We start from the raw sequence: 57,671 nt of genomic DNA on the forward strand, positions 1-57,671 counted from the left end.
CACCCTGCAGCAAAATGCCTTGCAGTGGAATAGCACACTGGGCGCTTATGATGCCAGTCATGGTAGTGGTACAGCTCAGCGTATTACCAATGTAGCTGCAGGCCGCGTGGCAGCGGATTCTACTGATGCGGTAAACGGTAGCCAGCTGTATGCATTGTCTGGTTCTACTTCCACTGGTCTGAATAGTCTGTCAACAGTAGTTTCATCAACTGTAATTTCAGGTATCAACAGCATCAGCAACTCTATGTCTACCGGATATGAGAGTTTGTCACGTAGTTTGAGTACTGCCAGTGACAGTCTGGATAAGCTGGCTACAAACACGAGCACCAGTCTGAGCAGCCTGTCTACCAGCTTTGGCAATACTCAAAAAGATGTGAAAGAGCTGAAGGATAAGAGCCTGCAATGGAGTGATGATAAAAACGGGTTTGATGCTGGAAGACCAAATAAACTTACTCGAGATTTTGATGGAAAATATGGCAAGATCATCAATGTGGCTGATGGTTTAGTTGACCAAGATTCACATGATGCTGTAAATGGCGGCCAGCTGTATACCGAAAGATCAAGACTGACAAGTTTATCAACATCTACTTCGACCGGATTATCTACAATCACCAGTATTTTGCAAGATACTCCGACAGGCGAAATGATCACTAATATTACTAACCTGACGAAGAATGCCTTGCAGTGGAATGGTACGTTGGGAGCTTATGATGCCAGTCATGGCAGCGGTACAGCTCAGCGTATTACCAATGTGGCAGCCGGTAATCTTGCACGTGGTTCTTTAGATGCAGTTAATGCTGGTCAGTTGTGGGATGTGAAAACAGACTTGGATAATCTGAGTACATTGGTACATAGTTTGCCAACAGGTACGGTTTCAGACGCACAATTGAATAGTCTGTCTACCGCGATCAGTCAAGTTGTTGGCAGCCAGATTGCTTCCATAGCATCAGGTCTGGGTACATCTTACACACCGGGTTCGAATGCTATCAATCCGCCTAAATACGATACGTCTACGCCTACTGGTGGCAATGTAATAGCAAATAATGTCGCTGATGCTTTGCAAAATATTCAGAATTATGGCACCAAGTATGCGAAGATCAACTCTGCTAAAGCTGCATCAATTGCTCAAGGTGCTGATTCAATAGCAGTGGGTGGCGCAGCAATGGCTAGTGGTTCTTCAGCGATAGCGATTGGTGATTCAGCTAGTGCTCCTGCTGCCAATGGTGTGGCTTTGGGCAGCAATGCTCAGGTGAAACAGTCCGGTGGTGTGGCTCTGGGCTCCGGATCAGTAGCAAGCACAGCTGCTGGTAAAGTGGGATATATTCCAGTAACTGCAACATCGCAGCAGGCAGCAGCAATCCGTGCCACAAGAAGTACGGAAGGAGCGGTATCTGTGGGTGATGCATCTAAGGGTGTATACCGTCAGATAACTGGTGTTGCAGCTGGTACTGCTGACACTGATGCTGTGAATGTGGCTCAACTTAAAGGTGTTAATAATCAGATTACGAACATCAATAAGTATGTGAACCAAGTAAATGAGCGTGTTCAGCGTACTGAGCGTCGTGCTTATTCTGGTACTGCTCTGGCCATGGCCTTATCCGGTGCTTATCTGCCTTCTCTGAATGCCGGTGAGCAGGCAGTTGGTGTGGGTGTAGGTACTTATCGTGGCTATACCGCTGTAGGCGCCAACTACAAGGCAATGAGTAATAGCGGTAATATCGGCTGGGGTGCAGGTGTTTCCACTACTGGCAAAGAGGTTGGCTTTAATGCCGGTGTTGGCTTCAAGTGGAGCAACAACTAAACCTTTTAGCTGAATCGTGAATAAAACTTCCGGATTTGTTTAGAATCCGGAAGTTTTTTTATTGAGGCTTTCATTGATAGATTTATCAGGCAATACATTTGTTTGACTGCATTTAATGTGAAGTTGATTTGCTCCAGACTGGGTGGATATTTATCCAAACAATAAGTATAGATTTGAGGCTGAAATATTTTCCGCTAGGGATTGTTTGCTGTTTTGTTTTAGCTTGCTAAAACAATAAATTTTGGCTGATTTTATGTTTTTCAGATTTTCATCCGCTCGCTATCTAATTGTTTCCATTTGGCATTAAAACCACGGGCTGCCTGTTGGTGAACAGAAAGCCTGATTTAAACATTAACGATTAGTAAGGTAATTTTCGCCGATAAGAGCATGCCTTACCAAATACTGGTTTTGAGTTTGTTTTATGAGCTGGTAATGGTGATGCAATGTTTCACTAGGCCGTACCCTACTCAGCCTTTATATGGTTTCTATATAGGAAACGATAAAAGATGCCATGATGTGAATCATGTTGAAAATCTAGATTTATCTGTTTAAAAATGGCCAGCACCATGGCGCTTTAGCGCGATAAGGAAATAATTGTTATCGCTTATAGCATCATGAGTTGGATTGTCTGGCCACAGATAGGCAATATGGCACGAAACTTATGATTTAAACCGGATACGATGAATATCACTATTCTTATATCTTTCTTGTAAAGGCGGTAGTTGTGCTGTTTACTTTTCCCAAAGGCAGTGGTGAATGCCTGTAATAAATTCAATTTCCTCTTTTGAGGCAAGGTTTTTTGGTGCATGAGCGAACGAGATATTATAAACAACACCATCCTGACAACATTTGCCATATAAATACTTTTTATACCGGAGTGCATGTGCTGAGGCTTAGTTTGGCCCGAATATTCTCGCCTCAATCTCAAAACTAAATTTGTTTAACGCTTGGTGTATCACAAGTGGATTTGGGATTTACCCTACTCTTTGATAAAAATGCGTTAAATCCCTTTCAACATATCAAACACTACGCGAGCGAAGTTCTTTGCCAGTTCAGGATTAGAAAGGTATTGCATCATCATTTCCTTCTGGGCGTCATTGCTCTCCAACACGGCATTATCAATAGCTTTCGGGAAATCACCTAGCATCACCTGTTCTGGTGAGTTGTTCATAATCTGTGCCATTACAGTTTGGTTTTCTGACAGTTTATCGCGCACTGTGAAAGCATAATTAATTAAGTCTTTATCGGTTAGATTATCGGTGATAAAAAGCTCATTCAAACGTTTTAGGATATTTGACAGAAACTCTTCTTTTTTGTGTTTTGGTTTTGCCGTACCAATATCATTACTTGGATTGATTTTGCCATCTTCAGCATTTTTTTGTAGCTGTAAACTTTGCTGATAGAGCTTCGAAATACGATAATGGCTCATTTCAACGTTGCTTAAATCAATTTTATCATCTTCAATGCGCTGTTCACGCAGCAACGGACGCAGATGGCGGGCAAACAGACTCAGCTTTTCTAAGTCTTTATCATCGTAATCGACGATTTGGGACATAAACTCGTAAAAACGGACAAAACTGCCGAGATCTTTCTTGAAAATAAGCAGCTTACTTTTTTCTTGTTCGCATGCTTTGAAGGTGTTTTCCGCATTGGTAATCAGCACAACATCGCCGGTTTGCTTAGTGAGTTCAACAATTTTTTTGGCATTCTCATACGCCTCAACCGCCGAATTGTAGCGTTGCTGCCAGCGTTGCACAGCTGGTTTGCAGATATTGCTTAAGGCCGAAATGGGTGAATTATTGTTGAAAAATACTTTGCAGAATTGCTCTACTTCGCTCCATAGGAAAATACCGCTGGTACGCAGCTTTGCAAACAAATCAAAGACGAGTTGTGGATCGCTAACATCCGTGAGTGTTGCTGTTTGGTAGTACGGCTGGAAAGCACTCAAAATATCTTCGGGCTGGTTGTAGAAATCAAGTACAAATATGTCTGATTCCGCTTTGCCTGGATAGGTGCGGTTTAACCGCGATAGCGTTTGTACGCATTCGACGCCACCCAGCTTTTTATCCACATACATGGCGCATAGCTTAGGCTGGTCAAAACCAGTTTGAAATTTGTTGGCTACCAGCATTACCTGGTAGTCTTCTGTATCAAACGCTTTGCGCATATCCCGACCTTTTAAGCCTGGATTCATATTGATTTCAGTAAACTTTTGATTTAGCAGTGCAAAGCTATTGTGGTCATCTTCGTGGAATTCCACTTCACCGGAAAACGCCACCATGGCTCTGATTTTGTCGTATTTTTGCTCGGCAATGTATTTATCGAATGCCAGCTTGTAGCGCACTGCCGCTTTACGCGAACTGGTTACCACCATCGCTTTTGCCTGCCCACCCAGTAATTGCATTACATGCTTGCGGAAATGCTCTACTATCACTTTCACTTTCTGTGATACGTTATGCTCGTGAAGCAAGACCCATTGATTTAGTTTGATTTTGGCTTTTTTGCTGTCGACTTCTTGGTCTTCATCATCCAGCTTTTGCAGCAGCTTGTAGGCCACTTTGTAATTAATATAGTTTTGCAGTACATCCAGAATAAAGCCTTCTTCGATGGCCTGACGCATGGAGTAAACGTGGAATGCTTGTGGCTTATTGGTTTTTGAAGCTGGTTCTTGCGGATTTGGTCGACGGCCAAATAACTCCAGCGTTTTGGCTTTAGGTGTGGCGGTAAAAGCGTAAAAGTTAAGGTTGTTGCTGCCTTTACGTGCGGCAATGGTGGCATCTAGAATATCTTCTGTAGATATCTCTACATCGTCATCCATTGCGTCGGTCATCAATACTTCTTTTAGCTGACGCGCTGTAGAGCCACTCTGTGATGAGTGTGCTTCATCGGCAATCACAGCATATTTGCGCTGCTTCAGGCTGACGCTGTTTTCAATCGCTTTTAGGACAAATGGAAAGGTTTGAATGGTGACAATAATGATTGGTTGCGAATTTTCCAGTGCACTTGCCAGCTTTTCCGATTTTGAACCGTCCCCTTCTTTGTTGTTGATGCGGCCGACCACACCATCCTGATGCTCAAACTGATAGATGGTATCCTGTAGCTGATCGTCAAGCACGGTACGATCGGTTACCACAATTACCGAATTAAACAGCTTTACGCCATCTTCATCGTACAGGCGTGAAAGCTGATGGGCTGTCCAGGCGATAGAGTTTGATTTGCCCGACCCCGCACTGTGCTGAATCAGGTATTTATTGCCGGTGCCTTCTACTGTGGCGGCGGTGATGAGTTTGTTTACGACGTCCCATTGATGATAGCGTGGGAAAATCAGGCTTTCGCTTTTGTACTTCACGCCAATGGCATCTTCTTTTTCAACGATTTGCAAGTGCATAAAGCTGGCCAGAATTTTCAGCAGGTTGTCTGGCAACAGCACCTCATTCCACAGGTAGCTGGTGGCGTAGTCGTTGGTATTTTGCGGGCTATCGTTCCCCGCCCCGCCATCATGAGTGCCTTTGTTAAATGGCAGAAAGAAAGTTTTATCACCCGCGAGTTTAGTAGTCATAAACACTTCGTACTGGCTAACTGCAAAATGCACCAGTGCGCCGCGTTTGAAGGTGAGCAGTGGTTCAGACTTATTGGTACCAGAGTTGGGCAAACGCGTTTGTTTATACTGTGTAATGGCATTTTGTACTGCCTGCTTAAATTCAGATTTCAGTTCCAGTGTTGCGATTGGCAGGCCATTAATAAACAATACCAGGTCAATACGCCATTTCTTGGCTTTGACCCCCGTTTCTGCAAATGCTGCTTTTGACGCATGCGGGCTGTAAATCAGCTCCGGCACGATACGAAAGATATTTTGCTTGTAGCGCGTTAGTGTATCTGGGTTGAGGTTATGTTCTGGCTTAAACTGACACAGAGAAAAACGCGCACTATGGCTTTTAATACCATGGCGCAGCACGCCAAGCGTGCCGTAGGTGCGCGACTGCCTATCGGTAGCGTTGATATCCGCTTTTTTCAGCTGTGCCACCAGCGCATCGAGAAAATGACGCTCGGTATCGGTGGGATAAATGTTGGCAAACTTCTCCCACTCCTGTGGCTGCGTAGTCTGCACAAAGGTCAGCGTATCCTGCGAGTAAAACGCACGTTCGCGATCGTAGCCGTCGGTTTTTCCACGGATCCAGCCTCTCTCTTCCATTTGAGCGATTATGTCATTCTGGAAAATCAGCTCTTTGGTGCTGTCCATGCTCATACAGCGGTCTCCTGTAGCTCCTCAATGTCTTGCGTATCTGAGGCAACCCAATCGCGGACGTCGATTTTTCCTGTGACGGCGGCGGAGATCAGGGCGGTGCGGCGTTCTTGTGCAAGTCGGATTGTCAATTCTGCATTTTCAATTAAACATTCAAGAGTATCTATTTTTTCATTTAAATAGTTAACAATTTTATATTGTTCTTCTAATGGAGGGATACAGAACCAAAAATTCTGAATTTTATCCAAGTGCAGGTTAATTACAGTACTTTGTTTAATTAAACCAAAAATTTGTTCTTTGATTTCGTGACTTTTGAAATAAAACTCTGAATATTCAGGGGTTAGCGTGCTCTTAAACTTTATCAGACACAGGCTAACGAAAATACTGAATTCCCAATCCCAGTCAACAAGTTTAGGAACGCCAATAGTACCATTTTTTGACAACAGTAAATCACCATTTTCTGGCCTGCATCTTTTAATTAATTCTTTATGCTCATGCTCAGGAATGAATTTTATATTATCAAAATCAATGTATTTATCCTGAATATCAGTCACCCGTAAAAATGGGATACCTTTTTCAGTGTAAGTAGGTGTGAAGTGTGCACCATCTACAATTTGGCGTGTATGATATTTTAGGCGTGCGGGTATCCAATGCTTCGGTATATCCCCCAACCACTCAACACCAGAATCTTTCATCGGCACATCAGGGTTTAGCCCTTTAGTAACGGCATGGCTAATCACTGCCTGACGTTTTTCTTTCAGCAGTTCAATCAGTTGCTGTTGCTTCTCGATCAGGTTATCGATTTTTGCGGTTTCGTAGTCAAGGAAGCATGAAATATTTCGTTGCTCATGCATGGGAGGAAAACAGAATTTTTCCATCAAATAAGCATCTGCATCGAGGTTTTGAATGCCCGTTGTTTGCTTAATCGATGGGTAATTTACTTTCCCTGCATAAAGCTGTGAAAACACATATGTCAAAAAATGACTATCATAGCTTTCCCTTGGGGACATTTTTGCAACAAAGTTTGAAGTAACTGCCTCGTATTCTTTATCAAACAAAACAACACAACCAACTAAAGTCTTTTCACCGCCACCTGATTTCTCGATTAATAAATCGCCTTTTTTAAGCAAACGGCTACCTCTATCTTTCGGAAGAATAGACCTTGTCGTTAGTTTCGAATCAGAAATCTTAAATGACTGACGCTCAAAATCAGCAACTCGGAGCACAATTAAATCATGCTTATCATCAGGCTCCCCCCCCCAAACGCCATTCGTACAACTATCAACCGCACGTTTTAGTGAATGAATATGCCAATTTAGAGGAGTTTCACCCAGCCACTCAACTCCCGAATCCTTATACTCTGGATAGGCCTTATACTTAGCCATCAGGAATGTACCTCCTGCAGCAGCTTCATAATCTCGGCGCTGACCGCATCCAGATCGGCATCAATTTCCTCCAGTGGGCGCGGTGGCTGATAAACATAGAAATGGCGGTTAAACGGAATCTCGTAACCGACAATTCCCACTTCACCATCTTTCGCATCACGTTTATCGGCGTTGATCCACGCGTCATTCACATGCGGCAGCACTTCTGTTTTGAAGTAATTTTCAATCAGGTCGCTGTTGGATAAGGCTGGGTTTAGCGGTACATTTTCGTTATCACGCAGCTCGCCGTCCTGCTCAAACTCAACAACCTTGTCTTTATATTCAAACGCACCGTACAGCGGCTGAGGGGCTTTTTTCAGCACTTTCTTGACCACTGGTTCGGCATCCGGGTTTTTGGTAGTGATGGCATCGATAAACTGTTTGTTTTCTTTCGTATCCAGCTTCACGCCAGCTGTTTTGATGGCCTCTTTCAGGGTCAACTGGAACTGGTTGAAGTCATTGCTCACCAGCGTTTTGCCACCCGCCTGTGTACCCAGAGCTGCCTGTATCTGCTGTGCTTTTTCCATTAACCCGCGCTGCGCCAGCCACAGTTTGCTGTCGAGCAGGTCTTTAATCTGCTTCTCTTTCAGCTCGGCAAATTCGGCTTTGATGATGGCACGCGCATCGGTTTCCATCCCCGAGAAATCGCCGTAGGTGTCGTCCTGCCACTGGAACGCGAACTCATCATACAAACGTTCCATTGGCGCGTTAAATGGTTTCGGTGCAAAGCGTAGTGTTGCAATTGCTTCATCCGTCACCTGAGCAGATATCCGCAGCGGGCGCTCAATGGTCAGGCGGCGGTAGCCAAAGTTGGTATTGTTAAAGATTTTACTGGCGAAGGTTTTCGGCGCTTCGGTTTTGGCGGTGGCAGGCTGGCGGCCACGGCTGGATTTTTGCTCCTTAGCTTTTTCCAAACCCAGTTCTTTTAGGGGGGTAGCAGTCACTACTTCAAAATTACCAAAGATTTGCGTAATCAGTTTGATATCATCTTCGCCCAACATATTTCGCTTGGAGCCCAATGATTTACGCATTTTGCCGCACAGGTTGGTGCCATCAATTAGCTGTACTTTGCCTTTACGCTCAGGCGCTTTTTTGTTGGAAAGTATCCAGATGTAGGTGGCAATGCCAGTGTTGTAGAACATGTCTGTTGGCAATGCGATGATGCCTTCCAGCAAATCGGCTTCCAAAATGTAGCGGCGGATTTCGCTTTCACCACTGCCCGCTCCACCGGTAAACAACGGAGAGCCATTAAGAATAATTCCGATACGGCTGCCGTGGCTGACGCTATCATCTACATTATGGTTGTTGCGCATTTTGCTGATCAGGTGCAGTAGAAACAATAGCGAACCGTCGGAAACCCGCGGCAGGCCAGGACCAAAGCGGCCGCTAAATCCTTTTTGTATATGCTCATCAATAATATCGCCCTCTATTTTTTTCCAGTCTACGCCAAATGGCGGGTTAGAGAGCATATAGTCAAATTTATCCAGTGGTAGCTGGTCGTTAGAGAGGGTGTTGCCCAGTTTAATTCGGCTGACATCCTGACCTTTAATGAGCATATCGCCTTTACAGATGGCGTAGGATTCTGGGTTTAGCTCTTGGCCAAAAGGACATAGGACAGCTTTAGGATTCAGCTCGTGCACATATTCCATACCGGCAGAGAGAAAACCACCTGTGCCGGCGGTTGGGTCGTAAATGGTGCGGATGATACCGTCCTTGACCAGCACTTCATCATCTTTCATTAATACCAGAGAGGTGGTTAAACGGACGATATCACGTGGGGTGAAGTGCTCACCGGCGGTTTCGTTTGAGCTTTCTGCAAAACGGCGGATCAACTCTTCGAATACTAGCCCCATTTCATAGTTGGATATCGCTTTTGGACTAAGGTCGGTAGTGGCAAATTTTTTCACCACTTTATACAGCAAGTTGGCATCTTCCAGCAGGCCGATAAACTCACTGAATTTAAAGTGATCGAAGATTTCACGCGCATCCGGTGAAAACGCCTGTACGTAGCTTTCTAGGTTGGCTTTGATGTCGTTCTGCCCCAATTTACCTAGATCCATCTTAGACGTATTGTAAAAAGTAAGTCCGCTGGCGTGCTGCAGAAGCATTTCTAAGCTTTCTTCCGGCAGTGTGTTGGTTTGAAATTCATCATATTTTGCCACCACTGCATCTTTCGTTTCTGCCAATACACACTCTAGGCGGCGCAGCAGGGTAAAGGGCAGGATCACGCGCCCGTACTGAGACTGCTTGAAATCTCCACGCAGTAAATCTGCCACCGACCAGATAAACGCAGCCGTTTGGGAAAAATTAGTGTTTGTCATGAGTTCCTCGGAAAAGATTGCAGCCAGAGTACAAATGCGCACAGGCAAAAAATTCAATTCAGAATGCTGTAGGCGAGATGATACCTGCTCTGTGTGCCATCGCAAGCGATGCAAAACAAAGAAAGATACAGTGGGGGTGACGTATGACACAGATGTTTTTACAAACCCCTTAGGCTGAACAGCAAGATATGGATGAGAAACCATAGCGCTGGTGATGGTTGCTCTGAGCCCAAAGATTAGATATAGCTTGAATTTTACACTCGAATCAGAGTATTAACTAAATAAAAATGTTGATATTGGTTTGATGCTATTGGTATGTTGGTGAGATGAGTTGGGCTGATTTTAATGAAGATGCTTTTGATAAGCGGCTTCTAAGTTTTATTTAAAAATTGTGTTCTCAAATGAAAATAATTGCTTCTGTTTGTGTTGATGTTTGAGCAATAACAAAACGTGGCGTGATTCAAAGATAAACGGGGCAACATATCATTTTAGTAGTAAGTGTAAGGCGCAGTTTTTACAAATGGGATGTTAATCCTTTCGGTATCTGAATATTTTTATCTTTTTGTCATAATTAAGTGCTAGGTGACGCTGTGTAACCCTGTGTCGCATATTTGAGCGTGTTTTTTCTTTTGAAATGCTCCGTGTCCAAGTCACGAACCAATATTTGCTGTTACCACTGTATTCGTTTTGCTACCCAAGGTGATGAGTTGTATCGTATTGGCTCGCCTTTTGATTTCGGTTAACACAAGGCAGTATTTTAGAACCGATGCATGATTAAACTAAGCTTCTTTTTCTGAAATTTCATTAAGCAGTTTCAAAGGACGATGACATTTGGTGTAGAACCGCTAATCATTATTTGTGATTTCAACATTACTGACTTTAATTCAGCGGCCGTTGTACCCAAAAAGCGATAATTCGCTGTTTGATACGCCGGTTTGATTTTGTTTTATCTGGTGATAAAACGGAAGTTACTGACGACGGTACAAATAGTGGATTGTATAGTTGTTTTCAAAAAGAGCTGGTTAAATGCAGTTGGATAATATGTAGTTGGAATCAGCTTTTATTGTCTTACGCCTGTGTGTATTATATATTTATTAATATTTATCTATTATTACATAAACATGGATATGATAAACCATGTGTAGTGTGCAGCGGGAACCGTCTGGGATGCAGGTTGCTTTGGTTGTGGAGGGCGGCGGTATGCGTGCCGCTTTCAGCAGTGGGGTAACAGATGCTTTTTTGCAGGCAGACTTTAATCCGTTTACTTTGCTGGTTGGTGTATCTTCTGGTGCAAGTACGATTGCCAGCTATTTGTCTGGGCAAACCGGTCGTAATCTGGATGTGCTGATGAATCAGTCGTGCCAGAGGCCGTTTATCAGCTGGTCTCGTTTTATCCGTGGTGGTGATTTATTGGATATAGACTGGTTATGGCGAGTGGTACAGCAGGAAAATCCGCTCGACTGCGAACGTATGTTTGCACAGAAGCGTAATTTCAGAATTGTGCTTAGTAATGCTGTTACAGGGGAGGCACATTATGCTGAGGCTGAACCCAAAAATTTTTTAGATGTGCTGCGTGCTTCTAGCTCTATCCCTTTTATTATTCGTAAACCGGTACCCATCGGTAGTGAAATTTATTTTGATGGTGGTGTGGCTGATGCCTTGCCGGTGCGATGGGCGCTGTCGCAGCCGAATATCGGCGGTGTTGTTGTTATCCGTACACGTGCGCATGCTTATGTTAAGAAAGGTGGATTTGGTGATGCTTTGCTGGCACGGCGCTTGCCTGACAATGGGTTTGCTCGGGCTTTGCGTCAGCGGGTAAAGCATTATAATGCTACGCTGGCATGGATGCGCCGGCCTGAACACTCGCGGTATATTTTTGAAATCAATCCGCCGGAAAATAGCAAAATGGCTGGACGCCTGTGCCAGGATGCTAGCCGTTTGCGTTATAGTTATGCGGCTGGGCTGGAGTGTGGACAAAAATTTCTGCAGCAATGGCCGGTGTTTAAAGATTTCTTCAGCCTTAATGTACAGGATTAAGGGGAATGGGTAATTTGGTGAAGTAATGACAAAAGATTCGATTGTATCGAAAACACAGCGTCGTCTTAGTCTTTTTGTGGCTATTCTGGCACTGGCTTTTGTTCTGCGTGGTCCGCTGACGGGTGTCGGACCTTTATTGCAGAATATTCAGGCACAGCTGCACATCAGTAGTACGCTGGCTGGCTTACTAACGACGGTGCCGCTGCTGACCTTTGGTTTGTTTTCTATTTTTATTCCTAGACTGGCAGCTCGGTTTGGTTCGGAGCAGATGGTATTTTTTGCTTTGTGGGTGCTGACGCTGGGGCTGGTGTTGCGTTGTGGCAGCGGGCTATTTTTGCTGCTGGCGGGTACAACTTTGCTTAGCTGTGCTATTGCTGTGGGTAATGTGCTGATTCCCAGTATGGTGAAACAGTACTTCCCGTTTAAGATGGGTTTGGTGACTGCATTATATGCCTTGATTATGAATGTGGGTGGTGCTGCCGGTTCGGCATTGAGTGCACCTTTAGCGCATAGTAACTTGTGGGGCTGGCGTGGCGCTTTGGTGGCGTGGGTATTGCCAGCTCTGGTAGCAATGGTGATCTGGTGGCTGCCTTTTAAAACAGCGAATGCCATTCCCAAAGCGGCTGTGCGTTCGCGGCCGGTAACGGTACATTTGTGGCGTAATCCGCTGGCGTGGCAGGTGACGCTGTTTATGGGATTTCAATCATTTTTGTTTTATTCCACGGTAAGTTGGTTGCCGCAGATTGTAGCTAAAGCCGGTGTGTCTGCTACTGAGGCCGGAGGCTGGCTTGGGCTGATGCAGTTGGTAATGGTGCCAACTAATCTGCTGATACCAATTTATGCCGCTAGATTAAAACAGCAGCAGTGGATTGGCGCATTGTGTGGGGTATCGCTGATATTGTCTGTGTTATTGCTGATGTCGCCATGGCGTAGCTGTTATTTTCCAGCCGTGCTGCTGCTGGGTCTCGGTATCAGTGGTGCTTTCTGTCTGAGTATGATGTTTTTCAGTCTGCGCAGTAGCAGTGTAACTGAGGGCGTATTGTTGTCTGGTATGGCACAGACCTGTGGATATTTGTTTGCTGCTGTAGGGCCGGTTTTGATGGGGGCGTTACACGACATCATGCATTCATGGTTTCCTGCGTTGGTGCTGATGTTTTTTGCTGCGCTGGTGATTACAGTATCCGGCTGGAAAGCTGGTCAGGATCGGAAGCTGGCTGATTTTCAATAATAGATAATTATCCACAAGTTTATCCACAGGATTTTATGTATAAAGTTGGCTATCCGCATACCGGACAGTCTGGGTTTGGTGCCAGTTGAAAGCGTTGCCATTGAAAGCGTTGTGCATCAAAGCAGTGCAGCCAGCAGCCGGTAGGTTGAATACCGGTGATGATCTTTAATGCTTCGCCAGCCTGCGCGGCGCCCATGACACCGAGTAAGGGAGCAAATACGCCGTTTTTGGCACAACTGGCACCTTCATCATTCATTTCACCTTCAAAGAGGCACTGATAACAGGGACCATGGCCGTCGCGAAAATCATATACTGCCAGCTGACCGGAAAATATCAGTGCTGAGGCCGAAACCAGTGGTTTATGGGCTGTAAAACAAGCCTGATTAATCAAACGGCGGCTGGCAAAGTTGTCGGTGCAATCAAGTACTATGTCGGCATCCTGTACAAGCTTTTGCAGCAGAGTAGCATCTGCTCTGGCAACAACGGGATGCAGTTGTGTGTGTGTGTGATGAGCCTGTAAGCGTTGGCACAAGACGCTGGCTTTATCTGCGCCTATATCGGAATCGTTAAACCAATACTGCCGTTGCAGATTGCTGATATCGATGCTGTCGTTGTCCACTACGGTGATATGCCCTACGCCGCTGGACACCAGATAGGTAAGCGCCGGATGTGCTAAACCACCTGCTCCGATAATCAGTACGCGTGCGCTGAGAATGGCCTGCTGTCCGGCTATGTCCAGTTTATCCAGTAAGATATGGCGGCTGTAACGCAGTAGTTGTTCATCGGTAATCATGGGAGCCTCGTTTGATTGGATGATGGTGGCCGAAGATGCAGTAGTAGTGTGGATGGTTGTGCCCTGCTATTATAAGGGCTTAGCTATATTTCTCTGAATACTTATGCACCATCGTGTCCGGCCGGCCGGTCGATTTTTACATCATCTGCAAGCGTTTCTGCACAAGGGCGGCTTGATTGCCTATCCGGCGGAAGGCAGTTACGGGCTTGGCTGTTTGCCTGATTATGCTCCGGCGTTACGCCGGCTGATTGCGCTAAAAAAAAGGGCTCAGCATAAGGGGCTGATTGTGATTGGTGCTGATTTTGCACAATTGCGGCCATTGTTGGCACCTGTGTCTGCAGCTGAATCTAAAGCTATTATGCGCGAATGGCCAGCACCTAAAACTTTGTTGTTACCAGCACGGCAGCGAGTTCTGCCTTTGCTGCGGGGGCGTGGTCGACACAATCTGGCGGTACGTATTCCTGATCTGGCTACGGCACGGTTTCTGTGCAAAGCAACCGGTACGGCACTGGTCTCCACTTCATGCAATCGGGCTGGTAAAAAAGCCTGTAAAACGGAGCGTGAGGTTAGACGTCAGTTTGGGCGTCAGGTGTTGATTCTTGGCGGACGAACCGGTGGTCGCAGGCAACCCAGCCAGATTATTGACTGGGCGTCAGGTAAACGGCTGCGTTGATTGCCGGTCTCTTTGTGAATCGTTGATAGCGTTTACTGGGGCAGAAATCTTAGTATCTGTTATCAAAATTCACGCGGGTTTGTGCGGTGATGATGTTGCTAATGATTGCGGGCAATGACAAATTGAGCCAGCTCGCGCAGATGCTCAGCGCGATGGTCAAAACCAGCCAGTGCTTCCAAGGCCTTTTGTACTAAATTTTCAGCATATCGGCGCGCTGAAGCCAGACCCAGCAGGCTGACATAGGTGGGTTTATTGGCCTGCGCATCCTTTCCGGCTGTTTTTCCCAGAACGCCGCTATCCTGTTCATAATCGAGTACATCATCTATTACTTGAAAAGCCAAACCCAAATGACAGGCATAGGCATCAAGAGCAGTAAGTTGGTGCTGTTCGATATCGTTACAGCAGAGTCCGCCAAGGGCTACGGCTGACCGGATTAGTGCACCGGTTTTGAGCTGATGCATATGCTCAAGTTCATTTTGATTCAGGCTTTTACCAACGCAGGCCAGATCAATGGCTTGTCCTCCAGCCATGCCACTACAGCCGGCGGCCTGAGCCAGTGTCTGTACCATTTGCAGCTGACGCTCGGGTGAGAGTGTGGTGGGCCGGCTGAGTAGGCTGAATGCCATGCTTTGCAGCGCGTCGCCAACCAGTAAAGCGGTGGCTGGTGTGTAGCGAATGTGGCAGGCAGCTTTGCCGTGACGCAAGCTGTCGTTGTCCATTTCGGGCATATCGTCGTGTACCAGTGAATAAATGTGGATACATTCGATTGCGGCAATGGCGTTATCCACAGCCTCTGCTATGTTGTTTCCCAGCTCGGCAGCAGCGAAAACCAGCATCGGACGCAAGCGCTTGCCGCCATCCAGCGCAGCATAGCGCATGGCATCAATCAGGGGTGCCGGTAGCTCGTCAGATAAGGGCAATAGGCGATTTAGGGTTTGTTCGGTATGGTTTTGTACCTGTTGTTGCCAGTGGGCAAAGTTACTCCCCTGCTTCAAGTTTCAGCTCCTTCAATTCGCCGTTGTCCAATACCTGTAGTTTTTGTTCGACTTCGGCCAGTTTTTGCTGGCAGTATTGCACCAATTCCTGACCATACTCGTAAGCGGTTAACGCTTCTTCTAATGGCAGATCATTGTTTTGCATTGATTCGGTAATTTTTTCCAGTTGCTGGATGGCTTCTTCATAGCTCTTGGGTGTGATTTTCTTCATCATGTGGGGTCTTTAGACATTATCGGGAATATTGTAACACTGGCTGTGGTGCTCTTGCTGTGGATATGCTCAGTGGTCGGCTGAATAGCAGTAGGGTTGAAGTTTTGTAGTGTAATGCGACTGCGGGTAGATTATGTTTCTGAGCTGTGAATTGCTGTTAATAATACTGATAATTTTTTGTTAACTTTTTTCTGATTAATAAGTGGTAAGGTGTGGTTGTCTGGCTGTGATTCATGGATGCTTTAAATCATGGATTGAATATACTGAAGAATGTGTTTTGTATGAATTCGAATATTCTGCTCATAAATTTTATTTATATATTCATAAATTCTATCAGTCATAAGCTTTAAAGGTGGTTGAAAATAGGGAAACGAGCTGAATGAAGGAATGGGTGTAAAGTATGGCCCGTAGTATTTATTTTAATAGCATAAATATGTCTGGCACACTAAGACTGGGCAGCTCGGATAGAGTATTTCAGCGTTTTTAAAGATGAATATTGTGTAGATTATTTATATGGAATTATATAATTTTTATTTGTTTTGATGAAATTTGTTTGCTGGAATGTGTTTTTTTGCTGTTTATTTTACTGGTTTTAAAGCATAATATTGTTTAAGGCATAATTATGTTGTGCTAACTTGGGGTGATTGTTTTATTTAAAAATTAAAACATGGAACTATTTAATTTGTATGTTTTGATAATTAAATTTATGTATAACAGAAATGCCTGAGGGGGAGTATTGGCGGGCTATTCATGCTGATATGTCTATAGGTTAATACTATGGTGGTTTCTGTGTAAGCTGGATGTCAGTCTATTTGTTTATAATCGAATAAATGCTGTGTTCTGAATCGTTTTTACAGGTTGCTTGGGTAGTTTCTTAGGTTTAAGTAGGCGTTATGGGTAAACATATTTTTTATGAGGAGTCCGGTCAGTTTAAAGTAGCCGAAGTGGTTCAGGAAAATGAGGCTACTTTTCTGGTGAATACACAGCATGGCAAACGGGCAAAAATTAAATCCAGCCATGTTTTTTTGGTGTTTGAGGGTGATGCTGTGCAGTTTTTACAGCAGGCCAGTGCTGCCGCCGCCGGTATTGATATCGGCCTGTTGTGGGAAGCTGTGGGGGTGGAAGCTGAATTTACGGCAGCCGAGGCTGCTTCTGAATATTTCGGTAGTAATAGTGGTCAGGTTGAACTTGCTGCGGTTTTAATGGCGCTCTATGCGGCACCTATGTACTTTTATAAGAAGAATAAAGGGGTGTTTAAGGCTGCACCGGCAGAAACTTTGCAGCAGGCTTTGGCGGCGATTGAACGGCGCAAACAGCAGGAAGAACAAATTAATAGCTGGATTGAAGAGTTGCTTGCCGGCCACCTACCTGCTGCTATTGCTGCTGATGCAAAGATGATTTTGCACGCTCCTGATAAGCAAAGTTTGAGTTATAAGGCGGTGATAAAAGCCGCTGAGCAGAAAAAAATATCTTTGTTTGCGCTGATGCAGAGTGTAGGTGCTGTGCCTGCGCTGCCGGACTACTTTCTGGATGGTTTTCTACTTGCCGAGTTTCCTAATGGGGTGGCATGCGGAGATTATCCGTTGCCGGATATTGGCAATTTACCTGTTGCTGATGAGGCGGTGCGGGCATTTTCGATTGATGATGCGGATACTAGTGAGGTAGATGATGCGTTTAGTGTACGTGATCTGCCCAATGGTAATAAGCTGGTGGGTATTCACATTGCTGCACCTTCCTTGGCCATTGATGCTGATTCGGCGCTGGAAAAGCTGATATTTGAACGCCTAAGTACGGTTTATTATCCGGGCGGAAAAATCACGATGCTGCCGGATAACTGGGTAGCTGCTTTTAGTTTGGATGAGGGTGATAGCCGGCCGGCTATCAGTCTATATGCTGAAGTGAATCCTCAGTTTGAGATTGTGCATTGTAAATCGTGTATTGAGTCGGTTTATGTAGATCGTAATTTACGTATTGAACATATTGAGCAGGCCTTTCAGCCGCAACAGATGCGCACAGATGATGAGATTTTTCCGCATCAGCAAGAAATGAACTGGCTGTATGATTTTGCCGTGGCCAGAATGCAGGCACGCGGAAAATATGATCCGGCTCGCCCGTCTCAGTATGATTACGGTATTAAGCTGGAAGCGGGTAATCAGGTGCGTATCTGTGTGCGCGAGCGAGGTGCGCCAATTGATATGCTGGTAAGTGAGCTGATGATTTTTGCCAACAGTACTTGGGCTCAGATGCTGGATGCTGCGGATATGGCGGGTTTGTTTCGTGTTCAGCCTACGGGACGGGTAAGGATGAGTACGCATTCTGAGCCGCATATTGGTCTGGGACTGAAACATTATGCATGGTTTACATCACCGCTGCGTCGCGCTACTGATTATATTAATCAAAAACAGCTGATTAGTTTGCTTGACCCGCATGCTTCTCCCCGCTTTGAGCCGCAGGATGCGATGTTGTTTGCGGTATTGCGGGATTTTGAATCTACTTATGCTACCTATAATGATTTTCAGCGCCATATGGAGGCATACTGGAGTCTGATTTATATTCAGCAGGAGCGTTTGCAGGAATTGAATGCACAGTTAATCCGCGATGATTTGGTGCGGATAGAGGGTTTGCCGCTGGTTAGCAGAGTCAGCGGGATACCTGTTGATGCTTTGCCTAAAAGCAGGATGAAAGTAGCGATAACTGGTGTAGACCTTGTGCAGGTGAGTGTGGGACTAAATTATATCAATGCTTTGTTGCCCCAGAATGGTGTCTGAGGGGGTAAATGAGTTTTGTATCGAGCCGATTCAGCTATTGGATGCGGATACAGATGCCGATTGGTTTAGATTATTCGCAATCGTTGTTATGGTGTTTGTCTGTGCTTGTTGGTGCCGGCGTTAACCGGCCTTTTTGCTTCAGCCGGAATTAACTTTGTTTTAATATCTTGTTTTTATAGATGCAGCCCATATATGGGCTGCATTTCTATTATCCGGTTTTTTTCAGGCAACCTGTTGTACTGGTACAGTCTGCCGGAAAACCTTTGGAATAAAATTATGACTGAAGTAGATTTTTATGAAGTGCTGGGTGTAACCCGTACTGCAGGGGATGAGGAAATCAAAAAGGCTTATCGCAAGCTGGCTATGAAATACCATCCCGACCGTAATCAGGGCGATAAGAGTGCGGAAGAAAAATTCAAGGAAGTACAGCGCGCTTATGAAGTTTTGTCTGATTCACAAAAACGTGCGGCATATGATCAGTTTGGACATGCCGGCGTAGACGGTAATATGGGTGGCGGCGGAGGATTTTCCGGCGGTTTCGATTTTGGTGATATTTTCAGCCAGATGTTTGGTGGCAGTGCAGGTGGTAGGCAGCAGCAGAATCATCAGGGTGCTGATCTGCAATATCAAGTGGAAATCACGCTGGAAGAAGCTGCGCGCGGTATAAAGAAAAAAATTACCATACCTACGCATGAGGAATGTGATGTCTGCCATGGCAGTGGAGCTAAGGCGGGTACTTCTGCTACTACTTGCAGTATGTGTGGCGGCAGTGGTGTGGTGCATGTACGGCAGGCAATTTTTCAGCTACAGCAAACCTGTCCAACTTGTCATGGCAGTGGTAAGCAGATTAAAGACCCGTGTGTTAAATGCCATGGTGAAGGTCTGGTTAAAACACGTAAGACGGTGGAGGTATCTATTCCGGCCGGTATTGATGATGGCCAGCGTATTCGTCTGAGTGGTGAGGGTGAGCCGGGTAAGCATGGTGCTGCGGCTGGTGATTTGTATGTGCTGGTGAATGTGCGTCCCCATCCGGTATTTGAGCGTGATGGTATGGACTTGCATTGTGAGCTGCCGATTAGCTTTACGATTGCGGCGCTTGGCGGAGAGGTGGAAGTGCCAACGCTGGATGGTAAGGTTAAGCTGAATATTCCAAAAGAAACGCAAACAGGCCGCCGTATGCGTGTACGTGGTAAAGGCATTAAATCTGTACGTTCGGCCGCTGTGGGTGATTTGTATTGTCACATTGTGGTAGAAACGCCGGTAAATCTGACAGATAGGCAGCGTGAATTGCTGGAAGAGTTTGAGAAGATTTCTACTGGTATGGACCGCGCACAGACCCCACGGCAGAAGTCGTTTATGGACAAGCTGCGTGACCTGTTTGAATAAGCTGTGATGAAAGAATGGTTTAGAAAAGTATAGTCCAGAAAGATAAATAATCAACATTGGTTATGCAAGGTTAAAGCCCGCTGATGGTATGAAATCAGCGGGCTTTTGTTGTATTTGGCCAAGAATCAGGCTGTTTAAGGCTGAGCCGGTAGGCAGTATGCTTTAATTTGAGTGGTGTCGTTTTCTTGTTCGGGAAAAAGGTTAGTCGGTGTTTGGCCGGTTTAAAGTTTGCTAAATACTCGGATTATGGCTGGTATGAAGAGCCAAAGCTGATTAAGCTGAATCTCAACAGGCAATCTGTTTGATATAGCTCCAAGTAAAAAATCGCTTCTGTATGATTTTCTACAGAAGCGATGTGGAAAGGTGGCAGTCTGGGTAAATATATTGTGGACAAATTTAATGTATTTGTCTGAATAAAATTTAGCTTTTGTTCTGAAATCCTTGTAAATAAAGGATTAATTTATTTTTCACTTATATTATTGAATTGATTATCTGTGGATAAATCTGTGGATAATTATTGTATCAAACTGAAGTTTCATTCTAGTTCACCGCGTAGCTGCGCGGCCAACTGTGCCAGCTCTGCCTGATCGGCCGGTGTGCTTTCATGCTTGGCAAGTTCATGGATGTGGCCGGGAATTAAATGAATATGATAGTGAAACACAGATTGACCAGCCTGCTCACCGGACAACTGCAACTGAACAACGCCATCACGGTGTAACACTTTACGTTGGGCACTGATGATTTTTCTGGCTGCATTGAATACTGCTTGTAGATAATCGTCTGGCATGTCAGTTAACTCTACCGCTTCGCATTTCGGAATCACCAGTACATGGCCGCGCGCCTGCGGCATCACATCCATAAAGGCCAGTGTTTGTGCATCTTCATATACTTTATGACAAGGAATTTCACCACGGATGATTCGGGCGAAGATGTTATTTTGGTCGTACTGCTGCATGATGGGTCTCCTCTCTGGTGTATCGGTTTGTTTGACGTCACCTGAGTAACGGTTTAAGAAATAATGGTCAGTTTGTCTTTGGCAAATACGGTATCTAGCTCTTTGATTCCCTGTTTGCCGAAGTTTATGGTCAGACGCGCGCCTTCTGCTTTGTGTGTGGCATCGATAATGACGCCGGTACCGAAACGCTCGTGATGCACATTCTGCCCCAGCTGGAAGCCGTCGAAATCTGGGCTGGCTTGTGTTTCAGCCAGTTTGCTGCGGCTATGAAATGGATTGGTGCGCTGTGTGCTCTGCTGTCTGGCTATCAAAGAGTTTTTGTGTGCTGACAGGTATTGCAGTACTGCTTCGGGTATTTCATCCACAAAGCGTGATGGTAAGGCAAAGTGAGTCTGTCCGTGTAGTAGCCGTTGCTCGGCCATGGTTAGATACAAGCGTTTACGTGCTCGGGTAATGGCGACATACATGAGACGCCGCTCTTCTTCCAGGCCGTCGCGCTCAGCCATACTGTATTCGCTCGGAAACAGGCCTTCTTCCAGTCCAGTAAGAAAAACCCCGTCAAATTCGAGACCTTTAGCCGCATGAACTGTCATTAATTGCAAAGCATCCTCGCCCTGCCCAGCCTGATGTTCGCCTGCTTCGAGTGAGGCGGTGCTTAGAAATGACAATACTGCGAATAATGGGTCGTTTGGGTCATAGTCGGATTCAAATTCAAATCCTGATTCTTGTGGCTTGAATGCTACTGCTGCATTGAGAAGTTCTTCTAGATTGTTGATGCGTTCCTGCTGCTCGCCTTTTTGGGTACGGTAATATTCCATCAGCCCGCTGTCGTAGATGGCAGCAGCCATGATTTCCGGCAGGGAAATCTGCGTAGCTTGAAGCTGAAGATTTTCTATCAGACGCACAAAAGCAGCAATTTTGCTATTTTTGGACGCCAGATTGGTAGCAGCCTGCCATAGTGAGGTATTGGCTTCGTTGGCTGCTGCCTGAATATTTTCAATGCTGCGGGCGCCGATTCCGCGAGTGGGTACATTGATGATGCGCAAAAGTGCGTTATCATCATCGGGATTGACGGCCAGCCGCAGATATGCCAGTGCATTTTTGATTTCCTGCCGTTCATAAAAACGCAAACCGCCATAGATTTTGTAGGGAATACCGGCGCGAAATAAGGCTTGTTCCAGTACACGCGATTGAGCATTGCTGCGATACAGTATTGCCATCTGTATATAGTCTAGTCCTTCACGATGCAAAGCTTTTACTTCATCGACAACAAATTGAGCTTCTTCTATATCATTTATCGCTTGTAAGACGCGAATTTTTTCTCCGGTGCCTGCTTCGGTACGCAGATTTTTTCCCAGACGGCTGGCATTATGCGCAATCACGGCGTTGGCTGCGGTAAGAATGTTACCAACGGAGCGGTAATTTTGTTCCAGCCGAATGGGTTCGCTCACGTTAAATTCATGCAGAAAGCGGGTCATATTGGCTACTTCGGCTCCGCGGAAGCGATAAATACTCTGATCATCGTCGCCGACTGCGAAAAACGCTGCTTGTTTTCCGGCAAGCAGTTTTAACCATGCATACTGAAGTTTGTTGGTGTCCTGAAATTCATCAATGAGTACATGGTTAAAGCGGTTTTGATAATGGCTCCGTAGTACATCATTATTTTGCAGAATTTCGTAACTGCGCAGCATCAGCTCGGCAAAATCCACTACACCTTCATTCTGGCACAGGCTGTCATAGGCAGCGTAGCATTCAATCATTTGCCGCTCATGCGGGTCGCGTGCGCTTAGCTGGGAGGCACGCAAACCGTTTTCTTTCTGAGCATTGATGAATCCTTGCAGGCTACGCGGAGCAATGATTTCATCAGAAATATTGAGTTGTTTGAGCAAGCGCTTAATCACAGATAGCTGGTCACCCATGTCCAGAATCTGAAACGTTTTCGTCAGGCCGGCTTCTTGATAATGCAGGCGCAGAAAACGATGGCACAGACCATGGAAGGTACCCAGCCACATGGCGCGTACTGATACTGGTAACATGGCGCTTAGGCGCAATTGCATTTCTTTGGCTGCTTTATTGGTAAAGGTAACAGCCAGTATGCTGTGGACACTGGCTTGGCCTGTTTGTAATAACCAAGCAATACGAGTGGTAAGTACCCTTGTTTTGCCACTGCCGGCACCGGCCAGTACCAAAGCAGGCTGCGCCGGCCAAGTGACGGCGGCTAATTGTTCACTATTGAGGCCGGTCAGTAAACCGGAAGAAGATAGAATTTCCATAGCGCTTATTGTAGCCGATTGAGGCTGAAAAATCGCAAGGAAAAATATGTTAATGGATTATTAATAGTTTCTGTGAACAGGAATAATCAGCTTTAATTGAACGATTAAACAGGAAAATTCAATAAAGGGTAATACCGGTAGGCGAAAACCGTGCTTTTTGGAAAAAACACTCTGCTTTTTTCTGGCATTCAGTGTATGTACACAAACAAACTGTGAACATGTCTTCACCTGCAGCCAGAACGGTATCCTGCTCAGACTGTTTCTATCCTTCTTCAGATAACTTGTAGCGGTGCCACTCCGGTCGTCGTTATTTATTCACTACCAGTTTAGCGCAGATGGAAATCATGAGTGCTTATCTGGTTTTCGCAGACATGAATATAATTGGTATTGTATCTACTTTGGGATTCGCTTCAGATGCGGCAAGCTGCCAACATTTTTTACAACTGTCGGACCACTCCCAAGGTAAATTGTCTGTGTCGTTGTAAATTAATCGGGGGTGCTCAGTGGGCTAAGACCAGGTAAATCGGCGAAACTGCGCTCACGCACAATTTGGCAGAAACTATCCAGATAGCTTTTGCTATGGTCTGATTCGCGCATTGCTGCATACAGCTCACTTTGCAATGGAATGTCGCCAATCTGGCGTGCCACCACGTAACCTTTCTCCAGATAGGGCATCACCGTCCAATATGGCAAAGCTGCTATACCACGCCGGCTTGAAACCAGCTGGATGATGGCAATAGTTAATTCGCTGTTGCGGCGTGCGGGCTGTACGCCTGCTGGTTTCAATACTTTGCGGATTAAATCCAGCATATCGTCCGGTACTGGATAGGTAATTAGCGTTTCGTCGGTGAAGTCCTGCGCATGCCAGACACTTTTGGCGGCCAGTGGATGGTCTTTGGCGCAAATTCCCACCATTTCATAGGCAAATAAAGGCTGAAAAAGAATTCCTGGTTGAGGTGCATATTCAGACACAATGGCCAGATCGGCACGATGGGTCAGTAGTAATCCAACCGGATCGGCCTGAAAACCAGACACGATGTCTAACTCCACTTTCGGCCACAGCGGCCGGAACGCATCCATGGCTGGCATCAGCCAGTCGAAACAGGTGTGGCATTCCACAGCCACGCGCAGCTCCCCTGCTTCGCCTTCAATAATCTGCGCCATATCCAGCTCAGCTACGGTGACCAGAGGCGTGATTTCGCGCGCCAGTTGCAGTAGGCGTTCGCCTACGGGTGTAAAGTGAATGGGGCTGGATTTGCGTTCAAAGAGTGGTGTGCCGTAAAACTGTTCTAGCACCCGTATTTGATGTGATAGCGCAGACTGGGTCAGAAATACTCGCTTGGCTGCCATGGAAACACTTCCGGTTTCTTCGAGAGCTAGCAAAGTGCGTAAATGACGCAGCTCAATAATCGACTCCATATTTTCCGCCTTTAATGATTATTTTAACCACGAATACAAGTTAAAAAATTCATAAACAATCGTTTTGTTTATTAATTAAGAGTGATATGGCTATGCTGATTATTTCTCTTCGAATAGCCATTTATCTGTTTTCGTACTATACACTTACCTACCTTATCATATTCTCGTACTGCATAGTGTCTGATTGGTATATTAAAATTTTTCATGTAGAACTGCAAAATTTATCGCTTGTCGTCATGTCTTAACTCCCGCACACTGACTATTATCGAAATTTATCTTTCACAAATAGGGAGAAACACTTATGAATACATTCCATTTATCCGGTTATCCGCGTGTTGGCGCCAAACGCGAACTCAAATTTGCTGTTGAAGCGTTTTGGAAAGGCAGCAAAAGTGAGGCTGAGCTGCGGCAGACCGCCGCGGATATTCGCCAGAAAAACTGGGCTACTCAGATAGCTGCTGGCGCTGACCTGCTGCCGGTTGGTGATTTTTCTTATTATGACCATGTGCTGGATACTCTGTGTGCGCTTGGCGCTATTCCGGCTCGTTTTGGGTTTGATGCGGCCACGCTTACTCTTAGCCAGTATTTCGAGCTTGCTCGCGGTAATGCCACTCAGGTGGCTATGGAAATGACCAAATGGTTTGATACCAACTACCACTATATTGTGCCGGAATGGCATCAGGATACCAGCTTTAAAGCCAATGCCGCCAATTTGATTGCACAGATCGAAGAAGCCAAAGCCACTGGCCACGATATCAAACCGACGCTGGTAGGTCCGCTGACGTTGCTGTGGCTGGGTAAGGAAAAAGATGCCGGTCATAACCGTTTGGAGCTGTTGCCGCGTCTGTTGCCTGAATACCAGAAACTACTGCGTGAACTGGCCAATGCCGGTGTGGACTGGATACAGATTGATGAACCGATTCTGGCTGTGGACATTGCGCGTGAATGGCTGGATGCGTTTGCACCCACCTATCAGGAGCTGGCTATTACTGGTACCCGCATTATCATCGGTACTTATTTTGGTAGTGTGGCCGAACACCTGAATTTACTTAAAAATTTGCCTGTAAATGGTGTACACATTGATTGTGTCCGTGCACCCGAGCAGCTGGCCGAGTTTGCCAATGTATGGCCAGAAAACAAAGTTCTGTCCGTTGGCCTGATTGATGGTCGCAACGTATGGCGTGCCAATCTGCGCGAAGTAATCGATTTGCTGGCACCGGTAGCCACTCAGCTGGGCAACAATCTGTGGATTGCACCGAGCTGCTCATTGTTGCATAGCCCGCAGGATTTGAATGTAGAAGAGAAACTTAACCCAGAAATCAAAAACTGGCTGGCCTTTGCCGCCCAGAAATTACAAGAGCTGGGTATTATCAAACAAGCTCTGGCACATGGTAAAGACACGGTACAGGAAGCTCTGGATGCTTCTGATGCTGCTGCTGCCGGACGCAAGACCAGTAAACTGATTCATAACGATCAGGTTGCTGCGCGTGTAGCTAGTTTACGTGCTCATGCCGACCAACGTCATAGCCCGTTTGCAGAGCGGATTGAGAAGCAGCAGGCGTGGATGAAGCTACCCTTGCTGCCCACTACAACCATTGGTTCCTTCCCGCAAACTCAGGAAATCCGGCAGGCACGTGCGGCTTTCAAAAAAGGTGAGCTGAGTGCCGCCGATTATGAAGCTGCAATGAAAAAAGACATCGCCTACTGTGTTGAGCAGCAGGAAAAACTGGATATCGATGTATTGGTGCACGGTGAAGCCGAACGCAATGACATGGTGGAATACTTTGGTGAGCAGCTGGATGGCTACTGCTTTACTCAGTATGGCTGGGTACAAAGCTATGGTTCCCGCTGTGTAAAACCGCCGATTATCTTTGGTGATGTTGCCCGCCCGAAAGCCATGACCGTAGCGTGGTCTGCTTATGCTCAGTCGCTGACCAAACGTCCGATGAAAGGTATGCTGACCGGTCCGGTGACCATGATGAAATGGAGCTTTGTGCGCAATGATGTACCATTAAGTCTGGTGTGCAAACAGATTGCTCTTGCCTTAAACGATGAAGTGCTGGATCTGGAAAAAGCCGGCATCCGCGTCATTCAGATTGATGAACCGGCTATTCGCGAAGCTTTGCCGCTGAAACGTGCGCAATGGGATGAATATCTGGATTGGGCGTGTGAATCTTTCCGCCTGACGTCTACCGATGCCGACGACAGTACGCAGATTCATACCCATATGTGCTATTCAGAATTCAATGATATTCTGCCGGCAATTGCCAGCATGGACGCAGATGTTATTACCATCGAAACATCGCGTTCTGATATGGAATTACTCGATGCCTTTGTGAAATTCAGCTATCCAAACGATATCGGCCCAGGCGTATACGATATTCACAGCCCACGTGTGCCTACCGAAGCCGAAGTCGAGCATTTGCTGCGTAAAGCGCTGAAAGTTATCGACCAGCGTCGCTTATGGGTAAATCCAGACTGTGGTCTGAAAACCCGTGGCTGGCCGGAAACCACGGCAGCTCTAGAAGTGATGGTAAAAGTGACTAAAAAGCTGCGTGCTGAACTAAAAGTTTAAAATTGATTCAGTACCACATTATCCAACCGCCTCGTTTATCGGGGCGGTTTTCTGTTTGGGTTTTTCATAATTATAATAAAAATTGCACCAAAACGGCTGCGCATAGATGAATATAAAAAGGTTAGACTGTGGGGTTCGGTAATGTCTATTAGTATGTATTCAGTTTATTCTATACTGGCTGCGTTACACATAAGCAGGAAATGCATTACCTGAATGACGGTTTTATTTATACTGCTTTGGCTGACTGTCTATATGATAAATGGAAGTATTTGGTTGTTGCTGATAACAATTAGATATTCATTTTGTAACAACTAAGCTTGCGTATATAAAAAACTAAAATGAATTGCCAGAAATAGTTTTATTCATATTATTCAACCAGTAGATTCACATAGATAGTTTCCTGCTTATACTAAATACAAACCGTGTAAATATCTTTTTATCATTTTTTAATAATGAAATTCTTGATTGCCTGAAAATCATTCAGTTTACAGTTAACGCTAATATTGTGAATTAGCTCATGTTGTTCATGGCATATGAATAAAACATTATTTATTATTTTAGTTAATAATCATTAAATTGCCACTATCATGGATTGCATTATTTTTAACATGATTAACCAGAATAAAAACGCAGACTGCTACAGCGGCAGCCTGCATCCGATTACACGGGCACAGAGCGCTTAGTTAACCTGATATTTGGCCAGAACCGCGCGAATTTGTGGTAAAGCGGCACGCGCTGCTTGCTCACCCAGCTGAATAGCCTGCGTTTTCTGGTCGAAGCCGCCAACAGTACCCAGCTTCTGTACCTGTGGCCGGATAACCACCTGCGCTTTACTTAGCTCGCTGTTCAGTGCCGAAGCGCTCATGATATTCAGGCTCTGGTCTAAATAAGAAAAAAAGCCTTCACTGGTCAGGCGCGCCGGTTTGGCGGAAATATCCACCGCAATGACCACATTGGCACCAAGTTGTCGGGCGGCGGTGACCGGCACTGGTGCTACCAAACCACCGTCCACAAAACGTTTATTGCCAATTACCGTTGGCTGAAAAATATTTGGAATGCTTGCCGAGGCGCGTACAGCCTGTCCGGCATTGCCATTGTTGAACACTGCCATGCGGCCTGTACCGAATTCAGTGGCCACAGCACCAAAGCGGATAGGAAATTGCTGAATCGGTTTATTCTTTACCTTCGCATTGATGTAATCCTGTAGTTTCTGCCCCTTGATAAAGCCGGAAGTAGACAGCACCGGATCCACCAGATCGGTTTTATTTAGAATTTCCGCTTCCAGCTCCAGCCGGTCGGGGCTCATACCAGAGGCGTACATACTGCCTACCAGCGCGCCAGCACTGGTGCCAGTCACCACCCGTATCGGAATATGGTTTTCCTGTAAAACTTTTATCACCCCGATATGCGCAAACCCTTTGGAAACCCCGCCACCAAGTGCCAGCCCGATAACCGCACGTGGCTTGGTTGCCGCTGTTGGAGTGACAGGAGTAGTGCTTTTACAAGCAGAAAGACTACTGAAAACCGAAATAATCACAGCGCAGGTACGCAGCAATACAGTAAATTTCATATTTATATTTTTATATTAAGGTTGGGAAGGATAAGTGGAAGACGATGGATAAAACTGTATCGGTGCAACGTTCTCTGGAAGAATCTGTTTTTTCACACCATGTCCGTACACCAGTTCCAGCGTGACATTCTGTATATCTTCATTCTGCCACGCCTGTGCCAGAATACGTACAGCCTCGATTTCGTTGTCAAATTTCAGACTCTCCCACAGACCGGCTGTGCGCATATCTTCGATAAAGCGTTCTGGCTTAGTATATTGCAGCGTAAGCATATTCATATCCATCACCGGATCATAAAAACCGTGCTGATACAGCATGTCGCCAAGGTCGTGCATATCGAGTAGCCTCGGCGCGCTGACCACTATACCCGCAGTGCGCCACAGTGTCAGGACTTCTTTTAATGTATCCGGCCCAAAGTGGCTAAAAAACAGCAAACCGTCAGGGCGCAAAGCACCAGCCCAGTTTTCAATCACCGCTACTGCATCTGGCTGATGAATCAGGCCAAGATTACTCCATACCATATCCGCCGCCTGATTATCCGGCAGCCTGTCGGATGCAATCTGTTCCGGCAGACTGCTATTGAGCTTTTGCCACCAGCTCTGTTTGGCTTTTCGAATCGCCTGTGCTGCCTGAAGATAGCAGCTGCGACTATCATATTCATGGAAACAAGCTTGTGGATAACGCATTTTAAGTAAGCGGTAGCTTTCATTGCCATCAGCAGCGGCCAGCAAAATGTGCTGTGGCGGCTGTTTCAGAATACTCAGGCGTTCGTCTAGCGTCGCGGCCAGATGTGCATGCAGGAACCAGTCTGGCTGGTGTGGCAGAGTTGTCATGTGTATTGTTCCCAAAACCGACCCAGTACACGGGCAAATTCATCAGGATGGCTTAAAAACGGTGTATGAGCAGCCTGCGGCAGCAGATGCCATTCACTCTGCGGCAGTTGCTGATGCAGATATTCGCCCATGCGTGGCGGCGTTATGGTATCGCGCCCACCGTAAACCAGTAATACCGGACAGTGTAAGCTACTGAGTAGCGGGCGTAAATCTGCTTGTTCTAACGCATGCAAAGCCGCGTTAAGAGCAACCGGTGCTCCGTACTGGCAAATGGCCGGCAGCAGATGCTGCATGCCGGTTTGTATCCCCGTATCCGCATACAGCATCTGCAACTGTAGAAACTGTTGCATGTATTTGGGATAATCTATCCTGAATTTGTCTGCCATCTGATGCAGACTAATCTTGTGCAGGCCTTGCGGGTAGTCACTGCTGGCCAGTAATTTAGCCAGACTGGCTGTTAGACACAGCGTGGCAACCCTGTCTGGATAACGTGCGGCCATACTGATGGCCACCATACCTCCCAGCGACCAACCAAGAACATGAGCGGGTTCAGATAACTGTGCCGCTAGTTGGTCGGCAATAGTATTTATATCAAAAGTGCCATCAAACGGCGCACTGCCATGGCCGGGTAGATCCGGTGTAAGTATATGCATTTGATTTGGCAGCGGCAGGTTGGCCAGAAAAGGGTCGAAAATATGATGATTGGCACCCCAGCCGTGTATCAGTAAAGTTTGAGAAGGTGTGATCATGGGAATAGTTTCATTACTTACTTCATTCTGGCACGCCTGTATCGGCAAGCCGCACTGTTTATTATGCCACGATTATGCTGATGGCTCAGGCTTGTGCCATCCGTGCTGGCAGGACATAAGCAGCCTTCAGCGCCCAGAACGTGATATCTGTTTGCAATGCCATTCCGGCAATCTGACAGTGGGAGCTTGTGAGCAATGCGGGCAGCATTGGCCGTTTGCTCGCCTCTATGCCAGTTACCGCTATGCCACTCCACTCCGACAAATACTCAGCGCGTACAAACATCAGCGCCAGCTTGCCCTGCTCGATACCTTGGCCGCATTAATGCTGGCACGGCCGCCACAGTGGCTGGAAACCGCACAAATAGACGCAGTGCTGGCCATGCCCTTAAGCCGTCAGCGGCTGTTTAAGCGTGGCTTTAATCAAAGCCAGCTGCTTGCTGCCAGCATTGCCCGCCATTACGAGTTACCGCTGCTGCCACCGTACTGCATTGATCGCACCCACCAGCCGCCCCAGTCTACATTGAAAAAATCAGCCCGCCAGCGTAATGTACGCGGTGTATTTCACTTGAAGCAGCCCGTAAAAAAACGTAACCTGTTGTTAATTGACGATGTTGTGACCACCGGCGCAACAATTGCCGAACTAGCGCAAACCCTTAAAAAATCGGGTGCCGCACAGGTTTTTGTTTGGTCGCTGGCTCATCCGGATTGAAAAAATCTTTGACAGACAAAGGCTTGTTTGGCATAGTGTCGCCCTGATAAATTACTGATTCAATTATTAACTGCGTTACCATTTCGGCTTTTTGCCGATTAGTAAGCAACTTTCGGAACCCGCCAATGTGCTGTATTAAACCACAGTCGGTGTCAGTTCCTGCCAATTGAGGTTACTGCCTCTCCTGCCACTTTTTAGTGGCTGCCACTGTTTTTTGCTGTCTTAGTATAAATACAGTTTTACCAGACTGACGTGTTGTCGCGGACAACAAAATCTGCATGTCTGGTGTTTGCGTCTTTTACTCACAGAAACGGAAATATGGTTTGATCAGGATTAAAGTATTATTTGTTAGCGTTGTCATGATACTGGGGTTCAGCATGGCCAGTGCCAAGCAGACCGCTCATCTGTCAGCGCCGGTTTATCATGCTAAAAAATCTCTATCTAATCTTACAGTAGCACCAGCAGAGCATCTGCATAAAACAGCTAACCTTAGCTATCAGGTAGCGGGCAAACGATATTACCCGTTACAAAAAGTGGCCAGTTTCAGTCAGGTAGGCCGAGCCTCTTACTATGGTCAGAATTTTCACGGGCGCCGCACCTCATCTGGAGAGCGGTTTGACAGCCAGATGCTGACAGCAGCCCACCCCACTCTGCCTATTCCCAGCTATGCTCGGGTAACCAATCTCTCAAACGGCAAGACAGTCGTCGTGAGAGTAAACGATCGTGGCCCCTTCCACGCAAACCGTGTCATGGACTTATCTTACGCTGCGGCGCAGAAACTGGGTTTCGTCCGTGCCGGCACAGCACAGGTACGCGTAGAACAGGTACTGCCCGGCGAAAGCCTGCAACCAGCCGGCAGTGGTGGCAACATTTATGTTGATTTACAGAAATTTGCCAATAAAGAGCTGGCACAGCAGTATCTGAAAGCAACCACACAGCATCTGCAGGCTGCTGGCAGCGCACAGCAGGCCAAACTGGTGAAAGTGAAAAACAGCTACGTTGTCCGTATGGGCCCTTTCCAGCAACAACAACGTGCTGATGAAGCCAGAAAATCTATGCTGACCACACTGTAAACTCAGCAACAAACTCAGACAAAAGCCCGTGGTATCATGCACGGGCTTTTGTTTGTCCCGCGTCAGGAAAGGAACATAATGATTAGTCGTTTACGCGGTATCGTGCTAGAAAAAAATCCACCGATAGTGGTACTGGATGTACATGGCGTGGGTTACGAAGCTCAGGTGTCCATGCAAACCTTTTACAACCTACCCGCAGTCGGAGAAGAAACGGCGCTTTACACCCAGCTGGTGATACGGGAAGACGCCCATCTGCTGTTTGGCTTTGGCTCTCGCGAAGAACGCGAAACGTTCCGTGCACTTATCAAAGTAAGCGGCATCGGAGCCAAAAGCGCACTGGGCATCCTCTCCAGTCTCAGCAGTGATGAACTGGCGGCTGCTATCGCCAGCGAAGACATCAAACGCCTGACTGCTGCTCCCGGAATTGGTAAAAAAACAGCCGAGCGTCTCGTACTTGAGCTACGCGGCAAATTAGCTGCCAGTGGCGATAGCCTAGGTTTGTATGCTGCCGAAGCTGCCAGCGCAAACGAAGACATAATTAACACTTTGCTAGCCTTAGGTTATACCGATAAAGAAGCCCGCAGCGCCTGCAAAGACATACCGGCCGGTACCGACATCAGTGAAGGTGTACGACTTGCCTTAAAAAACATGTTATAAACAACACTCTGATAATCGCAGACCCCACCACAGGAAATCGTATGGCAGCCAAATTGATTTTACTCGATCAGGATGGAGTTCTGGCTGATTTTGAGCAGGGTGTAAGACAGCGCTGGCAACTAACCTACCAGCAGCCCCTACCCCTGCCAGAACGCCGACATTTCTACCTGCGTGAAGACATGGCGCCACAGTATCACCAACAGCTGACACAGATTTACAGCAGTAAGGGTTTTTTTGCCTCCCTGCCACCCATGAATCAGGGTATTCAGGCGGCCAGACGCTTACTAGAAGCAGGACACGACGTACGCATCTGCACCTCACCTATCGATGACTATCATTACTGCGTATCCGAAAAATTTGACTGGGTCGCCCGCTACTTAGGTGATGAATGGCTAAACCGCATCATTTTAGCCAAAGACAAAACATGGATTCGCGGCGATATCCTCATTGATGACAAACCCATAATAAGCGGCAGCCTGCAGCCACAATGGCAGCACTGGATTTATGATCAGCCCTACAACCGCAATGCAACCAACATCCATCGTGTAAACTGGCAAAAACCGGAAAGCTGGTCAGAATTATTGCAGTAACGCGGCAATAACAGCATTCATAACTGCATCAATACTCGTAACAGTAATCCGGAACATCACTACCAATTGCAACCAGTGAACAAATGCGAATAAAAACTAACGTCAGCAGCTATTTCAGAAATGCACAGTGCTTTCATTAGCATGGCGGAAAAAATATCCATCCGTTTTCAGAGCGCTTCGGCAATACTGTCTGCCAACATGGTTGAAACTGCCAACAACATAAGTAGAAAAAACCTTTGAGACTGATAAAAATCAAATACCGGCAAACCAAACTGGCCGTATAAATAGGTCTAAATACCATAACACATTATCAAACCAGCGGCTCTAAGCTACAATAGCACCCATATATTCATTACCAAAGACAAGCTTTTACAGAACTTTGGTTCACCTAGCATCAGGAATAACCCATGTTTGGATTTTTTAAAAGAAAAAAAAATACAGAGCCAGAGCAAGAACAAGCCAGCGTTAACCCCGCTCAGCCGGAATCAGTAGAGCAACCCGATACAGCGGCTGAAACTCATACTCAGCCTGAACCGGCTGCTTCCCACCAGAGCGTAGAAGAGCACACAGCGAATGCAGCCATCTCCGAATCTACAGCTACCGAAACAACAGAAGACATCATCGTACCGGCTGCCGTAGATGAACCGGCCGCCATTGCCACCAGCACGGAATCAGAGGTTGTTCAGGCTCCGGCCAGCGAAAACACCATCGTGATTCCTGTAGATACCACAGAAACCCCTAGCGAAACAGACAAACCAGCACGACTAGGCTGGGCAGCACGTCTCAAACAGGGCCTAAGCAAATCGCGCAACCAGATGGCCAAATCGCTGGCGTCTGTATTTGGTGGCGGCAAAATCGATGAAGACCTGTATGAAGAGCTGGAAACAGTATTGCTCACCAGTGATATGGGTATCGAAGCCACCGAAAAACTACTGGCACAGGTACGTCAGCGCGTTACTCTGAAAGGATTGAAAAACGGAAACGAACTGCGCAGCGCCCTGAAAGAAGCCTTATATGAATTACTGCAGCCACTTCAGCAGCCCTTGTCCATACCTGCTGATAAAAAACCTTTTGTTATCATGATGGCTGGCGTAAACGGCGCAGGCAAAACCACCAGTATCGGCAAACTGGCCAAATATTTTCAAAGTCAGGGTAAAAGCGTCCTCTTGGCCGCAGGTGACACATTCCGCGCAGCTGCGCGCGAGCAATTACAGCAATGGGGTGAGCGCAATAACGTAACCGTAATTGCGCAGGAATCCGGTGATTCTGCCGCCGTCTGCTTCGATGCCCTTGAAGCAGCCAAAGCACGTGGTATCGATATCGTACTGGCTGATACCGCTGGCCGCTTGCCAACCCAGCTGCATCTGATGGAAGAAATCAAAAAAGTAAAACGCGTGTTGCAAAAATCATTACCCGAAGCACCACACGAAGTCATGCTGGTACTCGATGCCAACGTCGGCCAGAACGCCATCAATCAAGTAGTTGCTTTCGACGACGCCCTTGGCCTAACCGGCCTGATCGTTTCTAAACTGGATGGCACCGCAAAAGGCGGTATCCTCGCCGCACTGGCCGCCAAACGCCCGATACCGGTACGCTTCATAGGTGTAGGCGAAGGCATAGACGATTTACGCCCGTTTGACGCCAAAGCATTTGTAGATGCATTGATTGAGGATGAGAAATAAGTTTTCTGGCAAGAAAAAAGCTGGCTGTCGAAATTGATAGTCAGCTTTTTATTTGCCAGCACAGACTATCATACGTTTCCTTATATGAAGAAATAAACAGCCTTTTTAAATTAATATAATCAATTTACCCAATAAAATATATTCAAAGTGGATCAGACAAAAGTAATGAGCATTAAAATCTGTTTCTGCCGGTATTTGGTTATATCCACTGATCTGAACTTAATAAAAGGCTAAATAAATGTGCCAGAGCTGGTATTGCCACCGATTAATTATATTCCTTAGGTCAATGCACAGAAACCAAAAAACCATTTATAAACTAGCTTTTATATATGGTAGATGAAAGCTGGAAAAATTGCTTTAAAAACTGATTTTACTTATTTATTTAGGTTGTATTAAAAAAATCATATTGAGAGAAATCAACAAGTCTAAAATCTCAATAGGATAAATTAAATAATTATCGAATAAAAACTGTATGGCGCAGAAAAAAACTTAGTTTATTTTAAATAATAGTCTTCTCCTTCAATCATTTTGCTGAAAGCCGCCACTACTACAGCACCACTGACTTAATAAATCCAATAAATTTTTTCTGATTAAACCGGAATCCAAATTGAGATCAATAGTACAGAATCGGAACTGATGATTTTGAATGGTGACAGATTCATTAATTGATTCATTAATTGCAGGATACAATAACATTCCGGTTGCATTGAGTGATGGCGGATCAACAGGATTTTCCTGACTGCGCAGATAAGTATAGAGCTGGTAAATATGAGGACTTTTAAACACCTTGTCTTTATAAAAAGACTGGGTATGGATAGACGTACATTTGGTATCAATAATTAGGCGATGCCGGCACTGGCGGCGTTCAATGACCAAATCAGACTGCATACTGGGTAAAAAATCCTTTATACCAGTACTGGGTTGTAGCTGCTGCCAATATAATCGTTTGCCGGCGCTTATTATCCAATCCTTACTATTCAAATTAGTGCGGCAAAATCCAACTATTGCTTTTTCAAATAAATGCCGCAACCACTGATCTTTTTTATCTGCTTGCTCCAGTAAATAACTACCTGCCTGCTCGGTGGGTATAGCCATATTAAAAATCAGCCGGCACAGAGTAAGCAGCGTTTTATCTTGTTTGCCAGATTGATCAAAAGATTCAGTTAAATGATCATACTGAGTCGACTGCCCTATCTTAAGCGCCGTAAACCGACTGATAATGTTCTGGCATTGCAGGATTAATGTTTTATCCTCTAACTGTGCCAGCAATACATGCGCGGCAGCATGAATAAAGCGATTTTTCGGGGTATCAATGGTTAAAGAATCAAACTGGCATCGAATGCGGCCTTTTTCTAATAACTGCTGGCGTGCGGTAGTCAGCAGATCTATTTTTCCCCTGACACGAGTTAGTGATTGTGTATGTTGCTGATATCCGCAGGATAATGCGCGCATCAGCCTTTTGCTAACAGCCTGACAATATAGTTTTGCAACCAGAATAACCAGTTCTTGAGGATTTTGTTCCAGCTTTACTCTTTGCTGCGCACCAAGTGTTTTATACAGATCAGAAGCATACAATAGCAGCAGCCAGATATTTCTGATGGGTATCGTAGCGACGGTATTATTGGTAGTGGATCGTTCAGGCGTTTGCATTACTATCAGCACACATCAGACAATAAGGCTTCAATAGCCTCATCAATTTTATTTGGATCATTAAGCCAGTATTCTGTTAGTAAAGGCCGAATTTCAGTGTCGCTAATGTTTTTATACCAAGTATCTGCATCTGGAACAGGTTTATTAGTGGTCAGATAACTGTGGCCAATGGTAAAAGCCTTTCCCAACATCGGATCATCGCTGATCTTCTGGTTCAGTAGCAACATGCGCTGCTGCCAGTCTTCTAATTTCTCATGTGCAATGGCCGTTTTTTCTGCCATATAGGATAGCCACTGCTTACCAAAGTTTGGTTGCAGAGTGAAGAATGCAAAGCGTCGCCGCAATGCTAAATCAAACATGGCCAGTGATCGGTCGGAAATATTCATGGTACCGATTACGTATAGATTATCCGGAATAAAAAAAACGGTTTCATCATTACGCTTATAGGTTAATTCCATAGCTTCATGGTAATTTCGTTTATTTGCCTCCAGTAAGGTCAGCATTTCACCGAAAATCTGTGCCGGATTGCCTCGATTGATTTCTTCAATTACAAGTACATAATTTGTATTAGGATCGTATCTGGCCCGATTGGCCATTTCGATAAAAGGACCATCAATCAATTCAAGCTTGCCATCACATGAGGGTCGATAACCGCGAATAAAATCTTCGTAAGACATATTTGGATGAAACTGTATTACTTTAATATTATCGAAATCTTGGAAACCAACCATCACATTGGCCAGACGTTTGGCTAGCCAAGTTTTACCTGTACCGGGCGGTCCTTGTAAAATCAGGTTTTTCTTTTCTTTTAACCTTTCCAGAATAATTTCTAATTGTTGAGGATCAACAAAGCAGCCTTCGTTGATTAAATCCTTGAGAGAATAAAATGGTCTCACTATGTAATCCTGACTGTTTTCCTGTATATCTGCACTGAAGTGTTCAGTAATGTCTAGATCATAATCAGATAATTTGTATTGCCCTCTTGTTACAAACTGTAAAATATTCTGGTCACGTAATTCTTGTAAGGTTCGGCTTACAGATTGTTCGATAGTATTGTTATCAGGAAACAGTTCTTTCAACTTTTGCTGATAATATTCGAGAATTTGTTGCCGGCTAAAAATCTCACTGTTATTTTGATGACACAATTCCTTAATGAATTCTAAAACAGTTTGTTTCCATCTAGATTTGGTTAGTTCTAGCTTATTTATATCGACGTTACAAAAACGTTTCTGCCAGTATGGTGCATTGCAAAATCTGTTGATATCCTGAAGTTGATTATGAAAAGTAAAATTAATTAACTTTTCAGCTTGCCAGTTGCTCGGGATTACTTTCCAAATGGTTTTTGGCTTGGTGTAAAAATACCATTTTTTTCAGAAAAATTTTTATCCCAATCAACTTTCAGGCTTTTTCCATCCCCTGGATTTTGCAAAACTGTACCGATCGCTTTGATTTTCAATACTGGAATGGGATAACCTTTGTTATCAAAAGGTAATTTATTTTTCTGTACATAAGCAGTCTTAATAGCGATCCGATCTCCGGTCTGGATAGACTGGATCAAATTTATTTCCTTATTATTTTGACCGTAATATAGCCACGTTCCGCTATTGATAAAGTATTCACTTAGATCATCATTACCATCTCGGCAGGCACCTAAAAACCAGTAGTTTTTGCTGGTATCAACCATTTTCCCCATCTGCATAGGCAATAAAAAAAATAATATATTTATCTTAACATGTTAATATATTTTGTTATTAATGAGTGAAAGAAATTTAATAAATCCGGTCAGACTATGAAATCAGATTTCAAAAAAATATATTAAACGTGTATATAACAAATTAGCCAACTGATTTAAAATAAAAAAACTAACTAAACTGAATAATTTAATTCATTACTCAATCGCAAACCAATAAAAAACGCGGTACAGTCACCGCGTTTTCTACTTTCCATTTATATTCAGACAGCTTCATCCAAGCCGCAATGGCGTAGCAATGCATCAATACTGGGTTCGCGGCCACGGAAAGCTTTGAACGATTCCATGGCAGGACGTGAGCCGCCTACGGCAAGAATCTCATGCCAGAAGCGTTTACCGGTAGCAGACGCATCAGCTTCTTCTTCAAAGGCCGCATAGATATCAGCCGATAGAACTTCAGCCCAGCTATAGCTATAGTAACCAGCAGAATAGCCTCCGGCAAAAATATGGCTGAAAGAATGGGCAAAGCGGTTAAAGTCTGGTTGCGGCATCACCGCAACCTTGCGACGTACATCCCGCAATGTTTGCTGCCAGTCACAGCCAGGCTGGCTGTAAATTTCCATATCAAACAGCGCAAACTCCATCTGGCGCAAAATAAACAGTCCAGTTTGGAAATTTTTAGCAGCCAGCATTTTGTCGTACAGTTCTACAGGCAGGACGGCACCAGAGTCCTGATGGCTGCTCATGCCAGCCAGCACATCGTATTCCCACACAAAATTTTCCATAAACTGGCTCGGCATTTCCACCGCATCCCACTCCACACCGTTGATACCGGATACGCCCAACTCATCCACCTGAGTCAGCAAATGGTGCAAGCCATGGCCAGTTTCGTGAAACAATGTCAGAATTTCTTCGTGGCTCAGACGCGCAGTATTACCAGCTACAGGCGGAGTAAAATTGCACACCAAATAAGCGATCGGTGTTTGAAGCTGGCCGGCATAATGACCATCAGTGAATCGGCGGCGGCCGCGATAATCATTCATCCATGCGCCGCCACGTTTGCCGGCACGTGCATACAGATCCATGTATACCCCGCCGATAATAGCGCCACCCTGTTCTAGCTCAAAATAACGAACATCGGGATGCCATACCGGAACCTGTTTTTCAATAAAATGCACCCCATACAGCTTATCAATCTGTGCAAACAGACCAGCCAGCACGCGGTCTGCCGGAAAATATTTTTTTACTTCTGTTTGGCTGAAAGCATATTTGGCCTGCCGCAGTTTTTCGCTGGCGTAGGTTACATCCCATGGTTGTAACTCATCCAATCCCAGATGCTCATGCGCATATGCTTTCACTTCGGCCAGATCTTTCTCAGCAAATGGTCTGGCGCGGCTAGCCAGATCCTGTAAAAAGGCCAGCACCTGTTGTGGCGTATCAGCCATTTTGGTGGCTAAAGACAGCTCAGCATAATTTTGAAAGCCCAATAAGTGTGCTTCACGAGTGGCTATTTCAAGGATACGGTTAATATTAGCTGTATTGTCCCATTTGGCCTCACCTAATTCGCTGGCACGGGTAGAATAAGCATGATAAAGCTGCCGTCGCAGCTCGCGATTATGTGCATATTGCATCACAGCCAGATAGTGCGGCATCTGCAGGCCGATTTTATAGCCAGTTTTACCTTCGGCTTCTGCCGCAGCAGCAAACATGGCCAGCGCTTCTTCCGTCAGACCGCTAATTTCACTGTCGCGAGCAAAATCAGCCTTACTGCTGCAACCACTAGAAGTATTCTCTTTACCTGCTAGCTCCTCACCATTGGCAAAATACAAAGCAAAAGCATCTGTAGCATCCAGTACATTCTGGCTGAAAGTAGCGGAAAGCTGAGCGCCCTCTGCCTGTAAAGCGGCAAATTCAGCTTGTTTCGCTGCCGGCAGTTCCGCACCGCTCAGTACAAAATCCCGTAAATCGTGATTCAGCTTGGTTTGCTGAGCGGCACTCAAATGAGCATATTCATCACTGGCCTTAATACTCTTAAAGCGTTCGTATAAATCAATATCCTGACTGATGGCAGTAAAAAACTCACTTACTTTCGGCATCAGGCTATTATAGGCGTCACGTAGCTCAGGTGTATCAGCCACACTGTTCAAATGGGCAATTACTCCCCAGATACGGCCGGCACGTTCGGTAATATTGGTCAGCGCTTCTGCCGTATTATTCCAGTTTACTTCGGGTTGTGCTTTCAGCTTTTTAATGGCTTCATTGGCCTGAAGCATGGCTTCAGTCATAGCCGGTTCGATATCAGCGGCACGAATAGCATCAAATCGCGGTTCGCTGTCCAGATTCAACAAAACATTTTCAGACATAGTATTCTCTTGAGAAAAATACCTGTAAATTTGCGGTTTTTCAGGTAAATCGGGTGGAAAAGGCAGGAGCTGCTGTTTATCTTCTGCTATAAACACTGTTGCATAATGCAACAGGATAAGGTCAAAAACATGAAAAACAATATTCGTTCTTATTTAGATACGCAACCACAAATTGCGCCAGATTGCTTTATCGACGATACAGCAGTGGTTATCGGCGATGTGATTTTGCACGAACAGGTATCCGTGTGGCCGTTTGCGGTGATACGTGCCGACGTAAACAGTATGCAGATAGGTGCTCGGAGCAATATTCAGGATCACTGTATGCTGCATGTAAGCCATAAAAGCGCAGACAAGCCTGAAGGCTCACCGTTACGGATTGGTGAAGATGTCACCATCGGTCATCATGTAAATTTGCATGGCTGCACCATAGGCAACCGCGTGCTAGTAGGAATTAGTTCAATCGTACTAGATGATGCCGTAATCGAAGATGAAGTGATGATTGGCGCTGGCAGTCTAGTGCCACCACGCAAACGTCTGGCCAGTGGCTATCTGTACATGGGTTCTCCCGTACAGCAGATCCGCCCTTTAACTGAAAAAGAACGCGAATTTCTAAAATATTCTGCTGCGCATTATGTCAGATTGATGCAGAATCACCAATCAACCCAGAATATAAAGCATATTGAATAAGGAAGCTAACATGAAAAAAATTCTGTCTTTAAGCCTGTTGTGCTGTACATTTTTACTGGTAGGTTGTGCCGCTGACGGAGGTAATAGCAGCCATACAGAAGTTTACGGCCAACTCAAAGGCGGCGTGGAAACGTCTCATACCAGTCATTAAATTTATAGGTCAAGTAAATTTTGTTGGAATACGAACAATTTAGCAGGATAAGCCAAATAGTGTCGTAAAATGGATATATTATGCAGTTTGAAAGTGCAAAATTTACCTAGAGTAATTGTTATATTAATAAAGTTAAGCTAGATTAATAAAACAGCTTTTCAAACCAACCATAAAGGACACAATGATGAAAAAATTATTGGGATTGAGTGCAGTTTTGGCTGCTCTGTTACTGTCTGCTTGTGCAACCACAGATTCTGGTACCAAAGCCGCTCCTTACAGCGATGTACAGGCTGCAGTAGAATCTAACTAAGCGTTACCGATAAGTAAGTGGTATGCTTGCCTGACCAAAAATCAGGCAGACATACCATTTTTTTATTTCTATATTTGATGTTAGTAAATCCGTCGCAGTGATTGTCATTTTGTCTTGAAGCAAACTCAACAGCCGGAAAAAATTCTTGCGGTCTGAGCATAATCTTTTTGTGAGACCAGAAAAACATAGCTGCAAATATTTCTGTTCAGCCAATAAAAAAGAAAAATTAACTTAATCATATCAGTATGTTGGCATAATCCAGCGATATTGGTTACCGCATCCACTAAAAACAGATATCGTATCTTCTCCTTTAACCATACTAAAGTAAACGGCTCAACACATCTCAGACATAAAAATACCAGTCGTTTTGTTTTAGCTGATATGTTTATGTTAACGCACAATGTTCCTGCCGGCAGGAATACCAGCAGGATGAAAACCTATTCAGTCAGCACTTGATAAAAATCAATTACCACCAGCCTGTACATTTACCAATGGCGTAGTTGAACCATCTGCATGTACCTCCAACAGCGTTACACCACATTGTGCCGAAGCAGAAGATGCAATCGCCTCATAATCATGACCAGGTTTGGCTACAAATGTTAATTTATCACTCTGGCAGGATGGCTCGTTATAAATAACGGATCCGTTTTGATGGGTATTATTGACGGTGGTCAGACCCATATATGCATTAGATATGGTTATCGGTATATTGGCCGGAATCGTGAATTCGCGATAAAACAGCTTAGACAGATAATGATTATGCTGTTTCATCGTTTCTATCGTAGACGTAGCTGGGATACCTATACTGCTGTTTCGGGCTATGCGCAAAAGAGAAGTAAAAGCTCCGCTCAGATTACCGCCAGCTGTTTCTTTCACCAAGTGACCCTCATAGCGGTATCTCATATTGGTGGGTTTTTGGTTTTGCCCGTACAGGCGGATACGTGCCTGCGGTGCCATCTCAGAGGAAGCCTCCTGCGCCATAACAGAATTACAGTTTAGGCTTAAAATTGCACACATTATCAATGGTTTAATTAGACTTAGATTCGATTTAATGATACGGTTAACACGCATGTTGTCTCTCACAGGGTAACTTAGGTTAAATAAAGAATATGGTAAAGTAGTGTTATGAAAGTATTTAACAAATATTACTATCATGCTCACATAAATGAGGCAAAATTTCGCCATATTATACGTTTGTTTGTAGAAGATTTACCTGCATCAAAGATTGCTCAGTTAAGTGACGTGAGCCGAATTAGTGTCAATAAACTAATGTATAAACTGCGCAGCCGCATCGTGTTGCTCACAGCTATGGATTCGCCTGTAGATTTTGACATGACTATCACTGATGATTACATTCAACCGTTCAGCGACAACCACGACGGCATCGCGGATAAAAATTTTGTGTGTGGACTATTGTGGCGTAATGACAAAGTCCATGTGGAAATTATCCCCGAACGGTATCGCCTAATGCTACAGGAGGTAATTCGAGGTAAGCGAGATATTCGTACCGTGCAGCCTGCACGCAGTTGGTATCCGTATGATATGCTGATTGACGTTGAAGAAAATAAACGAGCCCGCCTGCATCATAGCGACGAAAGCCTGTTGGCACATGAAGAAAAAATCCATCAGATTGCTGCCTTCTGGTCTTTTGTGACACGGCGGCTAGCGATGTTCAACGGAATAAATATAGATAAATATTATTTGCACCTGAAAGAGTGTGAATTCCGCTTCAACAACCGCCATGAAAATCTGAGCACTCTGTTGCTAAGAGAATTCACACGTAATCCATTATAAAACTACACTACAGCCTGCTAAAAACAAAAATGGGCACCAAATGGTGCCCGCTATGATTTGCCAGTTTTACTCCGTTCAGGTCTGGCTGCCGCCCACAGTTAGGCCGGCATCAATGCGTAGCGTTGGTTGTCCCACCCCTACCGGCACACTCTGTCCGTCTTTACCGCACACACCTACACCACTGTCCAAACGGCTGTCATTACCAATCATACTCACATGTTTCAAAACTTCAGGTCCACTGCCGATAATGGTGGCACCTTTTACCGGATACTGCAGCTTACCATTTTCAACCCACCAAGCTTCTGAGGCACTGAAAACAAATTTGCCACTGGTAATATCAACTTGCCCGCCGCCAAAATTCACCGCATACAAACCTTTATCCACAGAAGCAAGAATTTCTTCTGGATTAAGCACACCATTTTCCATATAAGTATTGGTCATGCGCGGCATCGGTGCCGAAGCATAGTTTTCACGGCGCCCATTACCGGTAACCGGTACACCCATAAGACGAGCATTGGTTTCATCCTGTAAATAGCCACATAAAATACCATCTTCAATCAGTACCGTGCGCTGGGTGGCATTGCCTTCATCATCTATATTCAGCGAACCACGGCGCTCAGCTATATTACCCTGATCCACCACCGTTACGCCTTTGGCCGCTACCCGCTCACCCAGACGGCCAGCAAAGGCGCTAGTGCCCTTGCGGTTAAAATCACCTTCCAGACCATGTCCAACTGCCTCATGCAGCAGCACACCCGGCCAGCCGTTGCCCAATATCACCGTCATCGAGCCGGCCGGAGCCGGCCGTGCTTCCAGATTGGTCAGCGCCTGTGCCACAGCAATATCCACATACTCTTTAACTTTGGCCTCATCGAAATAGCCCAGATCAAAGCGGCCGCCTCCACCACTACTGCCTTGTTCACGCCGTTCACCCTGCTTCGCAATCACCGTAACCGACAAACGCACCAGCGGACGGACGTCAGTGTGTATCCGGCCATCCAGCCGTGCCAGATAAATCAGCTCATGTTCACATACCAGACCAGCCATTACCTGCACAATGCGCGGATCCGCAGCTTTAGCCAGTGTTTCTACCCGCTGCAATAAAGCTACTTTCGCAGCCGCATCCAAGCTCAGCATCGGATTAGCCATTCCGTACAGCGGCTTGGCCAGATTTCGCGTTTGCAAACCAACTGAGCGTTGCTGGCCAGCCTGACCAATTGCCCGTACTGCCTGCGCCGCATCGGTTAACGCCTGCACGTTTAGATTATCCGCATAAGCAAACGCCGTTTTTTCTCCGCTGACTGCACGTACCCCCACACCCTGCTCAATCTGAAAACTGCCCGACTTCACCATGCCTTCTTCCAAATGCCAGCTTTCATAAGTACTGCGTTGACAGTAAATATCGGCATAATCAATATGATGTGCGCTCATCAACGACAGCGCATGAGTAAAATCAGCTACAGCCAGCTCGTTATCGGCCAGTAACTGTTGATGTACAAGTTGAGCGGTTGGAGTAGAAATAGGCATGTGTGATAACAAATAGAATTGTGACAAAAAGCACAAACAGAGAAAGGGTTTAAACACAAAATAACTGTGGGCAATTATACCGAAAACAAGAAGCGTCTGGGTAAATGCCGGCTACCACCTTCAAACACAAACAGCATTCTTATACCCATGATACAAAAACAATATGTAAAAAAAATATGTAAAAACAAAAATTGTTATTGATAATAATTCTCATTATATTATAATAAGCATCACCAGTTAGTTAGCAATAGTTAACCGGTAAAGACCTCAAGCATCTATCAACTTTATCTCAGGAGCGGCTTAGCGATTAGCGTTAAATTTTGCATCAAAACTCAAAAACCGAAAACACCAGACCCACTGCATAATCAGTGGGTCTGGTGTTTTAAACATAGTTTAGGTATTCAAGCTACAGTATCAGCACCATAGCCCTGCGGATTTTGCTGTTGCCAGCGCCATGCATCCGCCATCATACAGGCCAGATCACGCTGTGCCTGCCAGCCCAGCTCCTGCGCCGCACGCTCAGGGTTGGCAAAACATACAGCAATATCACCCGCGCGACGTGGCACAATCTGATAAGGAATTTTTTGTCCACTGGCCGCTTCAAAAGCACGCACAATCTCCAGCACCGAATAGCCCTGTCCCGTACCCAGATTGTAAATATGTACACCGGAGCGATTTGCAGTAGCCTGCATAGCAGATAAATGGCCATCAGCCAGATCCATCACATGAATGTAATCGCGCACACCTGTGCCATCCGCTGTCTCATAATCGTCACCAAATACCGACAACTGAGCCAGCTTACCCACCGCTACCTGACAGATATAAGGCAATAGATTATTCGGAATTCCGTTCGGGTCTTCACCCATCAGTCCCGATTCATGCGCACCCACCGGATTAAAATAACGCAGTAGCGTCACACTCCAGCGTGCATCGGCTGCCTGAATATCCATCAGCATCCGTTCCACCATATACTTCGACGTACCATAAGGGTTAGTTGTGCCGCCGGTAGCAGCACATTCATCAATAGGTACAGTAGCTGGCGTACCGTAAACCGTAGCCGAAGAGCTGAATACCAGATTAAATACACCGGCTTTAGCCATTTCTTCTGCCAGAATCAAACTGCCGCTGACATTATTATCATAATATTTCAGAGGCTCGCGCACACTTTCGCCCACCGCTTTCAGACCGGCGAAATGCAGAACATTTTCAATTCTGTGCTGAGCAAAGATCTGTTGCAGCAAACCACGATCACGAATATCCCCCTGATAAAACGTGACTTCCTTGCCAGTAATCTCTTTGATACGCTCTAAAACTACACTTGAAGCGTTGCACAAATTATCAATAATAACCACATCGTGGCCGGCATTTAACAACTGAACTGTAGTGTGAGAGCCAATAAAACCAGCACCACCTGTTACCAAAATGGCCATAAATTATCCGTAATAATGGAAAAAAATAATAAAATTAATTAATATTAAAGAGATACAACTTATCCAATAGTGTTTATACATAAATCCTCAATTCATGTATAAGTAACTTTTAATTATAGCCTGATTGTGTTAAAGGGATACGTGAAAGATACAAGAAAATTGAATAAGCAAGTTAATTATTAATATATCATTATTAGGCTTTTAAAGTTCAGATCCAAACGCAGATAGCTGTTGGTTGCTTTAGTTGATTAGGTAATATGTTTAATGATTATTATGCATAAAGAATAAATACTAATAGCTATGACACTAATACAGGTTCCACAGGAGATGGGCTTAACTGAGCGGCCGGTGCCTAAATAATGAGTTTCTAATACGATGATATTTGCCGCAGGGGGAAGTAAGCAAAACAAATAAAGTGCTAGACTGTTTTGCAAAATAAGATTTTGTTTGAATAGATGAGCAAAGGCCAGCAAGATGGTTATGATTCCACAATAACCGGCGACTTTTTTTAGGAATAAAAAAAGAGTGGTACGTAGATCTTTTAAGGTAATTTTGGCTTTGGCTAACCACATGCCAAGTACAGCCATACCCAAAAAACTCATTAAAAATTTAGCTATGTTATAGATAAACTTGAATTCTAAATCAATCTGTCTGCTATATGGTAAAAGAATTATTCCAATTATTAGCGCAATTACAGGAGGCATTTGAATTAGTTTGCGTATATTAAATCTGATACCTGTAAGTAGCCATGCACCAAGTGAGTTGCCAATAATGGAACTGCCGATATAGGCAGAAATAAAAATAGTGGCGGCCTGATTACCGAAAAGGGAGGCGGCTATGGGTAGACCCAGCCAGCCAATATTTAGGTAAGTGAAGCATAGATTATCAACAGGGTTGATTTTAATTATTTTTCCTAGCAATAGCATCAAAGTCATCACAATGATAGTGGTGACAAGCACGACACTCATACTGCTAAAGTTAGTGGCTATATTATAGATGATGACAATAGGGATAATGAATTTGGTCAGTAGCTTTGAAAGTAGTGGTTTGAAATCAAAGCTTGTTTTCCCTGCGATCAAACCACATAGCAAGTAAATTAGTGGTAGGAAAAAGTTCATATGTTTTCCTTTTGTTCCGCTAATGAAAGCTGTCGAATTATATTTTTCGCTACAATATTCGCACATTGGGTATTAAACCAATAGGCGTTAGTTGAAAACAAACATCCTTTATTTAATGGGCCTAGATTATATAGCCCCTTTACGGCTTGATTGTTAACGATGCATTCCATAGTAGAGACATTTATGTTGATGCCACCACTTTGACAAGGTTCAATAAGATTTTTTTCTTTGAGAGAGCTTAATAAGCTATCTTTCATAAGAGTAAGATTATTTCCGCCACCAGTAGCATCCCAGAATGTTCCTGAGCTGATTGTGCCTTTTTTCGTTGAAATTATATATTTATTTTTTTTAAATGTAGGAGCGGATATCAGTTTATGAAATTTTAATCTGTTATTTATGATAGCTTCATGTATTTCTTCGAATACCTTTTGTGGAACAGGATGGCGCCATGCTGCCCAAATTGATCCTAAAGTGTTTATAAATTTCTGTTTTTGTTTGATATTCATCAAAGCCCATATTTTATGCATATAGGGTCTTGTGCTAACCAGTATATCCTGACAAGGAAGATTCGCTTCTTGGGCACGTTGCAGTAAAAATTCAAAATAGTCTTGATGTTTCCCCTTTTGTAAAAGATTCATTGCTTGTCTGAATTCTCCTACTACTTTTAATTGACCCATCTCTTTATTCAGTAGATGTATGAATGTGTTCAGTATATCTCCAGATTTTTTACTGTTTATTATGATATTTTGCCAAGTTAAATATACAGGGTGATATTGGTTGCTGCTGCTTATGCAGGTAGGTAAATAACCTTTTCTTGAAAATAAGTTAATATCTTGATTTCCCTTACTATAAGCATATCTAAAAGCATCTATTGCTGTTAGGCTACTGCCAGCAATCAGGATTTTACCGTCAGTATCCTCATATTCTTTAAAATGACGGATAAATCCTTTTTGGGTAGAAAATTGTGGAAAATTATCTGAAGATTTGGCACCTAGGCACATTACGACTGTTTTTGAATGTATAATTTGATGGTTGCTATCTTCAATAACAAATTTATCTTTTGCTTTGGCTATGGAGGTAGCTGAGCTATGAAATTCTGTAATGTGAAGTGTATCAGCGGAATTTATTTGATGATAAAGCTGGGATAGAAACCGAGAAAATTGTAGTCTGGCTGGGTAGTTATCTGTAATAATTTTATTTTTTTTCAACCAGTGATAAAAGCTGTCAGGTTCATAGGATGAAACTGGCAATAAATGAGGAATGGTGTTAACTTTATGAATACTGTCAGCATCGCCAAAAGCGTGGCCTGTGGCAAAGCTATTTAAAGGGTTCATTATAGCAATTTTAGGTTTATCTAGATTAAGAGAATATATTTCATCTTGTATCTGCTTGATTAAACTAACTCCAGTCGCCCCAAATCCAACTATAGCTATGTCATACATAATTTCTCCAAAATAAATTTGTTTTAATTTAATTGCTAAATTTTTTAATAATTTTTGTATATTATTATTTTTAATAAAAAAATTCTATTTTTTCTGGTTCAGTACTCGATATTTGGTATTTTATTTTAAAATTAATACTATACAAGCAATCAAAAATTGATAATTGTGTAATTATATGATTTTATGTATCAATTGATTATACGGATCATTATATAAAAATAGGTTTTAGCTTTATTTTTATGTTTTTTGTATTTAATTTGTTTTTGGTCTGTTGAATTATGCCTGTTTGCAAACAAATTGCACTATTTTACTTCTGAGCTGGAATGCTACCAATTTACTACTTCGATTCTTTTATATAATTTAATGCCTTCTTTTACTTGATACTTCACTAATAACACCCTTCTGACTGAAATGAAATTTGAGGAATATTCTTGTTTTAGTACATCTAAATTATTAATATTTTTTGCAACACCAATTACCAAATCACCTTGAGCCGGAGCAGATTTTGCCAAGCGAAACCTAAGCCACGAGATGCTCCCGTAATCAACTATACTTTTTTAATCAAATGAATTTATCATAAATAATGGCTACATAATGAATTCCCCATTGTTTTAATTTCTTAAGATAATTTTTATTCAAACTTTGAAGTGTCGGTAGCACAAACACGAAGTCGATGACCATCTGGATCATTTCCTACAAATGTGTATCCGAAATCGAGCATTTGTGGTTCAAGTTCAATTTTGACGTTTAATTTCTTCCATGTCGAATAAATTTCATCTACATCATTTTTTGTTACATCATTAAATGACAACTCAAAACCACCGTAATGATTAGGTGCCTTTGGCGTTATTTTATCAGCCTCTTGTAGCCCTAAAATAAAATTATCATTCAATAAAAATACAGCGAAGCCAGGATAAGTTTTGATAGGAGGACGCCCTAGTATTTTTGTGTAAAATTCTGTACTAGTATCGACATCTTTGACATAAACAATAACGCTATTAGGTTTAAACATTTTTTGTTTCCTTCTGGTGATAAAAATTAATTTTCTTAATTTTGATTATTTAGATTATAAAGTTGATGGATAGCATTTTTATATTTTGTTTGATCAGCGTGCTCCGAAGCCTGTGAGCATGGTTTTGAGGGTTTTAAAGAAGATAAGGATGTCGAGGGAAAAGGAAAAGTGCTTAATGTAGTAAAAATCATGCTCGATTTTTATTTGGGTTTGTTCTGTGTCGGCGGCATAGCCCTGTGTGACCTGAGCCCAGCCGGAGATGCCAGGTTTGACGATATGGCGGTAGTCGTAAAAGGGAATTTCTTGAATAAACCGGTCGACAAATATTTTTTGTTCAGGACGGGGGCCGATGAGGCTCATGTCGCCTTTGAGAATGTTCCAGAACTGGGGCAATTCGTCGATGCGGGTTTTGCGGATGATATGGCCGATGCGGGTAACGCGGCTATCGCCTAGTTGCGCCATCTGGGCACCATTTTTTTCGGAATCGCTGCACATGCTGCGGAATTTGTATATGCAGAATTCATAGCCGCCGCGGCCGACACGGTTTTGCCGAAAAAGAACGCTACCGGGGCTTTCAAGTTTGATGGCGATGGCTGTGACAAGCATTACTGGTAAGGTAATGGGGCAAGACAGAAGAATAAGTAGGATATCGGCTAAGCGTTTTATCAGTACATAGGTTGGTGAGGGTAGGAGTGAACCTAGGTCGTTTTCGTACAGATGATGAATTTTAACGCGGCCGGTAAGGAATTCTTCTACTTGACGAATATTGTATACGGGCATGCCGGCGAGGGTCTGGCTGGCGAGAAATTTTTGCCAATGGTGGTTAAGCTCGGGTTCGTGCAAGTCAGCTACAATGCCGTTGATATTTGTGGCTACGGGGAGATCTGGGCTGGTGAGTTTGATCCAGTTAACGTTGGGTAGCTGATCTGCGTTAATGGCGCGGCCGTAGGGTAAATAGGCATAGGTGGTGATAAATTTGTTGCGGTAGTAGATGTAGGCGATGCACAGGAAGAGGGATAGGCAGCCGGCCATGAATAGGAACCATACGGTGTAGGGCAGGTTGAAGAATTTGGCTGCCATCCACATGCCGAAAAACCAGAAGAAGGTATGTGGCAGGGCGATAACGGCGGATTTGCGGCCGGGAAAGTTGCTGAATACGGACAGAGATTTTGTGTTGAGTAGGTGGGCGATGCCGGCAAGGATGATGCTGGTGATGAAGGCGGCTCGGCCTTGTGAGAAGCCTTTGATGGGCTCCATGATGGCCAGAGGGAGTAGCATGACCAGCAGGGAACCGAAAAAGAGACGGCTTTTATAGGAAAGTAAACTTCGCATGATAGTGGGTTTATTTATTCAGGCGCAAATGTTGGTAGAGGTGGGTGAGCATACTGGTGGGCAATAGGCGGCTACTGCCGCGCAGGGCAAAACAGCTGAGTGCTGGCAGCAGGGGCTGGCTGCGGAGGCGGCGTTTAAGGCGCAGCAGTTGCCATTCGCTGCTGAGGTAGCTCAGTCCGCGCCGGCGTGCATGCATGTTGTGGCCAGCACGGGCGTAAACGAGGATTTCGGGTAGGTTGGCAGCCTGATAGCCGGCGGCAAGCAAGCGTAGCCACAGGTTGTAGTCTTCCATCCATTGGTGGTGCTGGTAGCCGCCTACGGCAAGTACGGCGCTTTTGCGGTAGGCAACAGCCATGTGGTTAATGGGGTTTCGCCATTGGGCATAGTGTCTGATGGCATTGTTGCTAAGGGGTACCTGCCGCACGGTGCTGGTGTGTTCAGGGGTGGTATTGAATTCTGCTATCTGGCCGCTGAAGAAGGCAATATCGGGGTGCTGTTGGATGTATGCCCACTGGCGGGCAAAGCGCTCGGGTGCACAGATGTCGTCCGTATCCATGCGCATAATCCATTCATGCCGGCAGTGTTCGAGCCCGGCATTGAGGGCATGGCCAAGGCCAACATGCTGAGGCAGCGGGATGATGTGCAGGGGCAGGCGGGTTTGGTATTGGCTAAGTATCTCTTGCAGGTTGCTGCCGATGGAGCCGTCGAGTACGACGATGATTTCTTCTGCCTGTATGCTCTGCGTGCACAGGCTGTCAAAACAGGCACTGAGCCAGTGTGGCTGTTCCTGTGCATACAGTGAGAGCAAAACGGAAAAAGGTTGCGTATTCATTGGCTTGGCAGCAGTGGCAGGTATGCCGGTGGTTTGTCAAGATTTGTTTATTATATCGCAACAATGTTGTCTGGTGACTGCTTCCTGCTGGGTGCTGTGGGGTTGTGCTGAAAAATCAAGGATTGGTATTGATTTTTTTACATTTGTGTTTGTTACAGCTGGGTCTGGCTATTGTTCAGTTCGAATGAGGCTGGGTTGGGGAGGTAGTGCTGGTAGAAGGTGTGCTGCGCGTGGATAAGCTGAGCTACTTCGTTGCTGTTTGGGCTGGTGCAGGTGTCGTTGAGGCAGACGAAGCGGATTTCGGGATGCTGATTCAAGTGGTCGATGGCATGGCTAAGGTCGGCAAGATTGCTGATGTTGCGTACGTACCCATCGTTATATTTGTGCGGGATGAAAGCACCGCTGGCCAGTTGCCAGTAACGGTTGAGGTAGATAGTGAGGTCGTTAGGAGCACGGAAGCGGTTGGCCGTGCTGGCCAGAATTTCGGGGGCGAAGTGCTGGTAGACTTCTTGCAGAGTATGGCGGGTATAGGGCTGGGGTAGATGCCAGTGGGCAAACCAGAAGTAGTGACGGTAAAAATATTTGAGTAGGATGTTGCTAATTTTTTCACGCAGGCTGTAGCTGCTGGCGAAAAGCTGTTGTTTGCTGAGGCTGGCTGGTTGAAATTGACGGTTGATGAGGCAGATGTTGTTGTTGAGGGCATCTACCCAGCTGTTTTGGCCACGCAGACGGCTGAAAAGGGCTCCGCGCTTGAGCCAGCCATGGCAAAGGAAGTCGACGGGCAGGCCGTGCTGAAATAAGCGCTCGCGCGGGGTGGGACGAAGGATGACAGTATCGTCATTGAGGTAGACGAAGTGCTCGCTCAGGCCTTTGAGATTGACCAGATTCATCTCGATGGCAGATGAGTTGAATACGGGCAGGTGCCGGGGTTTGATAAAAAGCTGCTGATGGCTGACGATTTCGATTTTCGGGTGGTTAATTTGTAGCCAGTGTGGGCGCTGGTTGGCAGTAATCAGGTAGATTTTGTGATACCACGGGCAGTTTTGCTCAATGGAACGTAAAACGTAGCGCAAGGTGCCGAAATCTTGATAGCGGTTGCTGCTGATGGCGTCGCTGTGCCCCTGATGCTGTGGCAGCCAGCGGTTTTTTTCGGCCAGCCATGCGGGATCGCCGCCATCTACCCAAGGCAGGACGAAGTCAATGGGGGTATGGTCTGAGCTGGTGTTCATCGAAGTTTCCGTTTGAGCAGGGCGATGAGTTTTTGACTGTTGCTGGCGCCGAGGGTGGTGCGCAGTAAGCTGAGTAGAAAGCGTTTGATCTGGTCAGTGTATTTGCTGTCGCTGAGCCAGCTGCCATCGTAGTGGTGGATACAGACTGTGTTGCTGGTGCAGTTTAGTTCATGGGTATAGGCGTTTTTGGCCATGAAGTAGTCGCTGGGATAGACGCAGACGTAGTCTGGAATTTCCTGCATCTGGTTGTTGAGGATGATGCCGTGTTGCTGGTATAGCTGTTTGAATATTTGGTTGATAGTTATGAGCTGCTGTGGGTTGAAATCAAGCTGCTGGTATTGTTGCCAGATGTCGTGCATCAAGGCGCAGCCGGCCTCACATCCCATTACGCCGGCCTGCGGGTTGCAGGTGAGCTGGCGGGTGTAGGGATTCATGCCTTGTTCGAAGCCGGTGAAGCAGTGGTGATGCAGGAATGGGTCGAATGAGGCAACCATTTGGACGTCGGTATCCAGATAGATACCACCTTGCTGATATAGTGCCTGAATGCGGCACACGTCGGCGACGAAAGCGTATTTGCCGGCGGCGTAGGCGGCGCGTGCGTAGGGATTGGCCTGATAGTCAAAGTTTTGTTCGTTCCACAGCCGGAGCTCGTAGTCGGGCAGATACTGGCGCCAGCTGTGCAGATAGCGCTGGGTAGTGGTGGGTAATGGCTGTGGACCGAACCAGCAGTAGTGTATGAGTTTGGGTATCATTGGACGGGCCGGCGGTAAATGAGCAATAGGAGGAAGCTGAAGGGTAAGGCTGCAATCAGGCCGGTGATGAGGCTCAGTTTAATCCAGTCGAGATAGTTGTGCACGCTGATGTTGCTAATGGGCTGCCAGCCGATGCTGATGGCTACGGTGATGGTGATGAATATAACCAGCCATAATATGAGTGGACGGCTGAAAGACAGGGAGAGGATATGGCGGCAGCTGTAATGGAGCATTTCGGTGCTACGGTACAGAAATGAGATGAGTGCGGCCAGTAGGATGCCGGCGCTGCCCCATATCTGGATAAAACACAGGGAACAGGTGATGTTGATACCGGCTTCAAGCAGGGCTTGTGGTTTGGTGGCTTTGTAGCGGCCGGCGGCCATGATGATGGTCATGGCTGGAATTCGGCTGTTTTCGATGATGCCGACAAATAGAAATAGGATGGCAAGTACGGGCTGGTGGTAATTGGCATCGGTCATATTGTGGGTGTAAAGCTGGATAAACGGTGCCAGCAGTAGGCCAGTGCAGGTGTAGACCCAGCCGAGAAAGCACATGAAGAGGCGATTGTAGCGGCAGAAGTTGTGGCGGGTCTGTGCGGGATTGGTGCTGAGGCTATGGCCGAATATGGCCTGCATGCCTTGTGACAAGGATTGTAATGCCATTTTGATGGCGCCGAAAATGAGGGCATAAACGGCGTAAATACTGGCGTCTTTTAGGGACAGGAAGAGTGAAATGAGTACCAGTGGCGAGCTGAAGATAAGCAGGCCGGTGAGCTGATGGGTGAGGGCGTCCCAGGTTTGTTGCAGGTGGTAGGGATGGTGTTTGTCGTAGTGCTGGTTTAGACCAGAGTAATGATGGCGGACATAACGGCGGTAGAGGAGGAATTTTGCAGCTTGTATCAGGGTAGATGCTGTCTGTACGCTCAGGATGCTGTAGCCGGCGCGGATGAGCCAGTAGCAGACGGCGATGTTGGCGAGAATGCTGACTGCTTGTATGCCGGAGATGATGTAGGTTTTCTGGTCTGCGGTGAGGAGGGCGCGATAGCTGCCGAAAAAGAAGAAATCAAGGATGTTGACGGCACCCATGACCAGTACGATGCAAAAGGTCAGGTTGGCGCTGATTTCATGGCGGGTGAGCCATGCAAACAGGGTGGCCAGTACTACTAGGGCGACGGCAAACAGGCTACCGGAAATCCGGTAAAAATGATGGGCTGCGGCAAGGATGCGGTTGCGTAGCTGGTTGTCATGGGCAGTAAGCGCCTGATACAGGGCGACGATGGCGGCCGCACCGATGCCAGCTTCCAGCAAGGTGAGGTAGGCGATGAACTGTTTAACGGATGCGAGCATGCCGTTGGTGGCTGAGCCGTAGGTTACGACAATCAGGGGCGGCAGGATAAAGCCGCCCAGTGCGGTGATCAGTTGCAGCAGGAGGTTGGCAGAGATATTTTTCAGGATTACGGCACGGGTGCTCATGAAGCCTCTAATGGATAGTGCCGGCTTAGTGACAGTTACCGCTGCGCTGCATGCGGCCGTAACGGCCGGTAATGGCGTTGATGTCGTTCATGGCTGAGTTGTCGACGCCGCTGAACACAACGCGCATTTTGGCTATGCTTGTGGGGGTGTTGCCTGAATCGCTGTCGCTATTGCCACCCAATGTGGTAATGAAGGCATCACTGAATCCTTGCATTTTGGCGCGTGCCATCAATCCTTCCGCATCTTCCCTCCGGTTGAATACACCTAAGCTGACTCTGCCCTGATTGATGCCATAGTCGAAGCCCTGCTCCTGAAGACGGGCACGAGTGGTGCTATCGCCACTGGATGAAAGCGCTACCATGTAACGGGTGGGTGCGGGTGTGGTTCGGGTTCGAGCCTGTGCGTTTACTTGTTCTATGAAGCGGCTGGTGGTAAACGGCCAGTGGTTGAGCAAGCCTTTGATGCGGTGAAAGTCGTCTTCGGGGAGGGTAACGGTGGCGGTACAGGTGCTGGCTGGTGCAGCGGTAGTTTTGTCGGAGTTGTCGGCCGTGTCGATTTTCTGTTTGCCGGCAGTGGTGGTTTCGGTCTTGCTGGCAGCTTTCGCAGCAGGTACAGCGCTACCGGCAGCGGCTGTTGTATCGGTAGCACGGCGCACGCTGATGTCGGGGCTGGCCGGTGCGATGGTATCAGTGGCTGCGCTGGTGGCGCCGGACGCAGCGGGAGAAGCTGAAATACCGTGTACCAGTTTGCCGGCTATCATGCTGCCGAAAACGATGATATTTAATGCTACCAAGATTGCAAACAGCCATTTCATGCGTATTCAACCCAGTTGAGTAAACCGTAAAGCACTAAATTATCCACAATTTCAATGCGGTTGTCTAAGACAAATGTATTGGGTAAGGCCTGTGCTACTTTATTGGCTCCACCGCCGGTGATGATGATGTCAACCGGTTTGCCAGTGCCGATTTTCTGTTGCAGGCGCTCATGCATGAGGACGATGGCTCCGCAGACGGCATCCATGATGCCGCTGGCCATAGCATTTGGGGTGGTGGTGGCGAAAGCATAGGCTTTGCCGAGCGGGCGGTTGAGGTTGGCGGTACGTCTGGATAATGCTTCTTTCATCAGATGAAATCCCGGCAGGATGCTGCCGCCGAGGTAATGATTGGTGTCGGTAAGAGCGTCAATTGTGACAGCTGTGCCACAGCTGACCACAACACATGCCTGTCTGGTGTATCGCCGGCTGCCGATGAGATTAAACCAACGGTCGGCGCCGTGTTCGGCAGGATTGCGGTAATGATTGCAGATACCGAGGGCTTCAGGCATGGAAGGCAGCCACAGTACCGGTTGTGGCAGAATGGCGGCAATTTGCTGCTGGCGAGCTTCTCCACAGACTGCGCAGCCTATGATGCGTTCTGTGCCGCAGCCCTGTCTGGCCCAGTCTTGTATGAGGGGTTGCAGATCATAATAGGCGGCTTTGCCATAGCTGAGTATGCAGCCGTTTTCTACCCATGCCCATTTAAGCTTGCTGTTGCCTGCATCCAGTAGCAGGCAGCGTTTTTGGGTGGCGTTTTTGGTTTCGGTAGCTGCTGCACCTGGGCGCAGGCTGATTTCGCCATTGACAAAACTTTGTTCTCCGTTGGCAGTTTGTAGCAACAGAGCACCGGAAGAAGCGATGCCACTGACAGTGCCTTCGGCTAGGGTGCGGCCGCCTGTCAGCAGATGTACCAGCCGTCCCTGATCGCGGTGTAATTGATTGTAATCAGCCAGAAATGGGCTGAGCCCATGCTGATTGAAGCGGGGCAGAAATTGAGCCAGTTTGGCAAGAATGCCCTGAAAAATTCGGCTGACTTGTGCCTGAGGTAGCAGGGACAGGATGGCGGTGGCGGTGCCAACCTGATCGGGGATGCTGAAGTTGAG

Annotated in this window: 46 protein-coding genes (1 of these 46 cut by a window edge); 16 read left to right on the forward strand and 30 right to left on the reverse strand. The window is 45.7% G+C overall.

Annotated features, from left to right (window positions below; all coding sequences use genetic code 11):
• The coding region (locus J3U67_RS04020; protein ID WP_267403935.1) for a YadA family autotransporter adhesin at window positions 1–1,801 on the forward strand (1,801 nt) is incomplete at its 5' end.
• A gap of 1,000 nt (window positions 1,802–2,801) precedes the next feature.
• On the opposite strand, the gene J3U67_RS04025 is transcribed toward J3U67_RS04020, so the two are convergent.
• Genes J3U67_RS04025 through J3U67_RS04035 form a run of 3 tightly spaced genes read right to left on the reverse strand, consistent with a single transcriptional unit; the run spans window position 2,802 to window position 9,789 of the window.
• Window positions 2,802–6,047: a type I restriction endonuclease subunit R gene (locus J3U67_RS04025; protein ID WP_267403937.1), complete on the reverse strand. Its 3,246-nt coding sequence runs from the start codon at window positions 6,045–6,047 to the stop codon at window positions 2,802–2,804.
• Complete coding sequence (locus J3U67_RS04030; RefSeq protein WP_267390964.1) at window positions 6,044–7,429, reverse strand: restriction endonuclease subunit S; 1,386 nt, start codon at window positions 7,427–7,429, stop codon at window positions 6,044–6,046. The genes J3U67_RS04025 and J3U67_RS04030 overlap by 4 nt, the downstream gene beginning before the upstream one ends.
• Window positions 7,429–9,789, reverse strand: coding sequence for a type I restriction-modification system subunit M (locus J3U67_RS04035; protein WP_267390963.1), 2,361 nt, complete (start codon window positions 9,787–9,789; stop codon window positions 7,429–7,431). Before J3U67_RS04035 ends, J3U67_RS04030 begins: the two co-directional genes overlap by 1 nt.
• A gap of 1,137 nt (window positions 9,790–10,926) precedes the next feature.
• Between J3U67_RS04035 and J3U67_RS04040 the strand changes: the two genes are divergently transcribed.
• Both J3U67_RS04040 and J3U67_RS04045 read left to right on the forward strand, forming a co-directional pair.
• Complete coding sequence (locus J3U67_RS04040; protein ID WP_267390962.1) at window positions 10,927–11,826, forward strand: patatin-like phospholipase family protein; 900 nt, start codon at window positions 10,927–10,929, stop codon at window positions 11,824–11,826.
• A gap of 25 nt (window positions 11,827–11,851) precedes the next feature.
• Window positions 11,852–13,054 (forward strand): CynX/NimT family MFS transporter, encoded by a 1,203-nt coding sequence (locus J3U67_RS04045; protein WP_267403939.1) that lies wholly within the window; start codon window positions 11,852–11,854, stop codon window positions 13,052–13,054.
• 49 nt (window positions 13,055–13,103) lie between these two features.
• Here the strand turns inward: J3U67_RS04045 and J3U67_RS04050 are convergent, their stop codons facing one another.
• A complete protein-coding gene (locus tag J3U67_RS04050; RefSeq protein ID WP_267390960.1) occupies window positions 13,104–13,847 on the reverse strand; it encodes a HesA/MoeB/ThiF family protein in 744 nt (247 codons plus the stop codon).
• A gap of 103 nt (window positions 13,848–13,950) precedes the next feature.
• Between J3U67_RS04050 and J3U67_RS04055 the strand changes: the two genes are divergently transcribed.
• A complete protein-coding gene (locus J3U67_RS04055) occupies window positions 13,951–14,520 on the forward strand; it encodes an L-threonylcarbamoyladenylate synthase (RefSeq protein ID WP_267390959.1) in 570 nt (189 codons plus the stop codon).
• Window positions 14,521–14,618: 98 nt separating this feature from the next.
• Here the strand turns inward: J3U67_RS04055 and J3U67_RS04060 are convergent, their stop codons facing one another.
• Together J3U67_RS04060 and J3U67_RS04065 are read right to left on the reverse strand one after the other, a co-directional pair.
• The gene (locus J3U67_RS04060) at window positions 14,619–15,515 is read right to left on the reverse strand and encodes a polyprenyl synthetase family protein (RefSeq protein WP_267390958.1); all 897 of its coding nucleotides are present in this window, start codon (window positions 15,513–15,515) and stop codon (window positions 14,619–14,621) included.
• Entirely contained in the window at window positions 15,499–15,726 is a 228-nt protein-coding gene (locus tag J3U67_RS04065; RefSeq protein WP_100141044.1) for an exodeoxyribonuclease VII small subunit, read from the reverse strand. The genes J3U67_RS04060 and J3U67_RS04065 overlap by 17 nt, the downstream gene beginning before the upstream one ends.
• A gap of 893 nt (window positions 15,727–16,619) precedes the next feature.
• Between J3U67_RS04065 and J3U67_RS04070 the strand changes: the two genes are divergently transcribed.
• Together J3U67_RS04070 and dnaJ are read left to right on the forward strand one after the other, a co-directional pair.
• Window positions 16,620–18,494, forward strand: coding sequence for a ribonuclease catalytic domain-containing protein (locus J3U67_RS04070; protein ID WP_267390957.1), 1,875 nt, complete (start codon window positions 16,620–16,622; stop codon window positions 18,492–18,494).
• 276 nt (window positions 18,495–18,770) lie between these two features.
• Window positions 18,771–19,880, forward strand: a complete 1,110-nt coding sequence (gene dnaJ, locus J3U67_RS04075) for a molecular chaperone DnaJ (RefSeq protein ID WP_267390956.1) — start codon at window positions 18,771–18,773, stop codon at window positions 19,878–19,880.
• 535 nt (window positions 19,881–20,415) lie between these two features.
• Here the strand turns inward: dnaJ and J3U67_RS04080 are convergent.
• The 3 genes from J3U67_RS04080 to J3U67_RS04090 form a co-directional block, all read right to left on the reverse strand.
• Window positions 20,416–20,835, reverse strand: a complete 420-nt coding sequence (locus tag J3U67_RS04080) for an HIT family protein (RefSeq protein WP_267390955.1) — start codon at window positions 20,833–20,835, stop codon at window positions 20,416–20,418.
• Between the two features lie 53 nt (window positions 20,836–20,888).
• Window positions 20,889–23,108, reverse strand: coding sequence for a UvrD-helicase domain-containing protein (locus tag J3U67_RS04085; protein WP_267390954.1), 2,220 nt, complete (start codon window positions 23,106–23,108; stop codon window positions 20,889–20,891).
• Between the two features lie 486 nt (window positions 23,109–23,594).
• Window positions 23,595–24,527: a LysR family transcriptional regulator gene (locus J3U67_RS04090; protein WP_267390953.1), complete on the reverse strand. Its 933-nt coding sequence runs from the start codon at window positions 24,525–24,527 to the stop codon at window positions 23,595–23,597.
• 301 nt (window positions 24,528–24,828) lie between these two features.
• Between J3U67_RS04090 and metE the strand changes: the two genes are divergently transcribed.
• The gene (gene metE / locus J3U67_RS04095) at window positions 24,829–27,102 is read left to right on the forward strand and encodes a 5-methyltetrahydropteroyltriglutamate--homocysteine S-methyltransferase (RefSeq protein ID WP_267390952.1); all 2,274 of its coding nucleotides are present in this window, start codon (window positions 24,829–24,831) and stop codon (window positions 27,100–27,102) included.
• Between the two features lie 679 nt (window positions 27,103–27,781).
• On the opposite strand, the gene J3U67_RS04100 is transcribed toward metE, so the two are convergent.
• The 3 genes from J3U67_RS04100 to bioH are packed head-to-tail and all read right to left on the reverse strand — an operon-like array spanning window position 27,782 to window position 30,252.
• Entirely contained in the window at window positions 27,782–28,672 is an 891-nt protein-coding gene (locus J3U67_RS04100; protein ID WP_267390951.1) for a patatin-like phospholipase family protein, read from the reverse strand.
• A gap of 15 nt (window positions 28,673–28,687) precedes the next feature.
• A complete protein-coding gene (locus J3U67_RS04105; protein ID WP_267390950.1) occupies window positions 28,688–29,503 on the reverse strand; it encodes a methyltransferase in 816 nt (271 codons plus the stop codon).
• Complete coding sequence (gene bioH / locus J3U67_RS04110; protein WP_267390949.1) at window positions 29,500–30,252, reverse strand: pimeloyl-ACP methyl ester esterase BioH; 753 nt, start codon at window positions 30,250–30,252, stop codon at window positions 29,500–29,502. Before bioH ends, J3U67_RS04105 begins: the two co-directional genes overlap by 4 nt.
• Between bioH and J3U67_RS04115 the strand changes: the two genes are divergently transcribed.
• The 5 genes from J3U67_RS04115 to ftsY all read left to right on the forward strand — a co-directional run bounded on the left by J3U67_RS04115 (window position 30,251) and on the right by ftsY (window position 34,963).
• Window positions 30,251–30,961, forward strand: a complete 711-nt coding sequence (locus tag J3U67_RS04115; protein ID WP_267390948.1) for a ComF family protein — start codon at window positions 30,251–30,253, stop codon at window positions 30,959–30,961. The genes bioH and J3U67_RS04115 overlap by 2 nt on opposite strands.
• A gap of 377 nt (window positions 30,962–31,338) precedes the next feature.
• Window positions 31,339–32,034: a septal ring lytic transglycosylase RlpA family protein gene (locus J3U67_RS04120; RefSeq protein ID WP_323811353.1), complete on the forward strand. Its 696-nt coding sequence runs from the start codon at window positions 31,339–31,341 to the stop codon at window positions 32,032–32,034.
• Window positions 32,035–32,112: 78 nt separating this feature from the next.
• Window positions 32,113–32,691, forward strand: coding sequence for a Holliday junction branch migration protein RuvA (gene ruvA / locus J3U67_RS04125; protein ID WP_100151497.1), 579 nt, complete (start codon window positions 32,113–32,115; stop codon window positions 32,689–32,691).
• Window positions 32,692–32,732: 41 nt separating this feature from the next.
• Complete coding sequence (locus J3U67_RS04130; protein WP_267390947.1) at window positions 32,733–33,281, forward strand: 5' nucleotidase, NT5C type; 549 nt, start codon at window positions 32,733–32,735, stop codon at window positions 33,279–33,281.
• A gap of 407 nt (window positions 33,282–33,688) precedes the next feature.
• Complete coding sequence (gene ftsY / locus J3U67_RS04135) at window positions 33,689–34,963, forward strand: signal recognition particle-docking protein FtsY (RefSeq protein ID WP_267390946.1); 1,275 nt, start codon at window positions 33,689–33,691, stop codon at window positions 34,961–34,963.
• A 519-nt stretch (window positions 34,964–35,482) separates the two neighbouring features.
• On the opposite strand, the gene J3U67_RS04140 is transcribed toward ftsY, so the two are convergent.
• From J3U67_RS04140 to J3U67_RS04155, 4 genes are all read right to left on the reverse strand, one after another.
• On the reverse strand, window positions 35,483–36,613 hold the full coding sequence (locus J3U67_RS04140) for a 5-methylcytosine restriction system specificity protein McrC (protein WP_267390944.1): 1,131 nt from the start codon (window positions 36,611–36,613) through the stop codon (window positions 35,483–35,485).
• A 5-nt stretch (window positions 36,614–36,618) separates the two neighbouring features.
• Entirely contained in the window at window positions 36,619–37,950 is a 1,332-nt protein-coding gene (locus J3U67_RS04145; protein WP_323811379.1) for an McrB family protein, read from the reverse strand.
• Window positions 37,938–38,297, reverse strand: coding sequence for a hypothetical protein (locus J3U67_RS04150; RefSeq protein ID WP_267390942.1), 360 nt, complete (start codon window positions 38,295–38,297; stop codon window positions 37,938–37,940). The genes J3U67_RS04145 and J3U67_RS04150 overlap by 13 nt, the downstream gene beginning before the upstream one ends.
• Before the next feature lie 269 nt (window positions 38,298–38,566).
• On the reverse strand, window positions 38,567–40,666 hold the full coding sequence (locus J3U67_RS04155) for a M3 family metallopeptidase (protein WP_267403941.1): 2,100 nt from the start codon (window positions 40,664–40,666) through the stop codon (window positions 38,567–38,569).
• 129 nt (window positions 40,667–40,795) lie between these two features.
• Between J3U67_RS04155 and J3U67_RS04160 the strand changes: the two genes are divergently transcribed.
• The 3 genes from J3U67_RS04160 (at window position 40,796) to J3U67_RS04170 (ending at window position 41,814) form a co-directional block, all read left to right on the forward strand.
• A complete protein-coding gene (locus J3U67_RS04160; protein ID WP_100151500.1) occupies window positions 40,796–41,353 on the forward strand; it encodes a gamma carbonic anhydrase family protein in 558 nt (185 codons plus the stop codon).
• A 10-nt stretch (window positions 41,354–41,363) separates the two neighbouring features.
• On the forward strand, window positions 41,364–41,504 hold the full coding sequence (locus J3U67_RS04165) for a hypothetical protein (RefSeq protein ID WP_267403945.1): 141 nt from the start codon (window positions 41,364–41,366) through the stop codon (window positions 41,502–41,504).
• A 184-nt stretch (window positions 41,505–41,688) separates the two neighbouring features.
• Window positions 41,689–41,814, forward strand: a complete 126-nt coding sequence (locus tag J3U67_RS04170) for a hypothetical protein (RefSeq protein ID WP_257377984.1) — start codon at window positions 41,689–41,691, stop codon at window positions 41,812–41,814.
• A 462-nt stretch (window positions 41,815–42,276) separates the two neighbouring features.
• On the opposite strand, the gene J3U67_RS04175 is transcribed toward J3U67_RS04170, so the two are convergent.
• Window positions 42,277–42,795 (reverse strand): hypothetical protein, encoded by a 519-nt coding sequence (locus tag J3U67_RS04175; RefSeq protein ID WP_267403947.1) that lies wholly within the window; start codon window positions 42,793–42,795, stop codon window positions 42,277–42,279.
• 144 nt (window positions 42,796–42,939) lie between these two features.
• On the opposite strand from J3U67_RS04175, the gene J3U67_RS04180 reads away from it, so the two are divergent.
• Window positions 42,940–43,608 carry an IS1595 family transposase gene (locus tag J3U67_RS04180; RefSeq protein WP_267403949.1) on the forward strand — a complete coding sequence of 223 codons (669 nt, stop codon included), beginning with the start codon at window positions 42,940–42,942 and terminating at the stop codon, window positions 43,606–43,608.
• A gap of 75 nt (window positions 43,609–43,683) precedes the next feature.
• On the opposite strand, the gene tldD is transcribed toward J3U67_RS04180, so the two are convergent.
• The 13 genes from tldD to J3U67_RS04245 all read right to left on the reverse strand — a co-directional run.
• Window positions 43,684–45,135: a metalloprotease TldD gene (gene tldD / locus J3U67_RS04185; protein ID WP_267403951.1), complete on the reverse strand. Its 1,452-nt coding sequence runs from the start codon at window positions 45,133–45,135 to the stop codon at window positions 43,684–43,686.
• A 401-nt stretch (window positions 45,136–45,536) separates the two neighbouring features.
• On the reverse strand, window positions 45,537–46,565 hold the full coding sequence (gene galE, locus J3U67_RS04190; protein ID WP_267403953.1) for a UDP-glucose 4-epimerase GalE: 1,029 nt from the start codon (window positions 46,563–46,565) through the stop codon (window positions 45,537–45,539).
• Between the two features lie 248 nt (window positions 46,566–46,813).
• Window positions 46,814–47,683, reverse strand: a complete 870-nt coding sequence (locus J3U67_RS04195) for a permease (RefSeq protein ID WP_100141065.1) — start codon at window positions 47,681–47,683, stop codon at window positions 46,814–46,816.
• A complete protein-coding gene (locus J3U67_RS04200) occupies window positions 47,680–49,125 on the reverse strand; it encodes an FAD/NAD(P)-binding protein (protein WP_267403957.1) in 1,446 nt (481 codons plus the stop codon). The genes J3U67_RS04195 and J3U67_RS04200 overlap by 4 nt, the downstream gene beginning before the upstream one ends.
• A gap of 326 nt (window positions 49,126–49,451) precedes the next feature.
• A complete protein-coding gene (locus tag J3U67_RS04205) occupies window positions 49,452–49,637 on the reverse strand; it encodes a hypothetical protein (RefSeq protein WP_267403959.1) in 186 nt (61 codons plus the stop codon).
• A gap of 119 nt (window positions 49,638–49,756) precedes the next feature.
• The gene (locus J3U67_RS04210; RefSeq protein WP_267403961.1) at window positions 49,757–50,137 is read right to left on the reverse strand and encodes a VOC family protein; all 381 of its coding nucleotides are present in this window, start codon (window positions 50,135–50,137) and stop codon (window positions 49,757–49,759) included.
• A 93-nt stretch (window positions 50,138–50,230) separates the two neighbouring features.
• Window positions 50,231–51,469, reverse strand: coding sequence for an exopolysaccharide biosynthesis polyprenyl glycosylphosphotransferase (locus J3U67_RS04215; protein ID WP_323811378.1), 1,239 nt, complete (start codon window positions 51,467–51,469; stop codon window positions 50,231–50,233).
• A 10-nt stretch (window positions 51,470–51,479) separates the two neighbouring features.
• Window positions 51,480–52,301 carry a glycosyltransferase gene (locus tag J3U67_RS04220; protein ID WP_267403963.1) on the reverse strand — a complete coding sequence of 274 codons (822 nt, stop codon included), beginning with the start codon at window positions 52,299–52,301 and terminating at the stop codon, window positions 51,480–51,482.
• A 152-nt stretch (window positions 52,302–52,453) separates the two neighbouring features.
• Window positions 52,454–53,530 carry a stealth family protein gene (locus tag J3U67_RS04225; protein ID WP_267403965.1) on the reverse strand — a complete coding sequence of 359 codons (1,077 nt, stop codon included), beginning with the start codon at window positions 53,528–53,530 and terminating at the stop codon, window positions 52,454–52,456.
• Window positions 53,527–54,282, reverse strand: coding sequence for a glycosyltransferase family 32 protein (locus tag J3U67_RS04230; RefSeq protein WP_267403967.1), 756 nt, complete (start codon window positions 54,280–54,282; stop codon window positions 53,527–53,529). Before J3U67_RS04230 ends, J3U67_RS04225 begins: the two co-directional genes overlap by 4 nt.
• Window positions 54,279–55,628, reverse strand: coding sequence for a lipopolysaccharide biosynthesis protein (locus tag J3U67_RS04235; RefSeq protein ID WP_267403969.1), 1,350 nt, complete (start codon window positions 55,626–55,628; stop codon window positions 54,279–54,281). Before J3U67_RS04235 ends, J3U67_RS04230 begins: the two co-directional genes overlap by 4 nt.
• A 151-nt stretch (window positions 55,629–55,779) precedes the next feature.
• Window positions 55,780–56,568, reverse strand: a complete 789-nt coding sequence (locus J3U67_RS04240) for an SPOR domain-containing protein (protein ID WP_267403971.1) — start codon at window positions 56,566–56,568, stop codon at window positions 55,780–55,782.
• On the reverse strand, window positions 56,565–57,671 hold the 3' portion of the coding sequence (locus J3U67_RS04245; protein WP_267403973.1) for a biotin--[acetyl-CoA-carboxylase] ligase. The gene runs 621 nt beyond the window's last position; only the last 1,107 of its 1,728 coding nucleotides appear in the window; the start codon falls outside the window, past its right edge — the gene reads right to left on this strand; it ends in the stop codon at window positions 56,565–56,567. Before J3U67_RS04245 ends, J3U67_RS04240 begins: the two co-directional genes overlap by 4 nt.

Origin of the sequence: Snodgrassella sp. B3837 (genome assembly GCF_026535955.1) — a bacterium.
Lineage (GTDB): Bacteria > Pseudomonadota > Gammaproteobacteria > Burkholderiales > Neisseriaceae > Snodgrassella > Snodgrassella alvi_E.

Bases quoted from the DNA above. Each gene is read 5' to 3' on its own strand.
- J3U67_RS04025 (WP_267403937.1), bottom strand. From the start codon at position 6,047: ATGAGCATGGACAGCACCAAAGAGCTGATTTTCCAGAATGACATAATC.
- J3U67_RS04030 (WP_267390964.1), bottom strand. From the start codon at position 7,429: ATGGCTAAGTATAAGGCCTATCCAGAGTATAAGGATTCGGGAGTTGAG.
- J3U67_RS04035 (WP_267390963.1), bottom strand. From the start codon at position 9,789: ATGACAAACACTAATTTTTCCCAAACGGCTGCGTTTATCTGGTCGGTG.
- J3U67_RS04040 (WP_267390962.1), top strand. From the start codon at position 10,927: ATGTGTAGTGTGCAGCGGGAACCGTCTGGGATGCAGGTTGCTTTGGTT.
- J3U67_RS04045 (WP_267403939.1), top strand. From the start codon at position 11,852: ATGACAAAAGATTCGATTGTATCGAAAACACAGCGTCGTCTTAGTCTT.
- J3U67_RS04050 (WP_267390960.1), bottom strand. From the start codon at position 13,847: ATGATTACCGATGAACAACTACTGCGTTACAGCCGCCATATCTTACTG.
- J3U67_RS04055 (WP_267390959.1), top strand. From the start codon at position 13,951: ATGCACCATCGTGTCCGGCCGGCCGGTCGATTTTTACATCATCTGCAA.
- J3U67_RS04065 (WP_100141044.1), bottom strand. From the start codon at position 15,726: ATGAAGAAAATCACACCCAAGAGCTATGAAGAAGCCATCCAGCAACTG.
- J3U67_RS04070 (WP_267390957.1), top strand. From the start codon at position 16,620: ATGGGTAAACATATTTTTTATGAGGAGTCCGGTCAGTTTAAAGTAGCC.
- dnaJ (WP_267390956.1), top strand. From the start codon at position 18,771: ATGACTGAAGTAGATTTTTATGAAGTGCTGGGTGTAACCCGTACTGCA.
- J3U67_RS04080 (WP_267390955.1), bottom strand. From the start codon at position 20,835: ATGCAGCAGTACGACCAAAATAACATCTTCGCCCGAATCATCCGTGGT.
- J3U67_RS04085 (WP_267390954.1), bottom strand. From the start codon at position 23,108: ATGGAAATTCTATCTTCTTCCGGTTTACTGACCGGCCTCAATAGTGAA.
- J3U67_RS04090 (WP_267390953.1), bottom strand. From the start codon at position 24,527: ATGGAGTCGATTATTGAGCTGCGTCATTTACGCACTTTGCTAGCTCTC.
- metE (WP_267390952.1), top strand. From the start codon at position 24,829: ATGAATACATTCCATTTATCCGGTTATCCGCGTGTTGGCGCCAAACGC.
- J3U67_RS04100 (WP_267390951.1), bottom strand. From the start codon at position 28,672: ATGAAATTTACTGTATTGCTGCGTACCTGCGCTGTGATTATTTCGGTT.
- J3U67_RS04105 (WP_267390950.1), bottom strand. From the start codon at position 29,503: ATGACAACTCTGCCACACCAGCCAGACTGGTTCCTGCATGCACATCTG.
- J3U67_RS04115 (WP_267390948.1), top strand. From the start codon at position 30,251: ATGGGAATAGTTTCATTACTTACTTCATTCTGGCACGCCTGTATCGGC.
- bioH (WP_267390949.1), bottom strand. From the start codon at position 30,252: ATGATCACACCTTCTCAAACTTTACTGATACACGGCTGGGGTGCCAAT.
- J3U67_RS04120 (WP_323811353.1), top strand. From the start codon at position 31,339: ATGGCCAGTGCCAAGCAGACCGCTCATCTGTCAGCGCCGGTTTATCAT.
- ruvA (WP_100151497.1), top strand. From the start codon at position 32,113: ATGATTAGTCGTTTACGCGGTATCGTGCTAGAAAAAAATCCACCGATA.
- J3U67_RS04130 (WP_267390947.1), top strand. From the start codon at position 32,733: ATGGCAGCCAAATTGATTTTACTCGATCAGGATGGAGTTCTGGCTGAT.
- ftsY (WP_267390946.1), top strand. From the start codon at position 33,689: ATGTTTGGATTTTTTAAAAGAAAAAAAAATACAGAGCCAGAGCAAGAA.
- J3U67_RS04140 (WP_267390944.1), bottom strand. From the start codon at position 36,613: ATGCAAACGCCTGAACGATCCACTACCAATAATACCGTCGCTACGATA.
- J3U67_RS04150 (WP_267390942.1), bottom strand. From the start codon at position 38,297: ATGGTTGATACCAGCAAAAACTACTGGTTTTTAGGTGCCTGCCGAGAT.
- J3U67_RS04155 (WP_267403941.1), bottom strand. From the start codon at position 40,666: ATGTCTGAAAATGTTTTGTTGAATCTGGACAGCGAACCGCGATTTGAT.
- J3U67_RS04160 (WP_100151500.1), top strand. From the start codon at position 40,796: ATGAAAAACAATATTCGTTCTTATTTAGATACGCAACCACAAATTGCG.
- J3U67_RS04165 (WP_267403945.1), top strand. From the start codon at position 41,364: ATGAAAAAAATTCTGTCTTTAAGCCTGTTGTGCTGTACATTTTTACTG.
- J3U67_RS04170 (WP_257377984.1), top strand. From the start codon at position 41,689: ATGAAAAAATTATTGGGATTGAGTGCAGTTTTGGCTGCTCTGTTACTG.
- J3U67_RS04175 (WP_267403947.1), bottom strand. From the start codon at position 42,795: ATGGCGCAGGAGGCTTCCTCTGAGATGGCACCGCAGGCACGTATCCGC.
- J3U67_RS04180 (WP_267403949.1), top strand. From the start codon at position 42,940: ATGAAAGTATTTAACAAATATTACTATCATGCTCACATAAATGAGGCA.
- tldD (WP_267403951.1), bottom strand. From the start codon at position 45,135: ATGCCTATTTCTACTCCAACCGCTCAACTTGTACATCAACAGTTACTG.
- galE (WP_267403953.1), bottom strand. From the start codon at position 46,565: ATGGCCATTTTGGTAACAGGTGGTGCTGGTTTTATTGGCTCTCACACT.
- J3U67_RS04195 (WP_100141065.1), bottom strand. From the start codon at position 47,683: ATGAACTTTTTCCTACCACTAATTTACTTGCTATGTGGTTTGATCGCA.
- J3U67_RS04200 (WP_267403957.1), bottom strand. From the start codon at position 49,125: ATGTATGACATAGCTATAGTTGGATTTGGGGCGACTGGAGTTAGTTTA.
- J3U67_RS04210 (WP_267403961.1), bottom strand. From the start codon at position 50,137: ATGTTTAAACCTAATAGCGTTATTGTTTATGTCAAAGATGTCGATACT.
- J3U67_RS04215 (WP_323811378.1), bottom strand. From the start codon at position 51,469: ATGCGAAGTTTACTTTCCTATAAAAGCCGTCTCTTTTTCGGTTCCCTG.
- J3U67_RS04220 (WP_267403963.1), bottom strand. From the start codon at position 52,301: ATGAATACGCAACCTTTTTCCGTTTTGCTCTCACTGTATGCACAGGAA.
- J3U67_RS04225 (WP_267403965.1), bottom strand. From the start codon at position 53,530: ATGAACACCAGCTCAGACCATACCCCCATTGACTTCGTCCTGCCTTGG.
- J3U67_RS04230 (WP_267403967.1), bottom strand. From the start codon at position 54,282: ATGATACCCAAACTCATACACTACTGCTGGTTCGGTCCACAGCCATTA.
- J3U67_RS04235 (WP_267403969.1), bottom strand. From the start codon at position 55,628: ATGCTCGCATCCGTTAAACAGTTCATCGCCTACCTCACCTTGCTGGAA.
- J3U67_RS04240 (WP_267403971.1), bottom strand. From the start codon at position 56,568: ATGAAATGGCTGTTTGCAATCTTGGTAGCATTAAATATCATCGTTTTC.